The following is a 57,671-nucleotide window of genomic DNA, read 5'->3' as shown; positions in this document are numbered from 1 at the left end:
CAGGTAATCCTGGATGACCACAAGCAGATCATCCGCACCGTCTTCATGCAAATCCAGATCGGCATTGCGGGTGATTCGGAAACTGAAGCTGTTCGTTACGGTGAAGCCCTTGAAGAGCGTATGGATGAAATGGCGGACAACATCTTCCAACAGCACGATGCCGACATCGTTCATGTCTTCATCCAAAAGAATGAAACGTTGCAGCGGAGCGGGAACGGGAACAATAGCTACCCGGGTCGCAGCTTCTTTTTTCAGGTTCACAAAAATGTGGATCAATTTGTTGTTCAAGTTAGGGAACGGCCGATAGGCGTCGATTCCAAGCGGCGTCAGCGCCGGAAAAACCTGCTCGTGGAAGGTTTCTTCGACGACAGCCAGTTCGCTTTCGGAAAGTTCGCTGATTTTTTTGATGCGGACATTTTTTTCGGCCAATTTTTTCAGCAGTTCAGAGTAGTACTGGTACTGTAAAGCGATGTTTCCGCTGTTTTTCTCTGAGATGGCGGACAACTGTTCCAATGGGGTCATACCCGTCTTGCTGTCCGTGATATGGTAACCGAGTTTGAATTGATCCTGCAACCCGGCAACCCGGATCATGTAGAACTCATCAAGGTTGGAACTCGCGATGGCTAAAAAGTTCAGCTGTTCAAGCAAAGGATTATGGGGATCGATCGCTTCCTCGATGACCCGTTTGTTAAAATCGAGCCAACTCAACTCTCGATTGAAATAATGATCTGCATGAGCAAGATCCGGTTTACTATCTGATTCCATCATATGACACATCCGTTCGTTCGATTTCTAAGCTTTATTTATAGCATATATTTGTTAAGATTCTGTAAATATAATGTTAAGCTTGCCGCTCAGCAAACGTTCGATATGTTTGCGTTGACGTTCGGCGCGGTATTCTTCTGCAAGGATGTCTCCCTTATAATAAAGCACCAGGTCGTGACCGTTTTTCGTTTTTTTGATTTTGATGTTCTTGATGACTTCCATATGCGAATCGTTGATGGCATCAGCGAATTTGATGATGCCGCCCAGCGATTGCAGTTGGTCGACCTGAGTCACTGTGTACCAATCCGTATAGCCTGTCAGATATTGGTTGAAGAGCGAGCGGTTCTTGAAACTCGCCAACAAAGCGATGCTGACCCGTTCCTTGTGGCTGATGCCATCCAAATCACTGTTGGAGATGATGTAGAAAGTATGCTGTGAACTGGCGCCGGTTTCGACGAATTGCCCCAGATAATACAGGTAACTTCCGAAATGCAGCAGTTTCTCCATTTCCGGATTTTTTTCGAATATGCCCAAACGGCACAATTCTTCATAGAGCCTATCGACCAGTTTCACCCTATGTTGCGCAACATGCGCCAAAGTGTGGTAGCTGGCGGCCAGTCTGTTGACGGTCTGAGCCGCAATGTTGAAGATGCTGAAAGCTTTGTTTTCGTATTTGTTGTTCAAATATTCCATAACGATGCCTTCGCGCAAGCCCTTGTTGCTGAACAGGAACACCGGTGCCTTGACTTCGTCGAAAAGGGTGTTGAAGACCACATTCGCCGGGATGATCAGGTCGCTGCGGTCCCGGCTCAGGCCGTCCAGATTCTGCAATTGCGGAATGCTCAGTGATTGGAACAAATCCAAGGTGCGCTGCAAATCATTCCGGTACATGCGGTATCCGTGCACGCCAGCCAACCGATAATTGATTTGGCGCTGGTGGACATTCGCGATGCTGCGTGCAGAACCGCCCATGGCCACGATCGGGACTTGTTTCTTGCTGAGCCATTTGATCGATTTGAACTGCTCTTTCACGAATTCCTGCATCTTCTTGATCGCCTTCGGATCATTGTGTTCCTTTCCGTCGAAGAACAGCTGCTTCAGTGTGACGACCCCGAACGGGAAACTGTGGTATTGTTTAAGCTCTTTGTTTTCATAGTAAGTGACTTCCGTGCTTCCGCCGCCGATATCGATCGTGATGCCGCTGGAGAATTGGGTCGTATGCAGCACGGCATAATTCCCGTAGAAGGCCTCTTTTTCTTCCGGCAGTAGCATCATTTCGATGCCGGTTGCTTTCCGCACTTGCTTCATGATGTCATCGCGGTTGCTCGACTGGCGGATGGCAGCAGTGGCCACAGGCATCAGGACGCTGACTTTGTATTGGTCTGCGACAGCTTTGAAACTTTTCAGGACCTTGACCAGCATATCGATCCCGGCTTGGGACATCATTTTCTTTTTGTCCAAATACTGAAAAAGGCGTGCGGGGGTCTTGATATTCTGGACTTGAAACATCGTAAAGTGCTCATCGATTTCGAAGATGACCAAACGGATTGTGTTGGATCCGATATCGATCAGGCCGATTCTTTCTAATAACATAAAAGTCTCCTTCCGAATCCCGCATCATCCAAGATTCCTCACTTTTCATTTTACTGGAATTCGGCAGTTTTGTCATAAAATTATCTTTTTCAGCCATCGATTCAGGCAAGAAAAGTCGATCGATGTTACAAAGGTGGGTCAAATGTTGCGAAAAGGTTACGAAACAGAGCGGAAAAAGGCAAAAAAATGGTTCGGATGAATCATTTGATACGGAACAGTAAAAGGAATGCAACCCTTCCTTAAGACAACTTCGATATAATAAAGGAGCATTTTCCAACGAGAAAAAGAGAGGCGTGACATTTTGAATCATACAAAGCGTATCGGGAAACTGTTGTTGGCCGGCTTGGCAGCAAGCCTGACCCTTTCCATTACACAAGTTCAAGGTTCCACCTTAGATAATTTAACCCAAGAAGAACAAAAGACTGAGTCGCAGATTGCTTCCTTGGAAGTGACGATCGGTGAGACATTGGCATCCATCAACCTGAAGCAGATGGGGATCGATGATCTGAAGGCTCAGATTGCTGCGGCAGAAGAGAACCAAACCGAAATAAAAACAGCAATCGAAGCGCAAAAAGAAGTGATTGCTTCGCGCAAAGAGCAACTCAAATCGCGTCTTGTAGCATTACAGACCTCGAATGCAACAACAAACCAGATTCTGATGCTGATCGATTCCGAAAACTTTGCCGATTTCATCAACCGGGTCTACGTAGTCGGCCAATTGCAGTCCGCCGATAATGAACAGATCAAATCCGCCATTTCCGAAGAGGAAAAATTGACGGCTTTGGAAAAGCAGTTGGATGACGAAATCCAAGCAGTCAAGACTGCAGAAAGCCGCCTGAAATCCGAATCCACTGCGCTGGCCGGGGAATTGTCCTCATTGAAAGGCATTCTGTCGGAGAACAAAACCGTGCTGTCGCAAGTCAAAACCGAGTATGCGACGGAAGCTGCCCGTTTGGCTGCCGAAGAGGCGCAAGCTAAAGCTGATGCCGAGTCCGCTGATGTCGCAGCACGAGCGGCGGAAGAGCAGCAAGTTGCGGAATCGAGCAGTGTGGTTATCGGATCGGCTGCCACTACAGCGTCGTCGGTCCAAGAGAGTGCTGTCGCATCATCCGAACCTGCGCCGGTGAGCCAGATCACCGACAGTTCGGTTGCTTCGGCCGAACCTGCGGCGGTCGTGACTGCAAACGCTCCGGCCGTGACGGAAGCGCCTGCCGCACAAGGGAAGACCGTGGTCGTATCAGCGACTGCTTATTCGCGTCATGAGGCGGGCTTGTCCAACTTCACAGCAACCGGAATCGATTTATCGGTCAATCCGATGGTCATTGCCGTCGACCCATCCGTGATTCCTTTGGGCAGCCTGGTCAGTGTGCCGGGCTACGGCATCGCGATTGCCGGTGACACCGGCGGAGCGATCGTGGGGAACAAAATCGACCTGCACATGGAAGACCTGAATGCCGCGCTTTCTTACGGCAGACAAACATTGACGATCACCATCCTGCAATAAGTACGCTGAATCGGGTTGCCCCATCAAACAGGGGCAGCCCGATTTTTTTCGGTTGGTCAGCGCGTCCCCAACTCCGGCGAAGGGAAGATTGGCCGGAGTTGGCGAGACGACCGGGAGGCTGCCTCCGATGAAGCAGAGCTCACCGGAGGAGAACCTCTCTCTATCCCACCAGCACCGGGGAGACCTTCCCCGGTGCTCCTCCGTCCAAGGATTTCCCGTTTCCTGAATTTCATAAAAAACAAAGGCTGCCCCGGAAATGAAGGGCAGCCTCGTTTTGCTATGCTATTACAATACTTTATTCAGGAAATCTTGCGTACGCGGGTTTTGCGGATTGCCGAAGACTTCTTCAGGCGTGCCTTCTTCGACGATGTAGCCGCCGTCCATGAAGATGACGCGGTGGCCGACTTCTCGGGCAAAGCCCATTTCGTGTGTCACGACGACCATGGTCATGCCTTTTTTAGCCAATTTTTTCATGACTTCCAGAACGTCGCCGACCATTTCCGGGTCAAGCGCGGATGTCGGTTCATCGAAAAGCATGATTTCCGGGTTCATTGCCAATGCCCGCGCGATTGCGACACGCTGTTTTTGCCCGCCGGAAAGGGAACTTGGGAAAGCATCGGCTTTTTCGGACAGACCGACCGTTTCCAGCAATTCCAACGCTTTTGCTTTTGCGGCTTCTTTGGTTTCGCGTTTCAGTTCGACCGGAGCCAAAGTGATGTTGTCCATGACCGAAAGGTGAGGGAAAAGATTGAAGTGTTGGAAAACCATGCCGATTTCTTCGCGGACTTTATTGATGTCCGTTGTCTTTTCGGTGATGTCCTGCCCGTCGATCAGCACGTGCCCGTCGGTGACATCTTCCAGCTTGTTCAGGCAGCGCAGAAGGGTACTTTTGCCGGAACCGGAAGGACCGATGATGCAGACCACTTCGCCTTCAGCGATTTCAAGGTTGATGCCTTTCAGAACCTCGTTGTTGCCGAAGCTTTTCTTCAGGTTCGTGACATTTATTTTTGCGTTAGCCATTCTTTAGTCTCCCTTCAAGGTTTTTGGAAATCTTCGTAAGGATCGTGATGACGATGATGTACATCAAGCCGATGATCATCCACATATTCCCGGAAGCATAGGTTCTGGCGATGATGATTTTGCCGGTCTGGGTCAATTCAACCAGTCCGATGATCGACAGGATGGAAGTGTCCTTCAAAGTGATGACGAATTGGTTGATGAACGAAGGGATCATGATGCGGATTGCTTGCGGCAAAATGATTTTGTTCATCGTCGTTTGGTAAGTAAGACCTAAGCTGCGTCCTGCTTCCATCTGTCCGACATCAACGGCTTTGATACCGCCGCGGAAGATTTCCGCCAGGTAAGCTGCAGCATTCAGGCTCAGCGTGATGATACCGGCAACCGTCGAACTCATACGGATGTTCATCAATTGCGGAATCGAGAAGTAGACGAAGAATGCCAAAACAATCAACGGCACGCCGCGCATGATGTCAACATAAATGGTTGCGATCCAGTTCAACGCTTTGTTAGGCGATACGCTGAAGAGTCCGATCACGATACCCAAGGCCAAGGCGATCACGATCGATGCGAATGTGATCAGAATCGTTCTGCCTAACCCTGACATAAGTGTCTTCCAGTTTTCTTGGATCAGCCCGAAGAAAGAAGTGTTGCTTGCTTCTGTGTCTGAACCGAGGTAATTATTGAGGATTTCTTCATAAGTACCGTCAGCTTGCAGGTTGGCTAGCCCTGTATTGATCATGTTCAGCAGTTCCGCGTTCGTATCTTTTGCGACTGCGATTCCATAAGAACCGCCTGCTTCTTTTTCGGTTGCTAGTTTCAGGGCGATGCCTTGACCTTCGATGGCATAAGCCATAACCGGATAATCTTCGAATGCCGCGACAGAATTGCCGGCGATGACGTCTTGATACATATTGGCTGAATCATCGAATGTGGCCAATTTGAAGCCATACTCATCTTTGATCGATTCAGCGAAAGCAGCGCCTTCTGTACCTGTCTTCACTGCGACTGTTTGACCTTTCAGGTCGTCGTAGCTGTCGATGTTGCTGTCTGCAGCAACCGCCATAACAACGCCGCTTTCGAAATACGGCTCGGAAAAATCAAAGGTTTGTTTGCGTTCGTCGGTGATGCTCATGCCGGCAATGACGGCATCCACTTGTTTGGCTTCCAATGCCTGAAGGGCCGCGTTGAATCCGAGTGGGCGGATTTCGATTCCGAAACCTTGATCCTTAGCGATAGCGCGGATCAGATCCATGTCGATGCCCACATAGTTGCCGTTCGCGTCCTGGAATTCGAAAGGGGCGAAAGTTGTGTCGGTCGCGATGACGAAGGTTTTGCCATTTTGTGCCGGGACATCCAGGCTGGTATCAGCCGAAACGCCCAGGTATTTTTCTTGGATCGCTTGGTAGGTGCCGTTTGCTTTCAAGTTTGCCAAACCGGCATTGAACATTTCCAGCAATTCCGGATTGGTGTCTTTTGCGACAGCGAAACCGTAGGAACTCCCGGCTTCTTTGTCAGTGGCCAATTTCAGGGCCAGACCTTGATCTTCGATGGCATAGGCCATGACCGGATAATCCTCGAAAGCTGCTGCAGAATTGCCGGACAGAACGTCCTGGTACATGTTGGCGGAATCCTCAAATACGGTGGTGGTGAACCCGTATTCATCCTTGATGGATTCAGCAAACGTAGCGCCTTCTGTCCCGGTTTTGACCGCAACATTTTGGCCCTTCAAATCTTCGTAGCTTGAGATGTCGCTGTCGGAAGCGACTGCCATGACGACGCCACTTTCAAAATACGGTTCCGAAAAGTCGAAGGTTTGTTTGCGTTCGTCGGTGATGCTCATCCCGGCGATGACGCCGTCGACTTGTTTGGTTTCCAAGGCCTGCAGAGCGGCATTGAATCCCAATGGACGGATCTCCACTTCAAAGCCTTGATCCTCCGCAATTGCTTGGATGAGTTCCATATCGATCCCGACAAATTCGCCGTTCGCATCCTGGAATTCAAATGGTGCAAAAGTGGTGTCTGTCGCGATGACAAACTTTTGTGTTTCCGCGGCTGCCGCCACTTCTTGTTGGGCTGAGCCAAAAATAAAAAAGCCCAAAGCCATGAAGAGCATCGGCAACTTTAGTCGCAATTTCTTGCTTAACATATTTTTTTCCTCCTTATAAACAGCATTCCTTCCAATATAACCATGAGATTACGATGAAGCCTCTGCTTGAATATTCATATAATACCACATCGAGATTATATTTTAAATTCACAGAAACTACAATCAGATTACGACGTGAATATGTTAGGAATTCTGACACAAAAGCATCGGTTCGATAAAACGCTAACAAATCGGTGTTAACTAACTCGGCTTATTCAGGAACGTTCGGAAAATGAAAGGCAAAAAGCCTTGATGTGATGGCATGAAAGCTATCACGTCAAGGCTTTTTTTACTGTTGCGGAGTATCGGGGCGATCATTTGAAAGCCCGGCTCAGGTCTTCAATCGCGCCGACCAGTGCATCCAACTTTTTTTCCATCCGGTGCAGCAGGTACATCGCGATCACGATCGGAAATCCGGTGTTGCTGATCAGTTCCATATACGCCAGCACGTCCACGTTCGCATCCATTCATTTTCCTCCTTTCCTACATCCATAAAGACGTATTCAGGGGAGAATATGTAACCGTTCAAGGAACCGCTCCATGCCTACAAGTTTTCGTTGATGCAGCGCATGATGGCCTCGGCCACACCGTTTTCCGAGTTTTTCGAAGTGAGGTACTTCGCGAATTCCTTGACGCCGTCTTCGGCGTTGTCGACTGCGAAGCTGGCGCCCGCCACCTGCAGCATCGAGACATCATTGAAGTTGTCCCCGATGGCCATGACATTTTCCAATGCAATGCCCCTTGCTTGGGCGAATTTTGCCAGCGCGACCCCTTTTTGGGCTTCCACATGGTTGATTTCGATATTGTTTCTGAAGGAGGAAGTCACGACCACGCGGCTGTCTTCGGCCAGTTTGGTGCGGATCGGTTCCAGTTCGGCTTGGCCGGTATCGCTGAAGACCAAGATTTTCAGGACTTGTTGGTCATGGTCATCCAAGACTTCCTTGAAATTTTCGACATAATTCACGTGCATCAGCTCCAACCGGGCTACCGCCAGAACAAGCGCCATTTTGAAGGTCGTGTCGGGATTGGTCTCATGCAGCAAAGAAGTCATCGATTCGATCCGGCGTACTTTGTTATCCGAGAATATCCCTTTGGATGTCATGAGCTCGCAGTAAAGGCCGTAATTTCTGACATCCTCCAATATATGGCGCGTTGTCGTCTTGTCGATGCCCAAGTTTTCGACCAATTGCCCGTCTTCGTCAAATACTTGCCCGCCGTTGAGCGTGATCATTGGGCAATGGAGACCGGCTTCCTTGAGCGCCGGCACAGCTTCAGCATAGCCCCGGCCTGTCGCCACCATAAATTTGATGCCTAATCTATTCGCTTCGTTGATGGCGCTCACGTTCGATTTGGAGACTTCCATCTTTTCGTTCAATAAAGTGCCGTCCATATCCGAGACGATCAGTTCAATCATATAGTCATCCTCCTGTTGGGTAATTGCAGTATATTCACCCTTATATTCTACCATGCTTTTTTCATTTAACTGAGAATTTGTTCGCGGCCGGCTTAAATATCCAGAGAGGAAGCGGAAGGGCTGAAAAGGGTGCCTCCATTATGGTAAGATTGTCGATGAACCAATGAAAAATATTGAGGGATAGTGATGTGAAAAAGATGGCCAAAGCAATCATCCACAACGAGTGGCAAGAAAAATTGGAAAAGGAGTTCGAAGCGCCGTATTACCGGCAGTTGCGCGCCTTCCTTAAGGAAGAATACCTGAACGGGACGGTCTATCCCGGGATGCAGCACATCTGGGAAGCCTTCGAACTGACGCCGTACAATCAAGTGAAGGTGGTCATACTCGGGCAGGATCCCTACCACGGTCCGGATCAGGCGAACGGGTTGAGTTTTTCGGTCCAGAAAGGGGTCAAATTGCCGCCCTCCTTGGTCAACATCTATAAGGAACTGGAGGATGACTTGGGGATACCTCCGGCAAAACATGGCGATCTGACCTCTTGGGCGAAACAAGGCGTCTTTTTGTTGAACACAGTCCTGACGGTCCGGGCCGGTGAAGCCAATTCCCACCGCGGCAAAGGCTGGGAACTGCTGACGGATGCTGTCATCCGGGCATTGAACGAGCGGGAGGAACCGGTCGTCTTCATCTTATGGGGAAACGCGTCGATCGCGAAAAAAGTATTCATCGACACAAAGAAGCATGTGGTGATCACGTCGCCGCATCCAAGTCCGTTGTCTTCCTACAGGGGCTTCTTCGGGTCGAAGCCTTTTTCCAAAACGAATGAGGCGCTCAAATCATTCGGTGTCGAGCCGATCGACTGGCGCCTGCCGGAATAAGAATAGGAAGGGGGAGGCTCATGAGGGGGAAGATGTTGAAGACCGATAAGGGAAATCTTTACTATCAGGTAGGGGGCTCGGGCGAGGCGTTGCTGCTGCTGCACGGAAACGGCGAGGACTCCGACCTGTTCGCAAAGCAATTTCCGTTCTTCACGAGGCATTTCCGGGTCATTGCGCTCGATACGCGGGGCCATGGCCGCTCGGAGCTGGGCGTGGAGCGGCTGACCTTCAAACAGATTGCGGAGGATATCCTTGCGCTGTTGGACAACGAACGGATTCGGAGGGTCCACGTGTTGGGGTTCAGCGATGGCGGCAATCTGGGACTCTATTTAGCGGCGCATCATCCGGAGCGGACGGCTTCTTTGATCGCGATGGGGGCAAACTATCAAGCGGATGGCCTGACGGATGCCTGCTATGCGGAAACGCTGGAACACTACGAACAACTGCTTGCTTTGCCGGATACCGATCCGGAAAAGATCCTTCGCCTGTGCATCCATAATCTGATGCTGAGTGAACTGGACCTTTCTGAGGCGGATCTGCGCAGTATCCAGGCACCGACGCTGCTGTTGGCAGGTGAATTCGATCTGATCCGTGACGATCAAACGGAAGCGATGCACCGTCTGATTCCCGGATCGCAAAAATATATCGTTCCAGGAGGCCATCACAGCTTTTTCGTGGATGACCCGAAAGTGCTGGAACGCCTTGCCAAAAAATTCTACGCATCTTTGTGATTACCGGAGCGTATCAGGAGGTGCTTCCGGAAAAGTGTGGTAGAATGAAATTCTGAAAAGCGGCCTGCATGGGTGATCAGCACTACTGCCGCTCCAGAACCCAAAAAGTGAAAAGATACGCAAATACACAATATGTTGTGCGGACAAAAGGAGGTCGCGCTACATGTTGTGTCTTTTTGTTGTAATTTGAATTGCGTATCCGTATAATGAATGCATAACAACTTGGAAAAGGGGGGGTGCAAAAATGAAGGTGGTTTTTATGTCTTTGACCGGCCAAACGAGGAAGTTCGTGAACAAACTGAATATGGAAACAATCGAGTTGACGGCCGAAAATGCCTTCCGGACGATTGCGGAGCCTTTCATCATCGTAACGCCGACCTATGACAAAGAGGTGACGGATATCCTGGTCGACTTCATCGAAACGGGCCAGAACCGCACCTTCTGCAAAGGCGTGGCAGGCGGAGGGAACCTGAATTTCGGCAAGCTTTTCGGGTTCACGGCAAAAGACTTGGCACGCGACTACGGCATCCCGTTGCTGCACTTGTTTGAGTTTCAGGGAAATGAGAAAGACATTCAGATTTTGAAAGAGAAGGTGACGGAACTTGGATAGTCCAAAATTAGTAACCAAAACAGATGATGTAACCTATTATAAATTGAACAATGAAATCAATCGTCCGATCGATAACGCCATCCCGTTGCACAAGGATAAGGAGGCCGTACGGGCGTATTTTCTGGAGCATGTGAATCCGAATACGGTTTTCTTCTACACGTTGGACGAAAAACTGAATTATTTGATCGAACATGACTACATCGAAAAGGAATTTTTGGAGAAATACCCGCTTGATTTCATCAAAAAACTGATGCAGGACACCTACAACAAGAAATTCCGCTTCAAATCGTTCATGGCCGCCTACAAGTTCTACACCCAATACGCGCTGAAGACGAACGACGGCAAGCGTTATTTGGAGCGCTACGAGGACCGGATCGTCTTCAACGCCCTCTTTTTGGCTGACGGGGACCAGCAGTTGGCTGTCGACCTCGCGGAAGAGATGATCCATCAGCGCTACCAGCCGGCAACGCCGACGTTCCTGAATGCCGGTAGAAAACGCCGCGGGGAACTGGTGTCGTGCTTCCTGATCCAGACAACGGATGACATGAACAGCATCGGCCGCACAATCAACAGCGCGCTGCAGCTGTCCCGCATCGGCGGCGGCGTTGGCGTGAACTTGTCGAACGTCCGTGCTGCCGGCGATCCGATCAAAAAAATCGAGAATGCCTCGAGCGGTGTTGTGCCGATCATGAAGCTGCTCGAGGACAGCTTCAGCTATTCCAATCAGTTGGGCCAGCGCAACGGAGCCGGAGCCGTTTATCTGAACGTCTTCCATCCGGATATCGTGGCTTTCCTGTCGACGAAAAAAGAGAATGCCGATGAAAAGATCCGGGTGAAGACCCTTTCCTTGGGCCTGGTCATCCCGGATAAATTTTACGAGTTGGCGGCGAAGGATGATCAGATGTATCTGTTCAGCCCGTACGATGTCGAGCGGATCTACGGCAAACCGTTCTCCTACGTCGACATCACCGCCGAATACGAGAACCTGGTAAACAATCCGGAAATCTCCAAATCGAAGATCCGGGCCCGCGACCTCGAAAACGAGATCAGCAAGCTGCAGCAGGAATCCGGCTATCCGTACATCATCAACATCGATACCGCCAACCGCGCCAATCCGGTGGACGGCACGATCGTCATGAGCAACCTCTGCTCGGAAATCCTGCAGGTGCAGCAGCCTTCCTTGCTGAACGACAAGCAGGAGTACGAAGTGCTGGGGACGGACATCAGCTGCAATCTGGGCTCGACGAACATTCCGAACCTGATGCAGTCGCCTGATTTCGGCAAATCGGTCGAAACGATGGTCCGCGCCTTGACTTATGTGACCGACCATTCGAGCATCGACGCCGTCCCTACGGTCAAGAACGGCAACGATCAAGCGCATACGATCGGCCTCGGCGGCATGGGGCTGCACACGATGTTCGCGATCAACCAAATGCACTACGGATCGCCCGAATCGATCGAATTCACAGATATTTACTTTATGCTTTTGAACTACTACACGTTGGTGGCCAGCAACAAAATAGCCAAAGAACGCGGAAAATCGTTCGTCAATTTCGAGAAATCCAAATACTATACGGGAGAATATTTCGATGCCTACACGGCTTCCGACGTTGTCTTCGGATCCGAAAAAGTGAAAAACATTTTCGAAGGCATCAAGGTGCCGACGAAGGAAGACTGGATGGCACTGAAGGAAGCGATCCACGAATCCGGCCTGTACCATCAGAACCGTCTGGCGATCGCGCCGACCGGTTCGATCAGCTATGTGAACGAGACGAGCGCGAGCCTGCACCCGATCACGCGTCTGATCGAAGAACGCCAGGAGAAGAAGACCGGCAAGACTTATTATCCGGCTCCGCAGCTTTCCAACGAAACGATGCCGTATTACCGCTCCGCCTACGATATCGATATGCGCCGCGTCATCGATATTTATGTGGCGGCCCAAAAGCATATCGACCAAGGCATGAGCCTGACCTTGTTCATGCGCTCCGAATTGCCGGAAGGCATGTACGAGTGGAAAGCAGGGCGCACGAATAAAATGACGACACGCGACCTGAACATCCTGCGCAATTACGCATGGAAAAAAGGCGCAAAATCAATCTATTATGTGCGCACCTTTACGGAAAACAACGACGAAATCGGAGCGAACGCCTGCGAATCATGCACGATCTGATGCTGCAGCGCGATGCATTTGATTTACCGTCATGCAATAATCGGAAAGCCTAACGGAGGAATGAAGGATGGCAAACAAGCCTTATATAGCGATCAACTGGAACAGCATCGAAGACATGCTGGACAAGTTGACATGGGAAAAATTGACGGAGCAATTCTGGTTGGATACGCGGATTCCGTTGTCCAACGACCTTGATGACTGGCGCACCCTCAGCAAAGCCGAGCAGGATATGCTGGGGAAAGTGTTCGGCGGTTTGACGCTGCTGGACACACTGCAATCGCAGGACGGCATCGCCGCCATGAAAGAGGACATGCGCACGCAGCACGAGGAAGCGGTGCTGAACAACATCCAGTTCATGGAATCGGTGCACGCGAAGAGCTACTCTTCGATCTTCAGTACGCTGAACACGAAAGCGGAAATCGAGGACATTTTCAACTGGACCAACAGCAACGAATTCATCCAGAAGAAAGCCAGCCTGATCAACGATATCTACGCGAACGGCAGCAACCTCGAGAAGAAAGCCGCCAGCGTGCTGCTGGAGTCTTTCCTTTTCTATTCGGGATTTTACGCACCGCTTTGGTACCTCGGCAACAACAAATTGCCGAACGTGGCGGAGATCATCAAGCTGATCCTGCGCGACGAATCGGTCCACGGCACGTATATCGGCTACAAATTCCAGATCGCTTTCAACAAACTGTCCGAAGCGGAGCAGGAAGAAGTGAAGAATTGGGTCTATATGCTGACGTATGAACTGTACAACAATGAAGTGAAATACACGCAATACATCTACGACGAATTGGGCTGGACGGAACGCGTCAAAGTGTTCATCCGCTACAACGCCAACAAAGCGCTGCAGAATCTGGGCTTCGATCCGTTGTTCCCGGATACGGCCGACGATGTGAATCCGATCGTCATGAACGGCATCTCGACCGGCACCAGCAACCACGATTTCTTCTCGCAGGTCGGCAACGGCTACCTGCTGGGTGCCGTCGAGGCGATGGAAGACGAAGATTACGTCAAATGGATTGACTAAAAGAAGAAGCAAGGAAGACTGCGGATGGATCCGCGGCTTTCCTTGCTTTTTTGTGTGTATTTTCTCCGGTGAACGGAGGCTTAGCCGGAGTCCGGTCCACATTCTGCTTGTGTGCTCCGATAAGCAATGCTTCATTGGAGTTGGGTCCGGATTGTTACTGGGATTCACCGGTGAGTAGTGCACTCACCGGTGGAGCGCTTGGATATCAACAAGAGCCGTCCTTGCTATACCGTCAGTAGCCATCCGATGCAGCCGCCCATAATGATGAGGTAGGAAGAATTCAATTTGAATCTGGTGAGGGCGATGAGACTGATGCCAAAGAGGATGACGCTGACCCAGGAAACGAAGGTGGCCAATCCCAACTGCCAGGAAACGGAAGCCATCAGTGCCAACGAAGCAACCGTGATTCCGTCCAGAATGCCGGCGAAGATTTTGGATGCGCGCAGCTTGTTAAAGAGCGGATGCAGCAACAGGATCAGCAGGAAGGAAGGCAGAAAGATGCCGACCGTCGCCAATAAGGCACCCGGTACGCCTTGGATCAGGTAGCCCACAAAAGTTGCGGTCGTGAAAACCGGGCCGGGAGTGAATTGGCCGATCGCGACAGCGTCCAGCAATTGGGTGCTGGTCAAGGCGGCATAACGCTCGATGAACTCAGCTTGCAGGAAGGCAAGCAGCACATAGCCGCTGCCGTACAGGACCGACCCGATCTTGAGGAAGGTCAGAAACACCAGAGTTAATGACATGGGTTCGACCGCCAGATGGCGAGTGCGCCATTTGGATAATTGTTGCATCAGCAACATCGCCAACCCGGCCAGGAGAAGGACCGTGATTTCCCCGATACCGAAGAGGGACAGCAGCCAGGCCGCCAAGAACAGCAGCAGCGATCTGACATCCTGGATCGTTGTCTGTCCCAAACGGAAAAGGGCCTGGATGATGACCGCCAGGATGACCGGCTTGATGCCGGCGAAAATCGCTTCAATGAGCGGCACCTCGCCATACTGTTTGTAGAACATCGCCAGCAGCAGAACGATCGTCATGGCAGGGAGAATGAAGCAGATTCCCGCCAGGAAGAGCCCGATTTTCCCGCGCCGTTTGTAGCCTAGGGCAATGGCCAACTCGGTCGAATTCGGACCCGGGATAAGATTCGTGAACCCGAGCAGATCCATGAAATCCGCTTTGGTGAGCCACTTGCGTTTCGTAACCAATTCATCCTCCATCATCGCGATATGGGCGGCCGGCCCCCCGAAAGCGAACAGACCCAAACGGGCAAAAACAAGGCAGATTTCTTTGTATATTTCTTTAGAATAGGACATAGACTTCCCCCCAATCATTTTTTGCCGCCAAGAAACGGAAGCAGATTTTTTCGTATAGGCGGTCCGGTTTTTGAACTTGGTCACTTCAGGCACGCCCAGCTCACGCAACAAAGCAAGGGCGTCATCAAAATGATAACAACAGGATGACATCAAGGGTTTTGCCTTTGAGATACTCCAGAATCTGTGCATGTGATTCCGGGGTGTAACCGACTTCGAGGCCCCGGCGGATGCGACCGCAATGGCGCGCATTGAATACGCTTATTTTATCGGAGTAGGCAGGATAGTCCGAGACGGTATCGGTACCGCCGTTGTAAGCATCGCGGAAATCCAGGGGTTCCGTATTGACAAGCAGTCTCCTTCAGCCTGCGCGAGAAGGTTTTCTAAAGTTTCCGCCGAATCCGGCGAAAAATGTGTGTGCATATGTTGGCCGTAGCAACCCAAAATCATTCCTCCTTGTGCATAGATGCCACCAGTATAGCAGACAACAGTGGATATCAAGAAAAGATTGCGTTAAGAAAACGTAAATGAGCGAAGGGCGAATAACTTACGATATCAAGAAATTTGCCCCCATGCTGATGGGATTTTGTTATAATGGTGAAGGTCGTGGAAAAAATAAGTTAAATTTTTTGGATTGGTGGTTTTTTATTTGGCAGCACGATATGTTATGGGAGTGGATGTCGGTACCACAAGCACAAAAGCCGTACTGTACGAAACGGACGGCTCCGCTTATGAATCAGCGTACGCGCATTATCCATTGATTAAGGAAAATCCCGAAATGGCGGAACAAGACTTGGATGAGATCTTTTCTGCTGTACTCAAAACAATAAAAGCAGTCACAGAGAAAGCGGGACTGGGGCCGACGGATATTGCGGGCATCGGTTTTTCGAGCGCGATGCACAGCCTGATCCTGTTGGACGGGGAAGGAAAGCCGTTGACACGCAGCATTACTTGGGCGGACAATCGTTCCAAAAAATACGCGAGCATGCTGAAGCATTCTGAAGTGGGACAGCGTTTTTATGAAAAAACCGGAACACCGTTGCACCCGATGTCTCCGCTCAGCAAAATTCTCTGGCTGAAGGCTGAGAAACCCGATCTGTTCCAAACGGCTCGTTGGATCATCGGCATCAAAGAATACATCCTTTGGCGCCTCTTCGGGGAATTCGTAGTGGACTATTCGGTTGCATCGGCAACCGGACTGTTCAACATCAGGGAATTCCGATGGGACGAGGAAATTCTGGAATTCTGCGGCATCACGGGCAATATGTTGCCTTTGCCGGTAAGCCCGGGCCATCAGTTGAGCGGTCTCTCTGAGGAAGTAGCGGAGTTGCTGGGGCTTGCGCCGGAAACACCGTTTATCATCGGGGGCAACGACGGCTGCCTGGCAAACCTAGGTATGGGAGCGATCCGCGCCGGCACGGCGACAATCACAATCGGCACGAGCGGAGCGGTCCGGATGACGAGCGACAGACCTCATTTAAGCCCGGAAGGACGGACTTTCAGCTATATTCTGGATGAAAACCACTATGTTAACGGCGGTGCCGTCAACAATGGCGGCAACATCTTCGATTGGGCCATCAGACAATTTTTGCCGGCCAACATTCCCGATGAAGATCTTTATGACAAGGCAATGGAAATGATCGCAAACGTCGCTCCGGGAGCGGATGGATTGGTTTTTCATCCCTACCTGAATGGAGAGCGGGCCCCTTTGTGGAATGCGGATGCCAGAGGGAATTTCAGCGGCGTCAACATGTTGCATACGAGAGATCATTTTTTGCGCGCCGTGTTGGAGGGGATTTGTCTGAATCTGAAGGATGTACTGGCAGCAGTCATCAGGATGAACGGAGAGCCAATAAAAATCATGGCTAGCGGGGGGTTCTCACGCTCGCAGCTCTGGCGCCAAATCTTAACGGATATCATCGGCATGCCGATCGAATTTCCGGAAACTTTCGAGAGCTCCTGCACAGGAGCTGCTTTGATCACGCTGAAGAGCTTGGGTCTGGTGGAATCCGTGGATGACGCTGAGGCAATGATGGGTGCTTCTATCGAGCACCAGCCGGATGCAGACAGCAAAGCAGTGTATGCGGCGTTGTTCCCGCGTTACCAAGAGATGAGCAGATTGTTGCAGGAGTTCTATACGGAAAAATAAGAAGAGGGGTGTATCAAACGTTCATTTTGGCGAAACCAACATTAACGTTTGATACACCCCTTTTGATTTTATATGGAATTTGCATTTATGCTCAGAACTACCCCGCCGAAACCTCGAACGCAGAATCAAAACATTATCCCGCTAAACCACAAAGAGGACGGCTCATTGAATTATGAGCAGGCCTCTTTTTTTCCTAATTGATCGGTTGTTCCAGGGCGCTTTCGATCAGTTTCGTCATTTTTTTCGGTGGGGTGATCGGTGCGAAACGCTTGATGATTTTGCCATCGCGGCCGATGAGGAATTTCGTGAAATTCCATTTGATGGCGCCGCCTCCGGTCTGTTCGACCAAGTACCGATAGAGCGGATCCGCATTCTCCCCATTCACATCGATCTTATCGAACATCGGGAAGGTGACACCGTAATTGAGCCGGCAAAATTCCGCAGCCTCGCCTCCGGTCAGCGGTTCCTGGTTGTTGAATTGGTTGGATGGGAAGCCCAGAATGATGAAACCCCGGTCCTGGTATTTCCGGTAAAGCTCTTCCAGCTCATCCAACTGGCCAACCAGACCGCACTTCGAAGCCGTGTTGACGATGCAGATGACCTTGTGTTTGTACTGTTCCAATGGTACAGATGACTGATCTGTTTTTCTGACATGGTATTCATATATGGACATGGGGAAGGCTCCTTTTGTTTTGCTACTTGTCTGTTCTAAAACATAGTATAAACAACAATGTAAAGGATTGCAAAAGAAATGGCCGCTCATTTTTGAGGGAGATATGACAGTTTCGTGAGAAATTTTAAAGATATAACAGTAAATTTCATAAATGACTGTTTTTTTGTTCTCGTTTGCTGTATGATGGTTGAGTATTATAAATCGTATCTGGAGGGATTTTTTGTGGACATGTTTGAAAGCTTAAGCCAAAAAATCGCAGGAAAAAAAATCAAAATCGTTTTCCCGGAAGGCTTAGAACCAAGAATCTTAGGAGCAGTCGTTCGTCTTAAGGCGGAAGACTTAGTGGAACCAATCGTTATCGGAAATGTGGATGCAGTCAAAGAAGCTGCAAAAGGCCGCGGGTTCAGACTGAACGGTATCCAAATCATCGACCCAGCTGATTACGCTGAAATCGATGAGATGGTTGCATCTTTCGTCGCTCGCCGTAACGGTAAATTGACAGAAGAACAAGCAAGAAAATTATTGTTGGATGAAAACTACTTCGGCACAATGATGGTACACATGGGCTTGGCCGACGGTCTCGTCAGCGGCGCTGTCCACTCCACTGGGGATACTGTCCGTCCTGCATTGCAAATCATCAAAACAAAACCAGGTGTAAGCCGCACAAGTGGTGCTTTCATCATGCTCCGTGGTACGGAAAGATTCTTGTTCGCTGACTGCGCGATCAATATCAATCCAAATGCACAAGAACTTGCTGAAATCGCAGTTGAGAGCGCGAAAACGGCTGAAATGTTCGATATCCAACCAAACGTCGCATTGATGAGCTTCTCTACGAAGGGTTCAGCAGCGTCGCCGGAAGTCGACAAAGTTGTGGAAGCTACGAAAATCGCCAAAGAATTGGCTCCTCACTACAACATCGACGGCGAATTGCAATTCGATGCTGCCTTTTCTGAAGTAGTCGCTAAACAAAAAGCTCCTGGCTCAACGGTAGCTGGTAAAGCAAAAGTATTCATCTTCCCTGAGATCCAATCAGGAAACATCGGCTACAAGATCGCCCAACGTTTCGGCGGGTTCGAAGCGGTAGGCCCAATCTTGCAAGGTTTGAACAAACCGATTTCCGATTTGTCACGCGGCTGCAACGAAGAAGATGTCTACAAAACAGCCATCATCACAGCAAACCAAACATTGCTTGATTAATGAAAACAAAGGGAAAGCCGGGATCCACATCCGGCTTTCCTTTTTTTCATGCTAAAAAGGAAACACGCTCAGAAAATCGGTGCATTCCTGAATGGATATCTCTATAATTAGGGATGGAATCATTTAAAATTGGCAAAGATGGAGGATTTAAACAGTATGCTCACCTTACAAGCAAAGAATGAAGATGAGACGATGTGGATAGCCGGGCAATTGGCTGAGCTATTGGAACCGAAAGATGTCATCCTCCTTGAGGGCAATCTGGGAGCCGGCAAAACGACCTTCACAAAAGGTTTGGCTAAAGGACTGGGTATAGAGACCGTCATAAAGAGCCCCACCTACACATTGATCAGGGAGTACACTAAAGGCAGGCTGCCGTTGTACCACATGGATGTCTATCGCCTGGAGGATGTCGGTGGAGATGACTTGGGCTTCGAAGAATACCTATACGGGCAAGGCGTGTCGGTGATCGAATGGGCCGAGTTCATCGAAGAGGAGTTGCCGACTGCCTATTTGACGATCCGTCTGGTCCCTACCGGAGAACTTTATGAAAGCAGGGAAATCACTTTTCTACCTACTGGCGAACGCTATGAGGCTTTGGTCGGAAAATTAAAGGAAATGCTCACGAAAGAAGGATAATCATATGCGCAAAAGAGAAAAAGTCGAAATCATGATCCGCGAAGCCATCCCGGCCGATGCCAAAGACATCATTGCGTTCAGCAAAAAAACCGGAGCCGAAACGCCGTATTTGGCATACGGACCTGAAGGACTGGAATTGTCGGAGGCCTTCGAGGAAATGTACTTGGAAGATTTGATGGAGAAGGACAATAACGTGATGCTGATTGCTACCATCAACAACAAACAGTTGATCGGTTTGGCATCCGTCGGGGCATCGGACAAACCGAAGCTCAGGCATGTAGGGGAAGTCGGCATCACAGTCGAAAAGGATTATTGGGGGTTCGGAATCGGATCCGTGCTGATGGAGGAAATCGAAACCTGGGCAATCGAGAGCGGCGTGATCCGTCGTCTCGAACTGACGGTCCACGGCGGAAATGAACGGGCCATCCATCTCTATGAAAAGATGGGCTATCAAAAAGAAGCGGTGATGCCGCGTGCCATGCTGATCGACGGGGAATTCATCGATGGCGTGATGATGAGTCTGATGATCGATTAGAATATGAAGAAGGGCGTTGCTGAGGGAGTTTTGACGGGGAAAATCCCGGAAAAAAATTTTCCGACAGCGTCATTTTTCTCTTGACGTGTTAGCGCTTACATGTTATTATAACTATACAAAGAGAGACATACAAAGCAACAACAAGAAAGAAAAAGAGTATGCCACTCTTTTAGGGAAATCCTTCAAAAAGATTTTCCGGTCAACAGTCCAATATTTATCCGAACTGTTGATTCAAGATCTTAGATGGTTCGGAATTTGCGTCCTAGATGCATTGCTAAGACATGAAAACTTGAACCATTCTAAGATTAATAAACAGTAGAACTCATTTGAGCAACCGAGAGCGAAAGTTAATATGACTTGCCTGAAAGACAAGCATAATCGGTATTGAAAAGTTCGTGGATCATTTTGATTGAACAATCAATGAAGCGAGGATGAGGCTACTGATTTAGGAGGAAGTGTTCCGTTTGTCGGAGCACTTCCTTTTTTGTGCACGCCAAAAAAATAGTAGCCGGATGCAGCAGGCGCTCAGAAGGGTACAGTAATTTGTATATATGAAAGAAAAAATAATGTACCAAAAAATGCTTGCATCAAAAGATGCTTTACGCTATTCTTTAAAACGTAATCGTTACGATTTGCGTTGATCAGGCAATCATGATTCGTTTTTCGGATAGACCATAAAAAAATAAACGGGGGAAAAATAAATGAGACAAAAAAAGAGGATGAAGTGGGCAGTGTCGCTGGCGGGGACGATTGCCCTGTTGGCCGGTTGCGGAGCAGCTGGGAGCGGAACAGAAAATACGGAATCGGACAAGCTTCAAGTAGTCACGACGTTTTATCCGATGTACGATTTTGCGAAGCAGGTCGCGCAAGAAGATGCCGATGTGAGCCTGCTGTTGGAGGCTGGAATGGAGGTCCATTCTTTTGAGCCATCAAGTCAGATGATCGCCGAAATCCAGGACGCGGATGTTTTCGTCTACAACAGTCCTGAGATGGAGACTTGGGTGCCTGACGTTTTGGCTTCCATCGACACTGCGGATATGGTGGTCATTTGCGCGAGCGAAGCGATCACGCTGTTGGAATATGAAGGCGAGGCCCACGAGCATGAACACGAATCCGAGGAGGAAGAAGAGGTCGGGCACAGCCATACGGTCGACCCGCACGTGTGGCTGGATCCCGTGCTGGCGCAGACGGAAGTCGCAACGATTGCGGAAGGCTTCGCTGAAGCAGACCCGGAGCACGCTGAAAATTATTCCAAAAATGCCGAAACCTATAGAGAGAAACTGGTCGAGCTGGACGCCGCTTACCGCACTGCCTTTGAAGGAGCGGAAAACCGCACTTTTGTGACCCAGCACGCTGCCTTTGCCTACCTGGCGGCCCGCTATGATCTGGAACAGATCTCGGTAACGGGGCTGAATGCGGAGAATGAACCGAGTGCGGCGGCATTGGCGACACTTTCCGACTATGTGAAAGCGAATCATGTCACGCACATTTATTTCGAAAACAACGCATCTTCCCAAACTGCGGAGACTCTGGCAAAAGAGGTGGGCGTGGAATTGGCGGTATTGAGTCCTTTGGAAGGCATCAGCGCAGAAAATCAGGAAAAAGGCTCGGATTACATTTCGGTCATGCTGGAGAATCTTGAAGCGCTGAAGAAGAGCATCAACTGATTTTTGTTTTTCGCAGTCAGGCAGACAGGCTGAGCTAATGACGGCATCAACAGTTTCCGAAGTGTTTTCGTTCCCGCTTATGGCGTTAGCGTGCTATGATTTGGTTGAGAGAAACGGACAGGAGGGAATCTTATGTTATTTGCCGATCGGAAAGAAGCAGGCGTTCAGTTGGCCGAAGCATTGGAGAAATACCGCGGGGAGGACATTGTTGTATTCGCTTTGCCACGAGGGGGCGTGCCGTTGGGAGTCGAGATCGCCAAAAGATTGGCGGCGCCGCTCGATCTGCTTATCACGAAGAAAATCGGTCATCCGTTCAATCCGGAGTATGCCATAGGAGCCATCACAGAGGATGCAGATCCGATCTTCAATCCCGGCGAGCACGGCGTTCTGGACCGGAATTGGCTGGAAGGGGAATTGAAACGGCTTCGCCAGGAAATCAAAAGGCGCAGGGAAACGTATGTCGGTGCCGCGAACGTAAAGTCCTTGGAAGGCAAGACGGCCATCATCGTCGATGACGGCATCGCGACCGGGTTCACGATGTTCGCCTCGATTGCAGCGCTCAAAAAGCGGAATCCGAAACGCATCATTGTGGCCATCCCGGTCACCCCGGAAGATACCGCGAAAAGATTGGACCGGATGGTGGATGCTGTGGTTGCCCTGGAACGCACGGACGCCTATCTCGGAGCGGTCGGGGCCTACTATATCCATTTCAACCAGCTCGACGACGCCGAAGTCATTTCCTTGCTTCGCAGCATGAAGCAGAAGGAGGGAAACTAAAATGAGCGATCCGAAAAAAGCAGTACGCATAACCGGTGCAGGGGTCACCTTGAACGGCGATCTGGCCCTGCACAAAGACGCGAGGGGACTCGTCATTTTTGCCCATGGCAGCGGCAGCAGCCGGCACAGTGTCCGCAACAAATATGTGGCCAGCGTGCTTCGTGCGCACGGATTGGCCACCTTGCTGCTGGACCTGCTGACGGAAACCGAGAGCGAGTGGACAGACAAACGATTCGACATCGACCTGTTGGCCGAACGGTTGACGCTTGCCGAAAATTGGGTGAAGCAACAAGATGAAACGAAACAGCTGCCGATCGGATATTTCGGGTCCAGCACCGGAGCGGCTGCCGCTTTGCAATCGGCGGCGGTGTTGGGCGATGAAATCAAGGCTATCGTATCCCGGGGCGGGCGGCCGGACTTGGCTAAAGACTATCTGGCCAAAGTGACGGCTCCGACACTGCTGTTGGTGGGCGGCTATGATGAAGGTGTGATCGAACTGAATGAGCAAGCTTATGCGTCGCTGAACTGTGAAAAAGAACTGACCATCATTCCGGGGGCCACGCATCTGTTCGAGGAAGCGGGCAAGCTTGAGCAAGTGGCCGAATTGGCTGCGCAATGGTTCGCGAAGCAGCTGCCGGAAAAATGAGTTCGGCCGGATCGATGCGGGGCCGATGAAGCAAAAATAAGCAGGACAACCTTTGCGTGAAAGGTGTCCTGCTTATTTTTGCTGTTGGGCCTTTTTCAGAAGGTGACGATCACTCGGATTCCGGCTTGTAGGTCCAGCCGTGATCATTGTGATAGATCATCTGCTTGGACATGCCGCCGTCGATAGTGAAGTTCTGCCCGGTGATGAAGCCCGCTGCGGAGCTGCAGAGGAAACGGATCATCTGTACGATGTCATCGGGTACGCCGACACGGCCGACAGGATGCTGCAGAAGGTCAGCCGCCTCGTAATCCGGCCGATAGTTCTCCTCTTTATGGAAGGAACCCGTGTCGATCCAACCCGGGCTGATGGAATTGACGCGGGCTTTGCCGGCCAGGGAAACGCTGAGGGCGTGCGTCAGCGCAAGAATGCCTCCTTTGGCTGCCGAGTAGCTTTCGGTGTCCGGCTGCGACATGAAGCCGCGGCTGGAAGCGATGTTCACGACCGAAGCATCAGCGCTGAATACGGGCACCAACAAACTTGTCAGCAAATAGGGGGCCGTAACACCCAAAGCCAGGACATAATTGAAGTCCTGATAGGAACAGTCCGACAGGATCCCTTTTTTGCTGATGCAGGCATTGTTCACCAGGTAATCGACTTTGCCGAAGCGCTGCTTGACCGCATCCGCAAAAGCGTGAAGGACAGCTTCCTCGGCGATGTCCCCGGGATGGAAATGCACAGCGTTCGCTTCGAAGCGTGACACGAGCTTTTCGCCGGCTTCTTTGTCCGTATCCACGAAGGCAACAGCTGCACCCGCGGTCAAAAATGATTCCACTGCGGCCCGGCCGATGCCATTCGCCCCGCCGGTCACCACAACCACACGATTTTGAAAATCCATATTCCATTCCTCCTGACTGAGATTTCGGTTCCTGCTAAAGCGAAAGCTTCAACGAGACCGGGCAATGATCGCTGCCGAAGATATTTTCATGGATATCCGCGGCGAGCAAAGTATCCTTCAAAGCTTCCGAAACAAGGAAATAGTCGATCCGCCAGCCGGCATTGTTTTTGCGGGCATTGAAGCGGTAGCTCCACCAGGAATATCTGCCTTCCGCATCCGGATGGAAGTAGCGGAAAGTATCGATGAACCCGTTGGCGACCATTTCGCTGAACTTGGCCCGTTCTTCATCGGAAAAACCCGCATTTTTGCGGTTCGTTTTCCAATTTTTGAGGTCGATGTTTTCGTGGGCAACGTTCAGGTCGCCGCAGACGATGACAGGTTTCTCTGTTTCAAGTCCTTTCAGATAGGCCAGAAAGGTTGTTTCCCAATGCATCCGATAGTCCAATCGTTTCAACTGTTCCTGTGAATTGGGCGTGTACACGTTCACGAGGAAGAAGTCGGTGTATTCCAAGGTGATGACGCGTCCCTCCGAATCATGTTCCGCAACGCCGATGCCCAACCGGACAGAGAGCGGCGTGTGCTTCGTAAAAATAGCCGTGCCGGAGTAGCCTTTGCGGTCCGCATAATTCCAATAGGATTCATATCCGGGAAAGGCAAGCTCGATCTGGCCATCCTGCAATTTGGTTTCCTGCAGACAGAAAAAATCGGCGTCGAAGTCCGAAAAAATTTCCGCAAAATGCTTGTTTACGACAGCCCGCAAGCCGTTGACGTTCCACGAGACAAATGTCAGGTCCATTCCGTCCACCTGCCTTAACGCAACGCAATCGTGTAGTACAGGAACAGGATGAACATGCCCAGGTTGAGGGCGGCCAAAGTCCATTTCATTTTCGGTTCCGGGATATTCAATGCAAAAATCGTTCCGACGACCGGCAAAAACAGGGCCAAAACCAACGAAGTCGTGGATACGGTAGCAGGATTTTTGGTGGTGAAGACGTAAAGCGGATAAAGGATGGATAAGAGTGTGAATGTGATTCCGTTTCTGGTTTGTTTCGGTTGCATGTTGCAGCCTCCTTTTTCTGTTATTTTTCCCATTTTACCATACTGGGGCGACCGAATCGCAAGGAAGAGGACCGGAATCGGTGTCCAAAAAATGAAAATGGATTGTTCCCCGCAGACAGATATGTAACAAAGCTCTTGCAAATTCATTAAATTGTAAATTTTTTCATAAACTTGTGTTAAAATAACAGATGCAGAGCATAAATGAATTTGGTTAAAAAAAGATTAGCGGAAAATTAGAAAAATATAATTAATCGCCAGCGCTTACTTATTTGATACAAATCGGTATCAAGTGATGTTAGAATGGACTACAGAATAAAATTAGTGGGTGAAATGCATGTTGGGGACGGAACTAAAACAACAGTTTCCTGAAACGATCGTAAAAGAGAACGAAAATCTATCATATTATACATACACAAAAACGGGAGGGCCAGCGGATGTGCTGGTCTTTCCGAAATCAAAGGCTGAAGTTGCGGCAATCATCGCATGGGTGAATGAAAAGCAGCTGCCTTTGACCGTGCTGGGCAATTCCAGCAATGTCATCATTAAGGACGGCGGGATCCGCGGCATCGTCATGATCCTGACGGAAATGGACCATATGGAAGTGAAACGCCAGCGTTTGGTCGTCCAAAGCGGCGCCCGCCTGATCGATGCTTCCCGGATGGCTCTGGCAGAGCACTTAAGCGGCCTGGAATTCGCCTGCGGCATACCCGGAAGCGTGGGTGGAGCGGTCTACATGAATGCGGGAGCCTATGACGGGGAAGTCGAAGAAGTCATCGAATCCGTGGTGGTCATCACCCGCGAAGGGGAAATCAAAACCTACGAGAAGGCTGAGCTTGAATTTTCTTACCGCCACAGCAAGCTGCAGGAAACGAATGAAATCGTTCTGGAAGTCGTCTTCCGCCTGGAAAAAGGCAAGCACGACGCAATCAAAGCCCGCATGGATGAGCTGACGGCCTTGCGCGAATCGAAGCAACCGTTGGAATACCCTTCCTGCGGCAGCGTCTTCAAACGCCCGCCCGGTTATTTCACCGGAAAACTGATCCAAGAGGCAGGTCTGCAAGGATTGACGTGGGGTGGCGCGCAAGTATCGATGAAGCATGCCGGTTTCATCGTGAACATCAATAAAGCTACGGCGACCGATTATATCGAGCTGATTGCACATATCAAAAAAGTCATACTGGAACGTTACGGCGTGCAATTGGAAACGGAAGTCCGGATCATCGGGGAAGATACAGTGGGAAGCGTATAGGTGAAAAGAAGGCTGGGTGCGCACATTCAGCTCTTTTTTGGATAGCACTTAATTATTTTTTTAATGAAGGAAGGAGGATAGTCCATGCGAAGACCACTGATATCTTTTCAGAACTTTAGTTTCACCTATTCGGATCAAAAGGAACCGACGTTGGAAGAAGTGAACGTGACCATCTACGAAGGCGAAAAAATACTTGTGCTCGGCCCCAGCGGCTCCGGAAAAACAACCTTTGCCCGCTGTCTCACCGGCGTATTGCCGAGTGAAGAGAATGGCGATGCGAGCGGAAACATCCTCTTTCACCATCAGCTCGATCAGACGGTCGCCCCCTTCGAGGATTTTCTTCCGAATGAAATGAAGTTGGTCAAAAAAAGCCTGATTCCGAGCGAAGATCAGATGGGCAAGTTCGGGGTGAAACAGCAGGTCCCATTCCGTACCGCGGAAGATTTGAAAAAAATGGATAATTGGCACGCATTTTTGAAAAAACGCCCGTATCTGAAACGCAGCTTCATGAAATTATCGGAGCAGCAGCTGGGCGACATCACCATGGCCGGCATCTCGTTGGACGGGAAACCTTTGCTGATATTCGACGAACCGTTGGCGAATCTGGACCCGAACTCCGGGGATTTGGCCATGAAATTTATCGACGATCTGCACCGGGTGAGCGACACCACAGTCCTCATCATCGAACACAGGTTGGAAGATGTGTTGGCGCAACCAATCGATCGCATCCTGCTGTTTTCCGGCGGGCGGATCATAGCCGATGCAACACCGGAAGAGATACTCCGCACAGAAATCCTAAGCGATATCGGCATCCGGGAGCCTCTCTATATCACGGCCATGCGCTATGCGGGTGTTGATCTGGACAATGTCCGCGAATTGGCCAACGTCAAGAAGGTCAACGGACCCCAACTCAGGGAACAGATGGAAAGCTGGCTGAATTATCTGCCGCAATTCCGCTATCCCGACTACGATGAGGTGCTTTTGGAACTGGACGGTGTTTCGTTCAAGTATCCATGGAACGACAAGGATATCGTCGACGGAGCCTTTCTTCGCATCTACAAAGGGGAAATGATCAGTCTCGTCGGCGCAAACGGCGCAGGCAAATCGACCCTCTCCCGTTTGATGATCGGCGAGGAACGCCCCCAAAGCGGCAGTATCTTCTGGAAGGGCCATGAAGTCAAGGACATCGATGCAGATGAGGCGGGAAGCTATGTCGGCTATGTCCCCCAGAATCCCAAAGACAGCCTGTCCCAAGAAACCGTCTACGAAGAGATTGCCCTAAAATTGAGGCGACGCAACCTGACGGATGCCGAGATCGAAAACAAAGTCGATGAAGTCACTAGGGTTTGCGGGCTGCAGTACATCAAGGAACTGCCGTTATCGATGCTGAGTTTCGGCCAGCTGAAACGCGTATCGATCGCAGCCATCCTGGCGCTCGATCCGGAACTGATCATCCTTGACGAGCCGGCAGCGGGCCAGGATTTCAGCCACTACAAGGAAATCATGAACTTCCTCCAGAAAATCCACCAGAAAGGCGTCACGGTCGTAATCATCACGCATGACATGCACCTGATGCTTGAATATACCCGCAGAGCGGTCGTCATGGCGAAAGGCAAGATTGTGGCCGATACGAGTTCCGCGTTTGTCCTCATCAATCCGAGACTGATCCAAATCGCCTCATTGAAAGAGACCACTTTGTTCACGTTTGCGAATCAGATCGGCATGACGGATCCATACTCCTTTACGGAAAAGTTTGTCTACTACGATCGGGCTGCGCGCCTGTTCTGATAAAATCCACACAAGTTTCAAACGCCGGAATTGTCGATTCTGGCGTTTTTTGTTGTAAATGATGTCTCTTCTTATATAATAATAGTGTTTTGTGCTAACATGATAGTAATGAGGGCAGGGCTGCTCGGATCCGATCGGAGGGAACGTCCAGCGCATATAAATAAAAGATGAAGGCGGGAGAAAATGACTGATAAACCAATCATTAAGCTTGAGAATGTAAAAAAAGTCTACGATGATGAGACGGTGTTGCACGACATCAACTTTGAGCTTGAAAAAGGCAAATTCTATACCCTGTTGGGCCCATCCGGTTGCGGCAAAACGACGATTCTGCGGTTGATCGCGGGATTTGCGGACGCCACGGAAGGCACCATCCAAATCAATGGCGAAACCGTGAACGAGGTGCCGGCGAACCGGCGCAAGGTCAATACCGTTTTTCAGGACTACGCTTTGTTCCCCCATATGAATGTTTTCGACAATATCGCATTCGGGCTGACGATCAAGAAAATGCCCAAAGATCTGATCAGACAAAAAGTGGAGGAAGCCCTGAAAATGGTCCAGCTTGAGGGCTATGAAAACCGTGAAATCAGCGAAATGTCCGGCGGTCAGCAACAACGCGTCGCAATCGCAAGAGCCATCGTCAACGAACCGGATGTGCTGCTGCTGGATGAGCCGTTGTCGGCCCTGGACTTGAAGCTGCGTACGGATATGCAGTACGAATTGCGCGAATTGCAGCAGCGGCTCGGCATCACCTTCATTTTTGTCACGCACGACCAGGAAGAAGCATTGGCGATGAGCGATTGGATTTTCGTCATGAACAAAGGCGAAATCGTCCAGAGCGGCACGCCCGTGGACATATATGATGAGCCGGTCAACCGATTTGTCGCGGATTTCATCGGCGAAAGCAATATCGTTCCGGGCACGATGGTGGAGGACTACAAAGTCCGTTTCGTCGGCAAAGAATTCGAATGTTCCGATGCCGGCATCACACCTGGGGAAAAAATCGAAATCGTCATCCGTCCGGAAGATCTGGAGCTGACGTCTGTCGAAAAGGGCAAGTTGGTCGTGAATATCGATACCCAACTGTTCCGCGGCGTCCACTATGAAATCATCGGCTACGACAAGGACGGGAACGAATGGATGATCCATTCCACCAAACGCGCGGAAATCGGCACAGATGTCGGGCTCCATTTTGGTCCGCAGGATATCCACGTCATGCGCCTGGGCGAGTCCGAAGAAGAGTTCGATGCCCGTCTGGAAAGCTATGAAGAATAGGGGGAAATGACATGACGAAAAATTCTAGAGCGTTCTATTCTGTCCCTTATGTGCTGTGGTTGGGCTTGTTTGTTATTTCCCCGGTGTTGTTGATCCTGTACCAATCCTTTTTCGATATCACCGGATCCTTCACTTTGGCCAACTATGCGAGCTATTTCTCTTCCGGAAATTATCTGCGGATGACCTTGAATTCATTCCTGTATGCATTCATCATCACGCTTGTGACTTTCCTGATCAGTTACCCGACGGCGCTGTTCCTGAGCCGGACGAAGCATAAGCAGCTTTGGCTTTTGCTGATCATTCTGCCGACCTGGATCAACCTCCTGCTGAAGGCCTATGCCTTCATCGGTTTGTTCAGTCAAAGCGGCACGGTCAATCAATTTCTGGGCTTCCTGGGCATCGGTCCGCAGCAGATCCTGTTCACGGACTTCAGCTTCATTTTTGTGGCGGCCTACATCGAGTTGCCGTTCATGATCCTGCCGATCTTCAATTCGATTGAAGAACTGAATCCATCCCTGATTGTCGCCAGTGAGGATTTGGGCGCCACCCGGATGCAGACTTTGACGCGGGTCATCTTTCCTTTGACGCTGACCGGGGTGCGCAGCGGCTTTCAGGCTGTTTTCATTCCGTCCTTGTCGCTGTTCATGCTGACGCGCCTGATCGGCGGAAACCGGGTCATCACCCTGGGGACCGCGGTGGAACAGCATTTTCTCGTCACCCAGAACTGGGGGATGGGCTCCACGATCGGCGTCATCCTGATCATCAGCATGATCGCCATCATGTACCTGACGAGTGACAAAAAGAAGAAAGGCAGGGGAGTCAAATGAAGGGAACTACCAATACGAAATGGAACAATGCCTTTCTTGCGCTTGTTTTCGCCCTCCTCTACTTGCCGATCTTTTATCTGATTTTTTATTCATTCAATGCCGGCGGAACCATGAACGCTTTTACTGGTTTTACGTGGGAACATTATCAGGCGGTCTTTGAGGACACGCGCCTGATCGGCATCGTGTTGAACACGTTTTTGCTTGCCTTGCTGTCGGCGCTTATCGCCACTGTGATCGGCACAATGGGCGCAATCTTCATCTACTACACGAAAAAACGCAGCACCCGAAATACGCTCTTGAGCCTGAACAATGTGCTGATGGTTTCCCCGGACGTCATCATCGGGGCGAGCTTGTTGATCCTGTTCACGATGCTCGGTTTTTCGCTTGGGTTTTCCTCGGTGCTGCTGTCGCACATCGCGTTTTCGATCCCGATCGTCGTGCTGATGGTGCTGCCGAAGCTCTATGAGATGAATGATTCGATGATCAGCGCGGCCCAGGATCTGGGCGCCAGCACTAGCCAAGTATTCAGCCGGATCCTGATCCCGAGCATCACTCCGGGAATCCTGAGCGGTTTCTTCATGGCTTTCACCTATTCCTTGGATGATTTTGCGGTGACCTTTTTCGTGACGGGGAACGGCTTCACCACTTTGGCGGTGGAAATTTATTCGCGGGCCCGCCGTGGTGTCAGCCTGGAAATCAATGCGCTCAGTGCGCTGATGTTCCTGTTTACGTTGCTGCTGGTCTTGGGCTACTATTTCATTCAGCAATACGGGCACAATAAACATGCGCAACAATTAAGGGCGGTCGGAAAACGCGCCGGTTCGGAACGGAAGGTGAAAAAAGGATGAAAAAATTGATGGGAATAGCGGCCGCTGTCCTGCTTGTTTGTGCGGCGATCGCTTTCGGGATCAGTGCATTGAACCGATCGCAAGGCTTCACTGATGGGAATACGCTGACGATCTACAACTGGGGCGATTACATCGAACCGGAACTGATCACGAAGTTCGAAGAGGAGACCGGCTATAAAGTTTCCTACGAGACGTTCGATTCGAACGAGGCGATGTACACCAAAATCAAGCAGGGCGGTACGGCTTACGACTTGAGCATCCCTTCGGAGTACATGATCGACAAGATGGCCGAGGAGGGCTTGCTGCTCGAATTGGACCATTCGAAGATCGTCGGATTGGAGAACATCGACCCGCGCTTCCTGGACTTGCCGTTCGATGAAGGCAATAAATATTCGATCCCTTATTTCTGGGGGACTTTGGGCATCATCTACAACGACAAAATGGTCAAGCAGGAAATCACTTCCTGGTCCGATCTCTGGGATCCGGGCTATGTGAACAGCCTGCTCCTGATCGACGGGGCGCGCGAAGTGATGGGGCTGGGGCTCCAAAGTGAAGGCTATTCGCTGAATGAAACGGACCCGGTCGTTTTGGCCAAAATCGCTGAAAAGCTGAAGGAGCTCACGCCCAACGTGAAAGCTATCGTTGCCGATGAAATCAAGATGTATATGATCCAGGAAGAAGCGGCCGTCGCTGTCACTTTTTCCGGCGAAGCCAGCGAGATGCTTTGGGAAAACGAACATCTCCACTACGTGATCCCGGAAGAGGGCTCGAATCTGTGGTTCGACAACATTGTCATCCCGAAAACAGCCAAAAACATCGAAGGCGCCTATGCCTTCATCAACTTCATGCTGGAGCCCGAAAACGCGGCCATCAATGCGGAATACGTCGGCTACGCCACACCGAACAAGACCGCCATCGGGCTGATGGATCCCGAAATCACCAGCGACGAGCAATTCTACCCGTCCGATGAAATCATGGACAAACTCGAAGTCTACGAAAACCTGGGCGCCAGAACCCTGGGGACCTACAACGACCTGTTCCTTGAAATCAAAATGTTCAGGAAATAAAAGAGCGTGATGATTCGCGTTCAGATACCTGTACGTTGGAGCCTCCAGCTGCCGTTCACCGCTTTTGTGGACGACAGCTGGAGGCGAAACGTTAGTGGTATCTGCGAATCAGAACGCGTTAGGGAAGTGTGTGATGAATCCTGAGCTCAGAGTTTGAGCACTAACGAGGTCCATGCCCAAACAGCCCGGTTTTGGCTTGTTGGGCATGGACAGCGTTAGGTGGAGAACTCTAGGATTCAGAACCGTTCTACAAGGATACGATGAATTGCGGGTAGGGTGCTGAGCACTAAGAGGACCGTACGGAGAATTCTCGCTTCACAATTGCTCCAAACTTGTGCTATCATTAAAATAAGATTAAAGGAAAGAAGGGACTCTCTCTTGACCAAATTCATCAGCACCGACAAAGCGCCCGCAGCAATCGGGCCTTATTCGCAAGGAACCAGAAAGAATGGTTTCATCTTCTCATCCGGACAATTGCCGATCGACATGGAAACGAAGGAGCTTGTTTCGGATCCCGCGGCAGCGACGACAGCCAGCTTGAACAATGTGTTGACGATCGTCAAAGCGGGCGGCGGTTCGTTGGAATCGATCGTGAAAGTCAACGTGTTCGTGAAGGACATCAATGATTTTGACGCCATCAACGGCGCGTACACCGCCTTCTTCGGCGAACATAAGCCAGCCCGCTCATTGGTGCAGGTTGCCGCTTTGCCGAAAGATGCGGTTATTGAAATCGAAGCCATCGCAGTGAAAGACTAATAGAATAGCTGCCAAGGAGTGCACCAAAACCGGAAAATGCCATTCTGGATTTGGTGCACTCTTTTGATTTCATTCGGTAATTGAAACGATCCGTTCCAACTCCGGTGAACGGTCTGCTCACCGGAGTAAACCGCTAGTAACCGGATTTTAACTCCGATGAGGCCATCCTCATCGGAGGACGCAACTCGGAATGCAGCCTGAACTCCGGCGAAGCCTCCGTTCACCGGAGAAGCAAGGGATAGACAGCCCCTTATTGATACCAAGCCAGATGTAAAGAAGGCTCTAAAAAATAAGAGAGGCCGTCCCATAAACCATGAGACGGCCTCTGACAGCTGTTTTTATTCGAACGGATTCGCTTTGACCGGGGGCTGATCGTCCACCCATTCCGGTTTGACTTCCAGTTCCTGGCCGAAGATCTTCATTTTCAGGCGGACGCCTTCCCGGGTGGCGGCCAAGCCGCCCAAGCCGGTCTCGCGCAGGGAAGCGGGCAGGTTTTTGCCGACTTTGCGCATCGCTTCGATCACGTCATCGGCGGGGATTTTGTTCGTCAGCCCGGCCAAGGCCATATCGGCGCTGATCAGGGCATTGACCGCTCCGATGGCATTGCGCTTGACGCAAGGAATCTCGACCAGTCCGGCAACCGGATCGCAGACAAGGCCAAGCAGATTGCTGATGGCCATCGCCATTGCTTCCGCTGCCTGCTCCGGTGTGCCGCCTGCGATTTCGACTGCCGCAGCGGCTGCCATGCCGGAGGCGCTGCCGACTTCAGCCTGGCAACCTCCGGCGGCACCGGCGATCATGGCATTGTTGGCGATGACCATGCCGAAGCCGCTGGAACAGAACAGCATTTGGACCATCTGATCCTCCGTCAAAGCTAATTTGTCTTTGATGGCGAACATCACCCCGGGCAAAGTCCCCGAGGAACCTGCCGTCGGAGTGGCGCAGATGATGCCCAACGAAGCATTGACTTCATTTGTGGCAAGGGCGCTCTCGACCGCAATCAGCAGGTCGTTTCCGGAAAGCGTGTTGCCGCGCAGACGGTAGTTCCGCATTTTCACGGCTTCGCCGCCCGTCAAGCCGGTGGGAGAAAATACGCCATCACCGGTCAAACCTTTTTCGACTGCAGCTTTCATGACGTGGTAATTTTTGCGCATCTGATCCCAGATTTCCGCGCGGGTGCGGTGACTTTTGGCCATTTCCTGAAGCAGCATCAATTCGGAAATCGGTTTGCCGCTATCCTCAGCGGCGGTCACCAGTTCTGCAATCGTATCGTACAAAACAAAATACCTTCTTTCCTAACTTATCAGTATCGCCTTTTCGATGAAAGGCAGCTCGTTGATTTCGTAGATCATTTCTTTGGTCGGGAGCGTATCCAGATAGAGGATGACCCACTCGGTATCCTTTTCGCGGAAGATGCGGATGTCGTTCAGGGGATAACCCTTGAATGCAAAATAGTTCTGCCATTCCGCCTCGCTGTACAGATGGTACTGGAGCGTATTCTGGTGGATGAAATAGACGGGCAAATGGGCATCCAAACGCATCGAGAAGTTGTCGATATCGACCTTGTTCAGGATGATCGAGCCGCCGCCGATGGAACTGCCCGTTACGGACAACTTTTTCTTGTCCCGCTCTAACACCATTGTGGCCGTGTTCGGGTGGCCGACGGGAGAGTCGCCGATTTCTTCAATGAATTTGACGGTTATCTTTTGGGACTCCGCCATCTCCAGTGATTGCGGGATCAGCGGATCATCCGCCGCAAAACCAAGGATGCCGCCGATGATCGCGAAATCGGTGCCGTGCCCGAGATGTGTGTCCGCAAAAGACTCGTAGTAATGGATCGTGACTTTTTTCGGCTTCACCTCGAATAATTGCGCCGCTGCTCTTCCCAGTGCCAAGGCGCCGGCAGTGTGCGAACTGGAAGGTCCGACCATCACCGGTCCGATGATATCGAAGATGCTTCTGAATGTATGGCCCATACTGATCCCCTTTCCTGATTGGTTCATAAAAGCTTGCCTCTCATTATAGCGAAAAGGCTGGCGGAATGACAGGAGACCGGTAGGCTTTTTTAGCGGATTCTAATGTCATTTTAACGGAGTATCCGTTGCCAACCATAGAAACGCTTCCTTTCCGTATGATATAATGACTTCATCATCCTGAAAGGAACGCGTGAGAAAATGGAACTTAAAGAACTGGTTGGACTAAAAGCAGCAGAATATATTAAAGATGGTATGACAGTAGGCCTGGGGACAGGCTCGACTGCTTATTATTTTGTGAAGGAAATCGGCAGACGTGTGAAAGAGGAAGGGTTGACGATCACTGGGGTGACGACTTCGATCCAAACAAAGGAGTTGGCGGAATCGCTGGGGATTCCTTTGAGGAGCGTGGATGAAGTGACTTGCATCGACATCACGGTGGACGGAGCCGATGAGATCAGCGAGGATTTCCAAGGGATCAAAGGCGGCGGCGGCGCACTGCTGTTCGAAAAGATTGTTGCCGACAATTCCAAGAAAGTCATCTGGATCGTTGATGAAAGCAAAATGGTGAAACATCTGGGCGCTTTCCCGCTACCGGTGGAGGTCGTCTGCTACGGTTCGATCCAACTGTTTAATAAATTCAAAGAAAAAGGCTATCATCCGGAATTCCGCAAGACCGCAGCCGGCGACTTTTATTTGACGGATGAGAAGAACAACATCATCGATCTGCACTTGGGTGAAATTTTGGATCCGAAGGCGCTTGCCGAGGAATTGATCCATCTGACCGGTGTCGTGGAACACGGTTTGTTCCTTGACTGCGTGGACACTGTTTTGGTCGGAACGAAAGACGGCGTAAAAGTGATCGAAGCGAAAAGGTAGGCTGACCTAAAGTACACTGATGCGTTTTGCGTTGTGCTTGATAGGCAAAAAATCGGATTCAAATGGAGGAACAAGCTATGAGAATGGTAGATTTAATTATCAAGAAACAAGAAGGCAAAGCATTGACAAGGGAAGAAATCCGTTTCATCATCGCGGGCTACACGGACGGTTCGATCCCCGATTATCAGATGAGTGCCTGGGCGATGGCCGTCTATTTCCAGGACATGACCGATGCAGAACGGATGGAACTGACGATGGCCATGGCCGAATCCGGCGATCAGATCGATCTTTCCGCCATCGCAGGCATCAAAGTCGATAAGCATTCAACGGGCGGAGTCGGCGACACGACGACGCTGGTACTGGCCCCATTGGTCGCCAGCTGCGGCGTGCCTGTGGCGAAAATGAGCGGGCGCGGTCTCGGGCATACAGGCGGCACTCTTGATAAGCTGGAATCGATCCCTGGTTTCCATATCGAGATCGATGAACAAGAATTCGCATCCATCGTGAACGAAAATAAAGTCGCCGTCATCGGGCAATCCGGCAATCTCTGCTCGGCCGACAAAAAACTTTATGCACTGCGGGATGTGACCGGAACCGTGAACTCCTTGCCGCTCATCGCTAGCTCCATCATGTGCAAAAAAATCGCAGCCGGTGCGGATGCGATTGTGCTTGATGTAAAGACAGGGGCCGGGGCCTTCATGAAGACGGAAGAGGATGCGCGGGCGCTCGCTCATGCGATGGTCAAAATCGGCAACCTGGCCGGCCGCAAAACGATGGCGATCATTTCCGACATGAGCCAGCCTTTGGGCGTAGCGGTCGGGAATGCCTTGGAAGTGGAAGTGGCGATCGAAACGCTGAAGGGCAACGGGCCGGAAGACTTGAAGGCGCTCTGCATCGAATTGGGCAGCCAGATGGTCTACTTGGGCGGAAAAGCGCGTGATCTGGCTGAGGCCCGCGCGCTCGTGGCCGAAAACCTCCGCAACGGCAAAGCGCTGGAAAAATTCAAAGTCTTCGTTGCTTCCCAAGGCGGAAATCCGGCTGTGGTGGAAGACTACACCTTGATGCCGCAGGCTGCCCATCAACAGGATGTACTGGCTGAAGCATCCGGATACGTGACAGAAATCGTTGCCGATGAAATCGGCGTGGCTGCGATGCTCCTTGGGGCTGGGCGCGCCACGAAAGAAAGCACGATCGATCTGGCGGCCGGTTTGAAGATCCTTAAGAAAGTCGGCGATCCGGTCCAGAAAGGCGAAGCGATTGTCAGGATGTTCGCCAACCAGGCAGATTTCGGCCCGGCCGAAAAACTGATCCGGGAAGCCTATTCCATCGGGGCCGAAAAGAAGGAAATAACGCTGATTCACGATATCATCACGGACTGATAAGAGGGCTGTCCCCAAAAAAGGGATGGCCTTCTTTGTTTGGTGTGCTTGTTGGCCGGAGAAGCTCGCCGGAAAATGTTTCCCAGCTCCTGTGAAGGGACCGCCCGCCGGAGGTCGCCGGTAATTATCCAGCTGCACCTCCGATCAAGCCTGCCCCATCGGAGAACGCAAGCAGAATATGAGCTGAACTCCGGCGAAGCCTCCGTTCACCGGAGCAGAGCACTTCAGCAAACCTTCAAAAAAATCCATTTCAGCATAAATATAAAGAAGCAACCGGAAACGCGCCCCGGGTGCTTCTTTACTTTTCTGATTATTGATCGAAGGACACATTCGTGATGTCCTTGCTCATGTTCATCAGACCGTTCACCAGATCTTTTTTCTTGTAGTAATGCGGCAAATCGACCCCATAAATGACGATGTAGTTCGGGTGCTCGCTCTCCGGATTTTCGATCAGAAACTTCATGTCCGAAGTTTCGATTTCATTCTCGGAAAGGAACAGCTCGATCGCCTTTTTCAGTTCCGGCTGCCGGTAGCGGATCTCAACGTGAAGTCCGCCAATGGAAGTCCGGATTTTTTTGATGATATGCAGAACGACGTAGAGGATCAGGCAGCCGATGAAAGAAAGAAAATAATAACCCATCCCGACGGCAATCCCGAGACCGGCGACCGTCCAGATTGTTGCCGCCGAGGTCAGACCGGTGACCGTGTCCCGTTTGGTGATGAGGATCGTGCCGGCCCCCAAAAATCCGATCCCGCTGACGATTTGGGCGATAATGCGTGTAAAGTCGACGGTGATGCTGGATGCCACATCCGGATTGGCGATTGCCAAATTCAGGCTGTAATAAGCGATCTCGACCTGGATCAAAGTGATCAGACAGGCGGAAACGGAAACGATGATGTTCGTCCGCAGCCCAGCAGCCTGGCGGTTTTCTTCGCGTTCGTAACCAATGACGCCGCCGACGATGACGGCCGCAAGTAAGCGTAGTGTGATTTCCAAAGTGCTGATTGTGTACACCGCAATTCCTCCTTCAAAATTGGACATTTCCTCTATTCTAATGCACCAACCGTTTTCTGTAAAAGGAATTGACGATTTTCTGAACAGATAGGGAATCACGCCGATTCTTCCGTCAATATGTGATAAAATGAAAAATAGCATGAATTTTTGATTAGAGGAGGGACAATATGTCGAAAAAAGAATGGCTTGCGGGGATGAAAGCCATCTATCCGGTGTGTTTCGGCTACATACCGATGGGGTTGGCTTGCGGGGTGCTCCTGCAGCAAGCCGGCTATCATTGGCTGGCGGTCATGCTGATGAGCCTGCTTATCTATGGAGGGGCTGCGCAGTTCATGGTCGCTTCGATGACAGTGGCGGGGGCAGGCCTGCTGGAAATGGTCATTATGATCTTTTTCATCAACCTGCGGCATCTCTTGATGAGTTCCAGCCTGGCCCACCGGATCCGCGAAAAGAGCACAGCTTTCAGCATATTCTTTGCCCAGACGATTACGGACGAATCATTCGCCGTCAACACGCTGTACTTCAAAACGGAGGGGATGTGGAATCCGACGAAAGCCTTGGCCGCCAATGTCACGGCCTATGCTACCTGGATATTGAGCACCGGGATAGGGGCGATGGCCGGGAAAAGCATTGCTTTGTCGCCGATCGTGATGAACTACATCTTGGTTGCGATGTTCATCTTCCTGCTGATTTCGCAGATCGAGAACCGTATCGTGTTCTGGACGGCTGTGTTTTCCGGAATACTGGCGGTCATACTGATGAGCTTGTTGCACCATAATATCGCCATCGTCCTGACGTCGATTTTGGCCTCGGGATTTGGGCTCTATCTGCAGAACATAAAAGACGAAAAGGAGGGGATTTTGCGTGGATGATCAAGCATTGTGGCTCATTTTGGGAGGCGGGTTGGTGACATTTCTGCCCAGATGGATCCCGATTTTTGCCCTGAAGAATGCGCGCATTCCGCTTTGGTTCCAGAAATGGATGAGCTTCCTGCCGGTTTCGATCTTTTCGGCCTTGATTGCTTCGGATATCTTTTTCTGGGAAGGCAAGGTTTCCTTGAATGCATTGGATAACGCCAAATTGCTGCCGTCGCTTGTGACGGCTTTGGTGGCCTATTATTCGAAAAACATGATCCTTTCCGTCATTGCCGGCATCGCGGGCATAAGCCTTATGGTGTGGATTCTTTAATGTTTTTGTCATCATATTTTCATTATTCTGTTGACATACTTTTGTTTGTTGCTTATGATGAAAGCATCAAAGAAAGGGAGGCAGTCAATATGCAAACGGTCACGCGAGCAACAGCAATGAACAGGAAAGGCTGGCAAAGCCGCATAGCGTAGGTTGATCGTGCGACAGGACTGTCCATAGATGCAACCTCAGATGATTCAATCTGGACGAGCGTCTATGCGGATTTTTCCTTCTTTTACAATACTGGGAATAGATAAACCGCAAAGACTTTTTGGGTCTCTGCGGTTTTTTTGCATCCAATAATGCGCTTCCGCTCCGGATTGGGATAGGGACGAAAATTCAATTTCAGAAAACGGAGGAATTTTGATGATGAAAAATGGGATGAACAACATGTTAAGAATGGCTTCGATAGTGGCAATCGGGTTACTGGGAGCCTGCGGAAACACGGCTTCGGAAAACGACTCTTCAGCTGCGACGACGGAAAGCGAACGGGAACAGGTCTATATCGGTATCCTGCAGCTCACGACGCATCCGGCTTTGGATCAGATCACGGAAGGCATCCTGGATGAATTGGCGGCGGCGGGATATGTCGACGGCGAGAATGCGACCATCGATTTCCAGAACGCCCAAGGGGATCAGGCAAACATGAAATCGATCGCCGAAAGCTTCGTCAGCCATGATGCGGACATCATGATCGGCGTTGCAACGCCGGCCGCGCAAGCATTGAAGAATGCTTCCGATGAGATTCCGGTGATCCTCGGCGCGGTTCAGGATCCAGTCGGCGCTGGCCTTGTCGAATCCTTGGAAGCTCCCGGCAGCAATGCGACGGGGCTTTCCAACCGGACACCATCCGATGAACAGATGGCGTTGATCAAGCAATTCCTTCCGGATGCCAAAACAATCGGCGTCATGTACACGACTGCCGAAGACAACGCGATCATCTCTGGTCAACGCGCCGAAGCGGCAGCCGCTGCCATCGGATTCGAAGTCGTCACGAAAACGATCACCACCACGAACGACATCGCCCAAGCCGCGGAAAGTCTCGCCAAAGAGGTGGATGCGATCTATGTGCCGAATGATAATGTCATCGCGAGCGGAATGGCCACTTTGGTGGATGCGGCCGATGCGTTCGGCATCCCGGTTTTCCCGGCGGCCGACACGATGGTGAAGGACGGCGGTGTCGCAACTTTCGCGCCTAGCCAATACGGCATGGGCACCCAGATCGGCCAAATTGCGGTCGATATCCTGAAGGGAGCCGATCCCGCGACTTATCCGGTCCAACTGGTCAAAGAGAATTCCGTCTACATCAATCAAGCCAAAGTCGACGAGCTGGGCTTGACGATACCGGAAGAGGTCAAAGCCGATGCGGTGTTTGTGGAATCAGCCGAATAGCAAGCTTTTTTGTGATGGCTCATCCGCTTGCGGATGTCGTTCGTTGCCTGACTGTCGGGTTTCGGGACGGAAATGGTCGCCAAACACCCGACAGAAGTGCGGTTTGTCGGGTGTTTTGAGTTTTTCGGTGATCGTTTTGCCGACAGATGCCTGATCTGTCGACAGTTCAGGATACTATCCTGGGATTATGCCTGACAGAAGTCCCATCTGTCGGGCTTCGGAACGGAAATGCAGTTCGTGCACCTGACATCCTCTCAAACTGTCGACTGTACGCAACTTAACACTTACACAACACCCGACACATCCGGATCCGGCCGATAAATCGACCATCCACATCAAACAAAGCGCGCCAGCGAACGGTAATCCTGCCGGTCGCTGGCGCGCTTCTTTCATGTTCGATTACCGCTGAACGGAACGGTTGGCATATTGACGGAAATCGATTCCGCGCATCTCGCACCAGTCGAGGATGTCGCGCTGGAAGATGAGGTCCGTGCGACCCAGATCGGCAACCGTAGTTTTGCCCAGCATCGCCATCACCGTCGTGATCTGTTGCTTCCATGCTTCTACCGTTTCGGCCGTCTGCTCCGGCCCATCGGTCAGCACCATATGCAGGAACTGGCCGGAAAGCCCGACCGCCTTCGCGCCCAAGCTCAGCGCCTTGACGATGTCCAGAGGCGTCTTGATGCCGCCAGATGCGAGGAACTCGGCTTGTCCGCGAAGCGTATCGGCCTCCAACAGCGAGATCAAAGTCGATTGGCCCCAGTCCTCCAGATCGTCGTAGGCCAAAGCCGTCCGCCTTGCATTTTCGATCGCGGCAAAGTTCGTTCCGCCTTTGCCTGAGACATCAATCGTCCGGACGCCGACATCAATCAGTTGCCGGATCGTTTCGCGGCTCATGCCGAAGCCGACTTCTTTGACGATGACGGGGATGCCGACATGCGCGGTGATCTCCTCGATTTGGCGCAGCCACATCGTGAAGTCGCGGTCGCCTTCCGGCATGATCATTTCCTGTGGCGCGTTGATGTGGATCTGCAGGGCATCAGCCTCCAGAATCGCCACGGCGCGCTTGGCGTTCTCCAGCGAATGGTGTGCGCCGATGTTCGCGAACACTTGTCCGTTCGGATTCACTTTGCGGATGATCGCAAAGCTGTCGCTCACGCTGGGATCCTTCAACGCCGCGCTGACGGATCCGGAAGCCATCGCCAAGCCGGTCATTTTCGCGACCGCCGCCAGATCCGCATTGATCTGTTTGGTTCGTTCGCTGCCGCCGGTCATGCCGTTGATGTAGAAGGGCGCCGCCAGGCTCATCCCGGCCATTTCCGTCTGCAGCGAAATATCCGCCACTTTCAGGGCGGGCAGCGAGTGATGGACAAAGCGCATTTTCCCGAAATCGGACAGATCGGCCAGCTGATACTGCTTTTCGGCCAAATCGACATGCTGGTCTTTTCTGTTTGAATCAAGCGTCATGCGGATGCTCCTTTCCATTCAATGGCTTCTGCGTTGCGTGAGTAGCTGAAGACGTGCAGCGGCAAATTCATGATCCCGGCTTTTTCCCATTCCGAAATCAAAGGGATGATGCCCGATTGCCTGTCGATGATGACAATTCCGCAATCCCCTCCACCTGCACCGGAAGACTTGGCGGCGCCGGCTTTCTGCTCAGCCAAATCGCACAATTGCGTCAACGGCGGCGTTTCGATGACGACACCGGTGTGCGCCGTCAATTGCTGCAGCAGCGAACGGTTCTCGCGGATGCCGGCCTGGATTGCCTGCAGATCGCCCTGCTCGAAAGCGGCGATCATGGCGTTCACGCACGTTTTGCTGTCCTCCAGAAAATTTTTGTAGAAATCATCGATGCCGCCCCGGACATCATTCACGCGATCGACAAGATGCGTGGTCGAAGCCGGCGAGCCGGTCCAGCCGATCACCAGCCGCAGATTGGGTGGGGGCGTCAAGGGCCGGATCATCAGTTGCGGCCAGGCTGTTTCCAGCAATTCGGTCAGCGTCAGCTCCCCAGACTTCTCCAACACCCATTCCCGGTCGAAGCAGGCATAGGCGATCCAGCCGCCGTAAGTGCTCGCGGCGATGTCGCCGAAGGAACCGTTGCTTTTGACGGACAGATGCGCCAAGGCGGCCAGCTTGTAGACCAGTTCGGAGTCCGGATCGATTGCATAAAATTTCAGCAAGGCTTTGATCGTCGCGACCGTCACCGCACCGCTTGATCCAAGCCCGTATTTTTTTCCGCTGGCGTTGTCCAGCTCGCTCCTGACCGAAAGATGGAAATAGGACAACGGAATCCCGGATTCTTTGATGTAGCGCTCCGTCACCTTGACCGCCTCGGTAATGTAGAGGAAAGGATTTTCGCGTTGGTCGATGACCAGCTGATCCTCTTCACGGGTCCAAGGTATCGGCAATCCGCCGTACTGAGCGGAACGGATCGTCCCAACCGTATCGGCCTCTTCCAATGATACGGTGATGAACTGATCCAGAGCGACCAGAATCGATGGATGGCCCGGCGTCACTACCGCATATTCCCCGGCGATGAATAATTTACCCGGAGCACTTGCTTCTGTTACAGTCATGCCTTCAACCCTTTCTGTGGATAGTCAGCGTTCCAATCATAGACAGCGCGTTCTTCTTCCGTCAATTCCCGGATGCCTTGTCCGGGCTCGGTGATGATCAATTTATCCGCTGCGAAATGTTCCGATAATGCCGCTTTTATCGTTTCGGCCTGAGAAAGACGGCACAGCACCTTCACATTCGGACCGGCATCCATCGTCACATAGCAAGGGATGCCTTGCTTGCGCAAAGCCTGGACGGTCTTGATGGCGACGATGCTGTCCGGCTCCCAATAGGACAGCGGCGGCTCGGCCCCCAGCATGGTCCCGTGCATCTTCATCCCGTTCGCTTCGGTGATTTCGCCCAAACGGACAAAATCTTTGGCGGCGATGGCTGCTTTGATGTCCACTATGTCCTTTTTCGCCGCTTCCACCCAAGCCGGATAGAAGGGCGACGTTTCGACTGTGCGTTTCATGCCGATGCGGCTGGAGACTTCCTTCGCTTTTTGGTTGACAGCCACGATGACCATGCCGATATCCCAGCCGGCGTCATCGACCGGCACCGCGAGCGAGTCGTCGGAGCAGGTGCCCATGTCCCATTCCACAAACCCGCCGAAGATGCTGCGGGTCGCACTGCCGCTGCCGCGTCTGGCGAAAGTCGAGAGGCGTTGGGGATCCAGATCAAGACCCAGAGCCAGATTGGCGGCTCCTGCCAAGGCAGCGAAGGCCGATGCGGATGAGGCCAAACCGGCTGCGGTCGGCACGTGATTGATGCTTTCCACGCGCGCGCGCAGGCCTGTTTTTTTCTCTTCGCGGAACAGATCGAGGAATTTGGAGATTTTTTTGGTTTCTTTTTCGCTTTGTTTCTCGCCGTTCAGATAGAAGGCATCTTCCGTGAACGTCCCATCGAAGACGACCATCGTATCCGTGTAGAGTTTGTCCAAGGTCAGGGAAAGACTGCTGTTCATGGGAAGGAAATACGTTTCATCCCGCTTTCCCCAGTATTTGATCAGTGCGATATTGGTGTGTGCACGGACACAGGCTTTATTCGGCATCTTCAGTTCCTCCCATTTGATAGATCCAAGTCCGGATCGCTCCGGCCTGGAGTATTGCTGTTTCGACTTTTTCCGCTTCGGTGCGGCTGTTGCTTAGGGCAATCACGCAGCCGCCGCGTCCACCGCCCGTCAACTTGGCGCCTAACGCTCCGGCAGAGCGGGCGGCTGCCACGAGTCTGTCGAGATCGGGGCTGGACACATCCAAAAATGACAGCACGTCATGGGCCTGATTCATCAATTGCCCCAGTTTTTGCGGGTCATTCGCCTCGATTGCGGCCTTTGCTGTTTGCGCAAAATTGCCCAAACGCGTGATGGCATCGCGGTAAGGTTGCGGATTTTCCCCGTCCAGTTTCGCGGCGATGCTGGCTACGGCTTCCTTGGTTTGCCCGGTCACACCGGTATCCCCGACAATCAGGTAGGCCTTCAGGTTCAGCGGGAAAGCCTCGAAAGGTTGGCCTTTGATGTAGAAAAGCGGATCGTCTCCGCTTGCCGTGGCGGCATCCAGACCGCTCGGGTTTCCGTGTGCGACCTTTTCGGATATGTTGACGAGCCGGAGCAGGGTTGCTTGGTCCAATGGCTTGCCAAAATAGGCGAAAAGCGCGCGGGTCAAAGCCACCGATACGGCAGCGCTGGAGCCCATGCCTCTTTCAGCCGGGATGGTGCTCGCGAGCGAAATCGCCAAATTTTTGTCCGAAACCTGCAGCTCGGCCAAGGCCGATTGGATGGCTGTCTTCAGGCTTTCCAGGATTTCCGGCATCTCCGCAGCGATGCCGTTATAATACGAACAATCGATGGTCAAAGGTCCATCCGCTTCGCATACGGTCGCGGTCATTTCGACTGCCGGGAAAGGCAGTGCGATGGAGGGCTCTCCGTGCACGACGGCATGTTCTCCCATCAGGATGATTTTGCCGTGCGACTTACCGGTTGAGCAGCTTGTTTTTGTCATATTGGGATCGTCCTTTACTGGTTATGGATCAGCTGGACAACTTCATGCCCCGCTGATCCTTGCGCGTCTTCTATTATGCTTGCTGTGCCTGGATTTTGCAAATCAGCATGGCGACTCTGTAATGCTCTGCTTTGCGCAGGCAACGCTTATGCAATTCCGACAATTTCGGCACATATTTTTCACTATTTTCTTTCATCATTTTCATTGTATCGGAGCAAAAATGCAAAGTAAATCAAATCTTTGGGTTTTAAAAGAAACTTTAAAAGCTATCCCGCCGCAGAAAACAAAGATTAGGTTTCGATTAAAATTAAATGTTCGTATTTGATGGGGGTTAAATTTTCAGAAAAGTGTGATACAATTACCGAAAGTTTGATTATTTCCAGAAGGGAAAAGCTATGATAGAAGATAGAAATTACTACGAAATCCATCGTGAAGAATGGCAAACTTTTCATCAAGATTCCATTCCGGCAATCACGGAAGAGGAACTGAAGGAATTGACATCATTAAATGATAGGCTTTCATTGGAAGATGTCAAGGATGTCTATGTGCCCTTGGTGCATATGTTCGATATTTACTTGCAGCAGTACCGGAATCTTCAGCGGGATAAAAGCAGATTTCTTGGCAGACCCTATGAGCCTTCTCCGCTCATCATCGGCGTAACGGGGAGTGTCGCGGTCGGGAAAAGCACGACAGCGCGTGTCCTGCAGAATCTTTTGAAACGAGCCTATCCTACTAAAGCAGTCGAATTGATGACAACGGATGGTTTCCTGTATCCGAACCGGATACTTAAGGAACGCAACATCATGGACCGCAAAGGCTTCCCGGAAAGCTACGATATGGAGAATTTGGTGCAATTCCTGTTGGATGTGAAGACAGGCAAGCCGAATGTCCGGTTTCCGGTCTATTCCCACCGCATCTATGATATTGTCCCCGGTGATTACGAGGAAGTGAATCATCCGGATATCCTGATTGTGGAAGGGATCAATGTGCTGCAGTTGCCGAGCAACCAACAGATTTACGTCAGCGACTTCTTTGATTTTTCCATCTATGTGGATGCCGAGGAAGAGATGATCGAAAAATGGTACATCGAACGCTTCGAAATGCTGATGGACCTGGCGATCGATCAGCCCGACAACTATTACTACAACTACGCAATCGGCAAGCGCGAAGACGCCATCGAGATGGCCAGAGGCGTCTGGAAAAGGGTCAACCTAAAGAACCTTCGGGAGTATATCTATCCCACGATCACACGGGCAAATTTAGTGATTCACAAAACAACGAATCACTTTATTGATGAATTGTACATAAAAAAATATTAAGGAAATTGGAGAGATTATTAGATGATAGAGCAATTTACCGAGTTGGAAAAAATCGTCGTACTGGATTTCGGCAGTCAATACAACCAATTGATTACACGACGCATCCGCGAATTCGGCGTATTCTCAGAGTTGGTTTCACACCGCACAACTGCTGAAGACATCAAAGCGATGGGGAACGTCAAAGGGGTCATTTTCTCCGGCGGCCCGAACAGCGTCTATGAAGACGATGCATTCAAAGTCGATCCGGCCATCTTCGCTTTGGGCATCCCAGTAATGGGCATTTGCTACGGCATGCAACTGATGACCGACCATTTCGGCGGAAAAGTCATTCCTGCTGATGAAAGAGAATACGGACGTTCCGACATCCAAATCCTTGATTTGGATACGCCGATGTTCAAAGGCCTTTCCGACATCGAGACTGTCTGGATGAGCCACGGCGACAAAATCACGGAAATCCCTGCCGGATTCAAAGTGACTGCCACAAACGACAACTGTCCTGTCGCGGCTTTCGCCAACCAAGCAGAGAAATTCTATGGCGTCCAGTTCCACCCGGAAGTACAGCACTCTGTACACGGCAACGAAATGCTGAAGAACTTCGCCTTCGAAGTCTGCGGCTGCTCGGGCAACTGGTCGATCGCCAACTTCATCGAGATCGAAACCAAAAAAATCAGAGAAACTGTCGGCAACAAAAAAGTCTTGCTGGGACTTTCCGGCGGGGTTGATTCAAGCGTAGTCGGCGTGTTGCTGCACAAAGCGATCGGCGACCAGTTGACTTGTATCTTTGTTGACCACGGCCTCTTGCGCAAAGGCGAAGGCGACCAAGTCATGGAAAGCCTGCACGGCAAATTCGGTTTGAACATCGTCCGCGTCGATGCGAAAAAACGTTTCATGGACAAACTGGCAGGCGTCAGCGATCCGGAACAAAAACGTAAAATCATCGGTAACGAATTCGTTTACGTATTCGACGATGAAGCTACGAAATTGCAAGGCATCGACTTCTTGGCGCAAGGAACGCTTTACACTGATGTGATCGAAAGCGGAACAGAGACTGCCCAAACAATCAAGTCCCACCACAACGTTGGCGGACTGCCTGAAGATATGCAATTTAAATTGATCGAACCCTTGAACACACTGTTCAAAGACGAAGTCCGCGAATTGGGAACACAACTTGGCATGCCTGACAGCATCGTTTGGCGCCAACCATTCCCAGGACCTGGTTTGGGTATCCGCGTCATCGGCGAAATCACCGAAGAAAAATTGGAGATCGTCCGCGATTCTGACTTCATCCTGCGCGAAGAAATCGCAAATGCCGGCTTGGAACGCGATGTATGGCAATACTTCACTGTCCTGCCAGGCTTCCGCAGCGTAGGCGTAATGGGCGATGGCCGTACGTATGACTACACAATCGGTATCCGCGCCGTGACATCCATCGATGGCATGACGTCCGACTGGGCACGCATCCCTTACGAGGTATTGGACAAGATTTCCCGACGCATCGTAAATGAAGTGAAGCACGTCAACCGCATAGTGTACGACATCACGAGCAAGCCACCATCGACCATCGAGTGGGAATAATTATAAGATAGAAATTTAGTTTTTACGCTGATTTAATAAGGGTTTTTGAGTTAATGGAAGGTTAACTATTATAGAAATTAATTGATTTCCCTCCAAAAATCAGCAAAGCTAGAAAAAATTGCTTTTATCATTTAGTGATAAGGCAATTTTTTTGTTATCTGTTAAAATTATATCGCTTCTCTTCTTATCTATTTTAAAATCCCTTACAAATTTTGTTATAATAGATTAAATACTAGCTAATTAAAGGACTGTAAACCAAATGCCAAAGAAAAATTTATTATCTATCACAGAAATTGAAGATAGAGCAAAAATAATTGTTGAAAATTTAAAGAGAGAAACTTTTATTGCTGACTTTTTAGGACTTTTTGATATTCCAAAAACAAGCATCACAAGGGCAAAATCGAGTGATGGCGATTTTGTGATACGAAATAAAGTTTGCTATCGAAAAGTTGATAACAATCCATTACGTGCTATTGATGAAATCACGCAGGAATTCGAATCTCAGAATAAAAAACCTCGCTATCTTATCACAACAGATTTTGAAATGCTTTATGCAAAAGATACAAAAACAAACGATTCCCTTGCTATTAACTTTGAAGATTTACCAACTTCTGCAGAGTTTTTCCTTGCATGGAATGGGATTGAGAAAGTAGATTACCAAAAGGAAAATCCAGCAGATATTAAAGCCGCTGAGCGTTTCACAAAACTTTATGATGAATTGGTCAAAATCAACCCAGAGCTTGCAAAAGAGGAAGTTGACGGGAAATCCTTTAATCTTTTTCTGATTCGTTCACTTTTTTTGTACTTCTCTGAAGATACAGAAATTATCACTAAGGGTTCTTTTACCAATATTCTAAAAACAAGAACTGAAGCCGATGGGAGCAATCTAAACTCAGTTATCAAAGAATTATTTTCAATTTTAGATGTTCCTGAAAACGAAAGGCACGAGACACCTGAATGGTTGAAAGAATTTCCATATGTAAATGGGCAACTTTTCAAAGAACCCCATCATGACTTAAATTTCAATGTATTTACCCGAAAGTTACTCATTGAAGCAGGCGAACTACTCAACTGGAATGAAATAAATCCTGACATTTTAGGAGCAATGATTCAAACTGTTGCGAACAAGGAAGAACGCCAAGTCTCAGGAATGCACTACACAAGTGTTCCGAACATCATGAAAGTCATTAAACCACTTTTTTTGGATGATATCCAAACAGAATACCAACGTTTGGCAGACCGATCGGATGATTATCTCGAGCGTGATATTACTGAAGAACAGCGACGCAAGCAACAACGCGATATCATCAATCAACTTGAAAACTTAATAAAGCGGATGAGTAAAATCAAATTCTTAGACCCGGCTTGTGGCTCCGGTAATTTTTTGATTATAACGTATAAGGAACTCCGTCGACTTGAAATCAACTGTCTTGTTAAAATAAGAGAAGTGCGTGAATCTCTGAATGAGAAAGATGTTTATCAAGGTAATCTTCTCAAACAATCCAGAATTAAACTTGATCAGTTTTCAGGAATAGAACTGGATGACTTTGCACACGAAGTTGCAAAGCTCTCTCTATATATCGCAGAACATCAGATGAATGTCGAGATGACTGCATCACTTGCGGATTATCAGCCGCGGATTTTGCCATTGCAAGAATCTGGAAATATCGTTCATGCTAATGCCTTACAAGTAGATTGGAATCAGGTTGTTCCCCATGGAACTAATGATGAAGTTTATATTATGGGAAATCCGCCTTATGTCGGAGCACGTAAACAGAAACAAAATCAAAACCTTGACTTAACCAATGTCTTCCACAAATATCAGATTAATACTGGAGATTTGGACTATATTTCTGGTTGGTTTATAAAAGGGGCAGAATTTGTTCAGAATTCTTTATCACAATTAAGCTTTGTAAGTACAAATTCAATCACACAGGGTTCGCAAGTTTCATTATTATGGCCGTCAATTCTAAACAAAACTAATGCTTCAATTAGTTTTGCATACCCTTCTTTTAAGTGGGCGAATAGTGCGAAAAATAATGCAGGGGTGACAGTTGTAATTATAGGATTATCTGATAAAAAAAATACTATTCAAAAGAGGATTTTTATAGGTGAAACTTGGACTTTGGCTAAAAATATAACTCCATATTTGACAGAAGGGGAAAATATCATAGTTAGTAATGCGGAACAATCAATTTCGGGATTTCCTGAAATTGCTTCAGGAGATATGCCTAATGATGGAGGAAATTTTATTGTTGAAAAAGACGAATACTATTCATTAGTGAACCAAGTACCCGGTATAGAAAAGTATTTAAAAAAATTTATAGGTTCAAAAGAATTTGTCGCCTCTACTTATAGATATATTTTTCATTTGACAGAACAAAATCACAATGAAGCTGAAAAAATTTCAGAAATAGCGAAAAGAGTAGAAGCTGTACGAAAGCACAGACTATCAAGCGATCGAAATGCAACTAAAAAGCTTGCTACTATTTCATATCGTTATGGCGAGTATAGGCATAAAGAATCTAACTTTATTTTTGTTCCCCAAGTATCATCGGAGTTTCGTGATTATGTTCCAATGGGATATTTTGAAGGGACAGAGATAGTAGCCAGTCCTAATTTTACAATCTACGACGCTCCAATTTGGCTCCTTGGCATCCTAGAATCCCGCATGCATATGAATTGGCTTCGTGCAATTGGAGGGAAATTGGAAACACGGTATCGCTATTCCGCAGGCATGGTTTACAATACTTTCCCAATTCCAAATATTACAACTCAACGTAAAAATATCCTTGAAGAAGCCGTTTTTGAAATGCTGGATGTCCGTGAGGAAGAAGGTGGCACTCTTGCTGAGTTATACGGCGGTGCGAATAAACCAATGAATGCTCGATTGCGCGAAGCTCATGAGAAAATTGATGGGATTGTGGAGCGTGCTTATAAGCAAGAACCTTTCAAATCTGATGAGGAGCGTTTAAGTGTATTATTGAAACTTTATCAAGAAATGGTAAGTGAGGGGATAAAATGACATCTAATATTTTTGAAATTAATTATAATGGCACTGGAAAAAGCCAAAATACAAATGCGTTAGGAATGCGTGAGATGCAGGCTCGTGTCTATGAAAAGCGAGCCTCGCAATATTTATTAGTTAAAGCTCCCCCTGCATCAGGGAAATCACGTGCTTTGATGTTTGTAGCTTTGGATAAGCTCACCAATCAAGGTGTAAAGAAAGCAATTATTGCAGTTCCAGAGCGATCGATTGGAAAATCTTTTCAAACCACAGAATTAGCACAATTCGGTTTTTTTTCTGATTGGGTAATCAATCCAAAAAACAATCTCACAAATCGAGGGACAAGTGAAAGCAAAGTGTCGCAGTTTATTAATTTTATTCGTTCAACACATCCGGATGATAATATAATGATTTGCACACACGCGACTTTACGTTTTGCTTTTGAGAAGTTGAATGATTCGGATTTTGACAAAATTTTACTCGCCATTGATGAATTTCATCATGTATCACAAGATGATAATTCTGTTCTTGGTAATGCGATACGAAATATTTTGGGAAATTCTTCTGCGCATATCATTGCGATGACCGGCTCCTACTTTCGTGGTGACTCTGTTCCAATTCTTGAACCAACTGATGAGCAAAAGTTTGATAAGGTAACTTATACTTATTACGAGCAACTTGAAGGTTACAAACATCTTAAGAGTTTTGCTATGGGCTATAGCTTTTATAGAGGGCGCTACACTGATGCACTTTCAGAAGTGTTAGATACTTCTAAGAAAACAATTATTCATATTCCTAATGTAAATTCCGGCGAATCTACCAAAGATAAATATGATGAAGTTGACCGTATTCTGGAGGAATTAGGTGATGCAAAATTTGATGAAAATACGGGTCTTTGGCTAGTAACTGAAGAAAATGGACGAGTATTAAAGATTGCTGATTTAGTTAATGAAGAAGGCCGTGAAAAAGTTCAAGAATATATCCGAAATATGTCTGAACTTGAGGATTTGGATATCATTATTGCACTGGGTATGGCAAAAGAAGGATTTGACTGGCCTTTCGCAGAATATGCTTTGACAATTGGTTATCGTAATTCGTTAACTGAAGTTGTACAAATTATTGGGCGCGTGACTCGTGATAGTTCGAATAAAACTCACACTCAATTTACTAATTTAATTGCTCAACCAGATGCTCAAGATGATGAGGTAATGTTTGCGGTTAATAATATCATGAAGGCAATCACTGCGAGTCTTTTGATGGAAGCTGTCCTTGCTCCAAACTTTACCTTTAAGCGTAAAGATACTGATGAACAAAAATCAAAAGGGACAGATATTTTCATCAAAGGGTTAAAAGAACCAAGTACCGAACGTTCAAAAAACATTATTCAAAACGATTTGAATGATTTGAAAGCGACTATTTTACAAGACACTCAAATTCAACAAGCTATTGCTGCTGGTGTCGATGCAAAAGTGATTAATAAACAACTTATACCGCGTGTAATAATGAATAGCTATCCTGATTTATCAAATGATGAGACCGAAGAAGTCCGCCAACATATAGTTGCACAAGCAGTCATTCAGTCTGCTGAACGTGAAGAAGGAACTAACGGAAATCAATTTCTTAGAATGGCGAATAAATTTATAAACATTGATGAAATTTCTATTGATTTGATTGACGAAGTGAATCCCTTCCAACGCGCTTATGAGGTTATTTCAAAAGAGATAGATGCGCCAACTTTACGCTTTATCCAGGATTATATAGATGGTATAAAATTTACTTTTTCAGAGGATGAGTTAATTATGTTGTATCCTCAAATTGTTCAATTTAGAACTGAAAATGGTAGAATTCCAGATAAGTCTAGTCATGACCAGTATGAGCAAAGATTAGCCTATGCATTATTGCGCTTGGAGCAATTAAGGAGAGAAAGAGATAATGGATAAATTTAATCTTGATGACATTTTTTCAGACCCAATTTTTGATGAATTAATAGCTGAAACTCCTAAAAAACAAGTTAAGCGAATTGATCCAGAGTTTGAAAAATTTCAAGAGATTATCGAATGGATTAAAAATAATGGCGGAGAAGAGCCAAAAAAATCTCGAGATATGACTGAAAGAAAATTGTTTTCCAGACTAAAAGGCTATCGTGAGAGACCAGAAATGATACAGAAACTCGCTAAGATTGATGAATTTAACTTGCTCAATATCCAAAATACGATTCTAGATGAGTCGAAAGAAAATCCTAAATCTCTTGATGATATTCTTAATGATAATAAACTATTTGAGAAAAAGGATAAAGTTGATTCACTGCTAGACTTGTCAAGATATAAGCGAACAATTAATGCAGCGGATAAATATAGTACTCGGAAACGTGCCAGCCATTTCGAGCGATACGAACCTCTCTTTAAGCTTGTTCAAAAAGAAATCGCAAATGGTACTCGAAAAATAATACCTGTCGATACTGAAAAAAACATTAAACCAGGTAAATTTTATATTGATAATGGGATTCTTCTTTACGTTCTATCTGTAGGTAAATATTATGAAGACAAACATGGTTATCGTAACGCAAAGCTCCATCTTATATATGAAAATGGAACTGAAAATAAAGAAATTCTACTGAGATCATTTGCATCAAATCTATTTGATAAAAATCGTCATGGTCGAATGGTAACCGAAGTAATGAGTGATGTTATGGGAGAAACAACAGTTGAGGAACGAACTGATGAATTTGTAACCACTGGATATATTTATGTAGTCAGATCTCTTAGTTCTAACCCTGAAATATCAAAATATAAAAATCTTTATAAAATTGGTTTTGCTGGTAGAAGCATTGAAAAACGTATTGCTAATGCTGAAAATGAAGCGACTTACCTATATGCACCTGTAAAAATTGTTGCAACCTGGAAAGTCCAAAACTTTAGTGGTCGGAAGCTAGAAAAAGCTATTCATCATAGATTTGAAGATAAGCAGGTACAAATCTCTGTTCCAACAGCGAATGGGAAAATTGAAAACCCGAAAGAATGGTATTTAATTTCGTTGGATGAAATAGAATCTAGTATAAATGATATTGTTGTGAAATTGAACAGTTAATTAAAAATTTAGGGTAGGTATTCAATAAACCGGAAATATACAAAAATAGCCCACCTATTAGTGCTCATCATGAATAGCCGTATACCATGCGATTTTTTCGCGAGTATCCGGCTATTTCTTAATTTACTGCCACTAAGTGTTATATTCTACTACTTTGCCAAAATCTCACATCTGAAATTTTATTGCAATGTGGGCATTCAAGGGGCTCATAAAAACCACCAGACTCTAACAGGTCAAAACCCGTAGCGTTAACCGTAATTTGCACCGTTGTATCCAGATTGCAATAAGGGCAAAGGTAGGTACATATTACTTTTGCTTCCTGATCATTTTGAAAAATTATTTTGTAGGTTTTTCCAGGCATCTGTTTGTGTCTTCCCATAACATTTTTCACCACCTTATTTTATACACTATATTGTAACGCCTAAATCCTCGTTACAATTGTCTGTCCTCTTCGTGTGGCTCATCTTGTGTCACTTCTTTTTGAAAGGGCTCTTGGTTGGCTTCTCCTTGTTCAGTCTGTTCCATCCCAGAAATAAGTTCATCTTCAATTTTATGTATTTCACAATCAGTTATTATGGTTCTATCTTTCTTGTTCTTCCAATTGAAATAAAAGACTGTTCCTCCGATGCCAACACCTAGGCTGATCAAACTTGCGGCAGCAATTACAGGATTCTTTGAAACAGCGCCTTTTTTAAAGTGGTATGCGGCATGTTTTGCTAACAACTCTTTAGGACCACCGTGTTGTTTTGCTAAACGTGATAATTCAGAATAATCCCAACTCATTAGTAAGCAGCTCCTTTCATATCAATCATTATTATTTCGGAAATCTTCTTCGGACTCGTATATGTTGTTTGATGAGATACTGTTCTTGTAGCCGCTTTCGGCGAAGCGCCAAATATACTTTCTATCATCAAATCCGTATTGGTTGTTCAGGTGAGAATTACAGAAAACGCAATACCAATTGATACCAGAAAACGTTAATTCATTGATTATGCCTCCTTTTGTACTTTTAGCAAGTTGAGTTGTTCGAGCATTTGGCTTAGGACTTTTACACGATCTGATTCTGTTGAGATTTCTAGCTCAAGTTGAAGAATGTTTTCTCGTTTACGTGCGATTATTTTCTCGAGCGATGCAATTTGAGCTTCAATAAATTCTTGGATGGAATCTCCATCTACAGTTGCATCATTTAGATCTTTCAATTCAATTGCCTTACCAGCAGCTAATGTTGCTAATATCGCTGTTGATGTAGCAAATCCGACCGGACCTGAAGCTAGCGCTATGGCCGCATACTTTGGGGTGGATTTTAGAAAACTTTTAAGCGCATTCTCAAAAATCACATTCCCGCTTTTATTCGAGGCCTTCTGAGCCTGGAGCTTTCCAGTTCGAATCCATCGCCTTACCGTTTCCGGGTTTGTTTCAAGCATTTCAGCAATTTGTTTGACACTATATGATTTCAAGAACGTCACTCCTTTCTTGCTACATTATAGCATTTTTGGTTGAATGTAACAAGAAAGTGGTGGTAAAATCAACAAATAATTACTATTAAGGCTATATATGATTAACTCAACTTTCGCAGCTCAAAATAGGCAAGTATGCCTTGATATAATTGGGCAAACTTGCAAACCATTGCTGTAGTTGACTTTTGATGAAATTTTTAAATTTTTTCGATGTTTTTTCCAAAGCTTCTTCAAGAATTTCGACTAACTGCTGTAATGCTACAGCCCAATCAAGTTCTTTCAATTCATCACAAAGTTCATAAAACATGCCACCCAATGTCCGCTCATCCGTGTTGCATCGGTTCTGCCAAGACAACACAATGTACCGTGCGAACACAATTGTTGTGTGGCTGACGAGAGAATCATACGATCTACCTTGCACTTCTTTCTGCAGTTTCAAAAGCGATTTTGTCGCCTTGAAGAACACCTCAATGTCCCAACGCATACCGTAAATACGGACAATTTCCTGTTCCGTCAAGGAACAATCCGTGCTTAAGATAGCCAGCCAGCGGCTGTGGTTGTTTCGGTTTCGTATGAAGACAACCTTTACGGGAATCCCGTTGGCCATTGTAGTATGGACGGACCGTAAAATGTCCTTGTGATGGTTTGTAGGTGTAGCGAGTTTATAAAGGTTCTTCAGATCAACCCATTTATTGTCCACCGAATAGCGCTGGTTGGTAGCTTTGACCATTCCAATTACATCAATGCCTTGTTCCGTAATGGATTTAATCAAGGGCTGTTGTGTGAACCAGGTGTCCATCAGGACGTAGGAAGCCTCAACGCCGGAATTCAGGGCGCGTTGAATCATACCAGGGATAGCGGATGGCGCAGTTTCAAGCGCTTCTTTCCGTCTTTTATACCCGCAGGTGCGTTTGTCAATCCTTTCATCAATCCCGTTAATGTTGGCTTTGGTTGAGCTTAACAGGGAAAAATCAATGGGCATGAAGGTAGCCCCATCGGACCAACCAAGCGTAAGCATCCGGAAGCCTTTGTAAAAGCGCATTTTCTGTGAAGAATGATCAAAACAGCGCGCAAGCAATTCTACTTTTTTGCTGCGATTTCTCTCGTAGGCAGAATCATCAATAATCAAGACCTTTGGTCGATGATGAGTGGTCAATACACTGACTTTAGAGATTGTGGCCGCACTTAAGGAAAGTAGAAAACGGCGCCAGTTATAGGTTGGACTGTTCAAAAAACGATAGACAGCGTCCTTGCAGGGCAATCCAACGGATTTCTTGCTTTCAAGCATTCTGAACCAATTTTTGCCTTCAAAGATGAAGCAGAAAACCAGCTGGAACAAATACCCGCAGGAAAAGCCGTTGCCTTTCTTGATTCCAGCATTTCTCAAGTGTTTTAGGATTTGAAGTTCTTCGAATACAGTTTGTAATGAATTTGGTAGTTGATTGTTTAGGCCATTATTGGTTATCATAGTGATAAGCACCTCGCTATTGGTAGTTTTTTTGTGGTAATTAAACTATACCAAATAACGAGGTGTTTTTCTTATGCATTCAATTGTCAAGGTACCTAATCAACAACAGATTAAAGCAACACACGTAAAGTTTCACTCAACTTTTTCTACTGCGAAAGTTGAGT

Annotated in this window: 51 protein-coding genes (1 of these 51 running past the window's edge); 30 read left to right on the top strand and 21 right to left on the bottom strand. The window is 48.8% G+C overall.

Annotation, left to right across the window (positions count from 1 at the left end; all coding sequences use genetic code 11):
* Positions 1-768 carry the 5' portion of an RNA degradosome polyphosphate kinase gene (locus BMX58_RS01595; RefSeq protein WP_068621385.1) on the bottom strand. 1,374 nt of this gene lie to the left of the window's left edge, so 768 of the gene's 2,142 nt are visible here — the first part of the coding sequence; it begins with the start codon at positions 766-768; the stop codon falls past the left edge of the window.
* Between the two features lie 51 nt (positions 769-819).
* A complete protein-coding gene (locus BMX58_RS01590) occupies positions 820-2,358 on the bottom strand; it encodes a Ppx/GppA family phosphatase (protein WP_068621383.1) in 1,539 nt (512 codons plus the stop codon).
* 301 nt (positions 2,359-2,659) lie between these two features.
* On the opposite strand from BMX58_RS01590, the gene BMX58_RS01585 reads away from it, so the two are divergent.
* A complete protein-coding gene (locus BMX58_RS01585; RefSeq protein ID WP_068621381.1) occupies positions 2,660-3,862 on the top strand; it encodes a 3D domain-containing protein in 1,203 nt (400 codons plus the stop codon).
* 285 nt (positions 3,863-4,147) lie between these two features.
* Here the strand turns inward: BMX58_RS01585 and BMX58_RS01580 are convergent, their stop codons facing one another.
* From BMX58_RS01580 to BMX58_RS01565, 4 genes are all read right to left on the bottom strand, one after another.
* Positions 4,148-4,882, bottom strand: coding sequence for an amino acid ABC transporter ATP-binding protein (locus BMX58_RS01580; RefSeq protein ID WP_068621379.1), 735 nt, complete (start codon positions 4,880-4,882; stop codon positions 4,148-4,150).
* Positions 4,875-7,028: an amino acid ABC transporter substrate-binding protein/permease gene (locus tag BMX58_RS01575; RefSeq protein ID WP_068621377.1), complete on the bottom strand. Its 2,154-nt coding sequence runs from the start codon at positions 7,026-7,028 to the stop codon at positions 4,875-4,877. The genes BMX58_RS01580 and BMX58_RS01575 overlap by 8 nt, the downstream gene beginning before the upstream one ends.
* Before the next feature lie 314 nt (positions 7,029-7,342).
* Positions 7,343-7,495, bottom strand: coding sequence for a YvrJ family protein (locus BMX58_RS01570; RefSeq protein ID WP_084253768.1), 153 nt, complete (start codon positions 7,493-7,495; stop codon positions 7,343-7,345).
* A gap of 77 nt (positions 7,496-7,572) precedes the next feature.
* Entirely contained in the window at positions 7,573-8,442 is an 870-nt protein-coding gene (locus tag BMX58_RS01565; RefSeq protein ID WP_068621375.1) for a Cof-type HAD-IIB family hydrolase, read from the bottom strand.
* A 197-nt stretch (positions 8,443-8,639) separates the two neighbouring features.
* Here BMX58_RS01565 and BMX58_RS01560 point away from each other — a divergent pair, with 197 nt between their 5' ends.
* From BMX58_RS01560 to nrdF, 5 genes are all read left to right on the top strand, one after another.
* Positions 8,640-9,317, top strand: a complete 678-nt coding sequence (locus BMX58_RS01560) for a uracil-DNA glycosylase (RefSeq protein ID WP_068621621.1) — start codon at positions 8,640-8,642, stop codon at positions 9,315-9,317.
* A gap of 20 nt (positions 9,318-9,337) precedes the next feature.
* On the top strand, positions 9,338-10,048 hold the full coding sequence (locus tag BMX58_RS01555) for an alpha/beta fold hydrolase (RefSeq protein ID WP_068621373.1): 711 nt from the start codon (positions 9,338-9,340) through the stop codon (positions 10,046-10,048).
* Between the two features lie 244 nt (positions 10,049-10,292).
* Entirely contained in the window at positions 10,293-10,658 is a 366-nt protein-coding gene (gene nrdI / locus BMX58_RS01550; RefSeq protein ID WP_068621371.1) for a class Ib ribonucleoside-diphosphate reductase assembly flavoprotein NrdI, read from the top strand.
* The gene (nrdE, locus tag BMX58_RS01545; RefSeq protein ID WP_068621369.1) at positions 10,651-12,828 is read left to right on the top strand and encodes a class 1b ribonucleoside-diphosphate reductase subunit alpha; all 2,178 of its coding nucleotides are present in this window, start codon (positions 10,651-10,653) and stop codon (positions 12,826-12,828) included. The genes nrdI and nrdE overlap by 8 nt, the downstream gene beginning before the upstream one ends.
* A gap of 67 nt (positions 12,829-12,895) precedes the next feature.
* The gene (gene nrdF / locus BMX58_RS01540) at positions 12,896-13,861 is read left to right on the top strand and encodes a class 1b ribonucleoside-diphosphate reductase subunit beta (RefSeq protein WP_068621367.1); all 966 of its coding nucleotides are present in this window, start codon (positions 12,896-12,898) and stop codon (positions 13,859-13,861) included.
* Positions 13,862-14,085: 224 nt separating this feature from the next.
* Here nrdF and BMX58_RS01535 read toward each other — a convergent pair whose 3' ends face one another.
* Positions 14,086-15,174 carry a chromate transporter gene (locus BMX58_RS01535; protein ID WP_093088768.1) on the bottom strand — a complete coding sequence of 363 codons (1,089 nt, stop codon included), beginning with the start codon at positions 15,172-15,174 and terminating at the stop codon, positions 14,086-14,088.
* Between the two features lie 646 nt (positions 15,175-15,820).
* On the opposite strand from BMX58_RS01535, the gene BMX58_RS01530 reads away from it, so the two are divergent.
* Complete coding sequence (locus BMX58_RS01530) at positions 15,821-17,320, top strand: gluconokinase (RefSeq protein ID WP_068621616.1); 1,500 nt, start codon at positions 15,821-15,823, stop codon at positions 17,318-17,320.
* A gap of 193 nt (positions 17,321-17,513) precedes the next feature.
* Here BMX58_RS01530 and BMX58_RS01525 read toward each other — a convergent pair whose 3' ends face one another.
* A complete protein-coding gene (locus tag BMX58_RS01525; RefSeq protein ID WP_068621365.1) occupies positions 17,514-17,993 on the bottom strand; it encodes a glutathione peroxidase in 480 nt (159 codons plus the stop codon).
* Positions 17,994-18,215: 222 nt separating this feature from the next.
* Between BMX58_RS01525 and pta the strand changes: the two genes are divergently transcribed.
* The 6 genes from pta (at position 18,216) to BMX58_RS01495 (ending at position 23,451) form a co-directional block, all read left to right on the top strand.
* Positions 18,216-19,190, top strand: a complete 975-nt coding sequence (gene pta / locus BMX58_RS01520) for a phosphate acetyltransferase (protein WP_068621363.1) — start codon at positions 18,216-18,218, stop codon at positions 19,188-19,190.
* Positions 19,191-19,346: 156 nt separating this feature from the next.
* On the top strand, positions 19,347-19,826 hold the full coding sequence (gene tsaE, locus BMX58_RS01515) for a tRNA (adenosine(37)-N6)-threonylcarbamoyltransferase complex ATPase subunit type 1 TsaE (protein WP_068621362.1): 480 nt from the start codon (positions 19,347-19,349) through the stop codon (positions 19,824-19,826).
* 4 nt (positions 19,827-19,830) lie between these two features.
* Positions 19,831-20,361 carry a GNAT family N-acetyltransferase gene (locus BMX58_RS01510; protein WP_068621359.1) on the top strand — a complete coding sequence of 177 codons (531 nt, stop codon included), beginning with the start codon at positions 19,831-19,833 and terminating at the stop codon, positions 20,359-20,361.
* Positions 20,362-21,062: 701 nt separating this feature from the next.
* Entirely contained in the window at positions 21,063-22,028 is a 966-nt protein-coding gene (locus BMX58_RS01505; RefSeq protein WP_239420511.1) for a metal ABC transporter substrate-binding protein, read from the top strand.
* 132 nt (positions 22,029-22,160) lie between these two features.
* A complete protein-coding gene (locus BMX58_RS01500) occupies positions 22,161-22,805 on the top strand; it encodes a phosphoribosyltransferase (RefSeq protein ID WP_068621357.1) in 645 nt (214 codons plus the stop codon).
* A 1-nt stretch (position 22,806) separates the two neighbouring features.
* Positions 22,807-23,451, top strand: a complete 645-nt coding sequence (locus tag BMX58_RS01495) for a dienelactone hydrolase family protein (RefSeq protein ID WP_068621356.1) — start codon at positions 22,807-22,809, stop codon at positions 23,449-23,451.
* 109 nt (positions 23,452-23,560) lie between these two features.
* On the opposite strand, the gene BMX58_RS01490 is transcribed toward BMX58_RS01495, so the two are convergent.
* Genes BMX58_RS01490 through BMX58_RS01480 form a run of 3 tightly spaced genes read right to left on the bottom strand, consistent with a single transcriptional unit; the run spans position 23,561 to position 25,405 of the window.
* Positions 23,561-24,346 (bottom strand): SDR family oxidoreductase, encoded by a 786-nt coding sequence (locus tag BMX58_RS01490; protein WP_068621354.1) that lies wholly within the window; start codon positions 24,344-24,346, stop codon positions 23,561-23,563.
* A 34-nt stretch (positions 24,347-24,380) separates the two neighbouring features.
* Positions 24,381-25,136: an exodeoxyribonuclease III gene (locus BMX58_RS01485; RefSeq protein ID WP_068621612.1), complete on the bottom strand. Its 756-nt coding sequence runs from the start codon at positions 25,134-25,136 to the stop codon at positions 24,381-24,383.
* Between the two features lie 20 nt (positions 25,137-25,156).
* Positions 25,157-25,405, bottom strand: coding sequence for a hypothetical protein (locus BMX58_RS01480; protein ID WP_068621352.1), 249 nt, complete (start codon positions 25,403-25,405; stop codon positions 25,157-25,159).
* A gap of 334 nt (positions 25,406-25,739) precedes the next feature.
* Here BMX58_RS01480 and murB point away from each other — a divergent pair, with 334 nt between their 5' ends.
* The 7 genes from murB (at position 25,740) to BMX58_RS01445 (ending at position 33,212) form a co-directional block, all read left to right on the top strand.
* The gene (murB, locus tag BMX58_RS01475) at positions 25,740-26,654 is read left to right on the top strand and encodes a UDP-N-acetylmuramate dehydrogenase (RefSeq protein WP_068621350.1); all 915 of its coding nucleotides are present in this window, start codon (positions 25,740-25,742) and stop codon (positions 26,652-26,654) included.
* A gap of 84 nt (positions 26,655-26,738) precedes the next feature.
* Entirely contained in the window at positions 26,739-28,442 is a 1,704-nt protein-coding gene (locus BMX58_RS01470) for an ABC transporter ATP-binding protein (protein WP_068621348.1), read from the top strand.
* A gap of 183 nt (positions 28,443-28,625) precedes the next feature.
* Entirely contained in the window at positions 28,626-29,714 is a 1,089-nt protein-coding gene (locus tag BMX58_RS01465; protein WP_068621346.1) for an ABC transporter ATP-binding protein, read from the top strand.
* Between the two features lie 11 nt (positions 29,715-29,725).
* The gene (locus BMX58_RS01460; protein ID WP_068621344.1) at positions 29,726-30,541 is read left to right on the top strand and encodes an ABC transporter permease; all 816 of its coding nucleotides are present in this window, start codon (positions 29,726-29,728) and stop codon (positions 30,539-30,541) included.
* Entirely contained in the window at positions 30,538-31,389 is an 852-nt protein-coding gene (locus BMX58_RS01455; protein ID WP_068621342.1) for an ABC transporter permease, read from the top strand. The genes BMX58_RS01460 and BMX58_RS01455 overlap by 4 nt, the downstream gene beginning before the upstream one ends.
* Entirely contained in the window at positions 31,386-32,456 is a 1,071-nt protein-coding gene (locus BMX58_RS01450) for an ABC transporter substrate-binding protein (RefSeq protein ID WP_068621340.1), read from the top strand. The genes BMX58_RS01455 and BMX58_RS01450 overlap by 4 nt, the downstream gene beginning before the upstream one ends.
* 378 nt (positions 32,457-32,834) lie before the next feature.
* On the top strand, positions 32,835-33,212 hold the full coding sequence (locus tag BMX58_RS01445) for a Rid family detoxifying hydrolase (protein ID WP_068621338.1): 378 nt from the start codon (positions 32,835-32,837) through the stop codon (positions 33,210-33,212).
* A 338-nt stretch (positions 33,213-33,550) separates the two neighbouring features.
* Here BMX58_RS01445 and sdaAA read toward each other — a convergent pair whose 3' ends face one another.
* Positions 33,551-34,489, bottom strand: coding sequence for an L-serine ammonia-lyase, iron-sulfur-dependent, subunit alpha (sdaAA, locus tag BMX58_RS01435; RefSeq protein ID WP_068621334.1), 939 nt, complete (start codon positions 34,487-34,489; stop codon positions 33,551-33,553).
* Between the two features lie 18 nt (positions 34,490-34,507).
* Positions 34,508-35,215 carry a serine dehydratase beta chain gene (locus BMX58_RS01430; RefSeq protein ID WP_068621332.1) on the bottom strand — a complete coding sequence of 236 codons (708 nt, stop codon included), beginning with the start codon at positions 35,213-35,215 and terminating at the stop codon, positions 34,508-34,510.
* Between the two features lie 171 nt (positions 35,216-35,386).
* Here BMX58_RS01430 and rpiA point away from each other — a divergent pair, with 171 nt between their 5' ends.
* Together rpiA and BMX58_RS01420 are read left to right on the top strand one after the other, a co-directional pair.
* Positions 35,387-36,064 (top strand): ribose-5-phosphate isomerase RpiA, encoded by a 678-nt coding sequence (gene rpiA / locus BMX58_RS01425; protein ID WP_068621330.1) that lies wholly within the window; start codon positions 35,387-35,389, stop codon positions 36,062-36,064.
* A gap of 77 nt (positions 36,065-36,141) precedes the next feature.
* Positions 36,142-37,443: a pyrimidine-nucleoside phosphorylase gene (locus BMX58_RS01420; RefSeq protein ID WP_068621328.1), complete on the top strand. Its 1,302-nt coding sequence runs from the start codon at positions 36,142-36,144 to the stop codon at positions 37,441-37,443.
* 310 nt (positions 37,444-37,753) lie between these two features.
* Here the strand turns inward: BMX58_RS01420 and BMX58_RS01415 are convergent, their stop codons facing one another.
* Positions 37,754-38,458, bottom strand: coding sequence for an MgtC/SapB family protein (locus tag BMX58_RS01415; RefSeq protein WP_162268597.1), 705 nt, complete (start codon positions 38,456-38,458; stop codon positions 37,754-37,756).
* Positions 38,459-38,625: 167 nt separating this feature from the next.
* On the opposite strand from BMX58_RS01415, the gene BMX58_RS01410 reads away from it, so the two are divergent.
* From BMX58_RS01410 to trpX, 3 genes are all read left to right on the top strand, one after another.
* On the top strand, positions 38,626-39,330 hold the full coding sequence (locus BMX58_RS01410) for an AzlC family ABC transporter permease (RefSeq protein ID WP_068621324.1): 705 nt from the start codon (positions 38,626-38,628) through the stop codon (positions 39,328-39,330).
* Complete coding sequence (locus tag BMX58_RS01405) at positions 39,323-39,646, top strand: AzlD domain-containing protein (protein ID WP_068621322.1); 324 nt, start codon at positions 39,323-39,325, stop codon at positions 39,644-39,646. The genes BMX58_RS01410 and BMX58_RS01405 overlap by 8 nt, the downstream gene beginning before the upstream one ends.
* Before the next feature lie 366 nt (positions 39,647-40,012).
* Complete coding sequence (gene trpX / locus BMX58_RS01400) at positions 40,013-41,038, top strand: tryptophan ABC transporter substrate-binding protein (RefSeq protein WP_093088766.1); 1,026 nt, start codon at positions 40,013-40,015, stop codon at positions 41,036-41,038.
* 399 nt (positions 41,039-41,437) lie between these two features.
* Here trpX and fni read toward each other — a convergent pair whose 3' ends face one another.
* Genes fni through mvk form a run of 4 tightly spaced genes read right to left on the bottom strand, consistent with a single transcriptional unit; the run spans position 41,438 to position 45,594 of the window.
* The gene (gene fni / locus BMX58_RS01395; protein WP_068621320.1) at positions 41,438-42,505 is read right to left on the bottom strand and encodes a type 2 isopentenyl-diphosphate Delta-isomerase; all 1,068 of its coding nucleotides are present in this window, start codon (positions 42,503-42,505) and stop codon (positions 41,438-41,440) included.
* Positions 42,502-43,617: a phosphomevalonate kinase gene (locus BMX58_RS01390; protein ID WP_068621319.1), complete on the bottom strand. Its 1,116-nt coding sequence runs from the start codon at positions 43,615-43,617 to the stop codon at positions 42,502-42,504. Before BMX58_RS01390 ends, fni begins: the two co-directional genes overlap by 4 nt.
* On the bottom strand, positions 43,614-44,648 hold the full coding sequence (gene mvaD / locus BMX58_RS01385; RefSeq protein ID WP_068621317.1) for a diphosphomevalonate decarboxylase: 1,035 nt from the start codon (positions 44,646-44,648) through the stop codon (positions 43,614-43,616). Before mvaD ends, BMX58_RS01390 begins: the two co-directional genes overlap by 4 nt.
* The gene (mvk, locus tag BMX58_RS01380; RefSeq protein WP_068621315.1) at positions 44,638-45,594 is read right to left on the bottom strand and encodes a mevalonate kinase; all 957 of its coding nucleotides are present in this window, start codon (positions 45,592-45,594) and stop codon (positions 44,638-44,640) included. Before mvk ends, mvaD begins: the two co-directional genes overlap by 11 nt.
* Before the next feature lie 395 nt (positions 45,595-45,989).
* Here mvk and coaA point away from each other — a divergent pair, with 395 nt between their 5' ends.
* From coaA to BMX58_RS01355, 5 genes are all read left to right on the top strand, one after another.
* A complete protein-coding gene (gene coaA, locus BMX58_RS01375; protein WP_068621313.1) occupies positions 45,990-46,913 on the top strand; it encodes a type I pantothenate kinase in 924 nt (307 codons plus the stop codon).
* Positions 46,914-46,934: 21 nt separating this feature from the next.
* Complete coding sequence (gene guaA / locus BMX58_RS01370) at positions 46,935-48,488, top strand: glutamine-hydrolyzing GMP synthase (RefSeq protein WP_068621312.1); 1,554 nt, start codon at positions 46,935-46,937, stop codon at positions 48,486-48,488.
* A gap of 259 nt (positions 48,489-48,747) precedes the next feature.
* A complete protein-coding gene (locus tag BMX58_RS01365; protein WP_068621310.1) occupies positions 48,748-51,513 on the top strand; it encodes a DNA methyltransferase in 2,766 nt (921 codons plus the stop codon).
* Positions 51,510-53,435, top strand: a complete 1,926-nt coding sequence (locus BMX58_RS01360; RefSeq protein ID WP_068621308.1) for a DEAD/DEAH box helicase — start codon at positions 51,510-51,512, stop codon at positions 53,433-53,435. The genes BMX58_RS01365 and BMX58_RS01360 overlap by 4 nt, the downstream gene beginning before the upstream one ends.
* Positions 53,428-54,582 (top strand): GIY-YIG nuclease family protein, encoded by a 1,155-nt coding sequence (locus BMX58_RS01355; RefSeq protein ID WP_068621300.1) that lies wholly within the window; start codon positions 53,428-53,430, stop codon positions 54,580-54,582. The genes BMX58_RS01360 and BMX58_RS01355 overlap by 8 nt, the downstream gene beginning before the upstream one ends.
* Positions 54,583-55,014: 432 nt before the next feature.
* On the opposite strand, the gene BMX58_RS01350 is transcribed toward BMX58_RS01355, so the two are convergent.
* The 3 genes from BMX58_RS01350 to BMX58_RS01335 all read right to left on the bottom strand — a co-directional run bounded on the left by BMX58_RS01350 (position 55,015) and on the right by BMX58_RS01335 (position 57,507).
* On the bottom strand, positions 55,015-55,365 hold the full coding sequence (locus BMX58_RS01350; protein ID WP_068621298.1) for a hypothetical protein: 351 nt from the start codon (positions 55,363-55,365) through the stop codon (positions 55,015-55,017).
* Positions 55,366-55,571: 206 nt separating this feature from the next.
* A complete protein-coding gene (locus BMX58_RS01340; protein WP_068621296.1) occupies positions 55,572-56,039 on the bottom strand; it encodes a helix-turn-helix domain-containing protein in 468 nt (155 codons plus the stop codon).
* 106 nt (positions 56,040-56,145) lie between these two features.
* Positions 56,146-57,507 carry an IS4 family transposase gene (locus tag BMX58_RS01335; RefSeq protein ID WP_068625001.1) on the bottom strand — a complete coding sequence of 454 codons (1,362 nt, stop codon included), beginning with the start codon at positions 57,505-57,507 and terminating at the stop codon, positions 56,146-56,148.
* Between the last annotated feature and the right edge of the window lie 164 nt (positions 57,508-57,671).

Origin of the sequence: Trichococcus ilyis, from assembly GCF_900109135.1 — a bacterium.
Taxonomy (GTDB): Bacteria; Bacillota; Bacilli; order Lactobacillales; family Aerococcaceae; genus Trichococcus; species Trichococcus ilyis.
The sequence above is the reverse complement of the archived record's forward strand: the minus strand, read 5'-3'. Positions and strand labels throughout refer to the sequence as shown.

Excerpts from the sequence above, each read along its gene's own strand:
- BMX58_RS01590 (WP_068621383.1), bottom strand. The coding sequence starts at position 2,358 with ATGTTATTAGAAAGAATCGGCCTGATCGATATCGGATCCAACACAATC.
- BMX58_RS01580 (WP_068621379.1), bottom strand. The coding sequence starts at position 4,882 with ATGGCTAACGCAAAAATAAATGTCACGAACCTGAAGAAAAGCTTCGGC.
- BMX58_RS01575 (WP_068621377.1), bottom strand. The coding sequence starts at position 7,028 with ATGTTAAGCAAGAAATTGCGACTAAAGTTGCCGATGCTCTTCATGGCT.
- BMX58_RS01570 (WP_084253768.1), bottom strand. The coding sequence starts at position 7,495 with ATGGATGCGAACGTGGACGTGCTGGCGTATATGGAACTGATCAGCAAC.
- BMX58_RS01565 (WP_068621375.1), bottom strand. The coding sequence starts at position 8,442 with ATGATTGAACTGATCGTCTCGGATATGGACGGCACTTTATTGAACGAA.
- BMX58_RS01560 (WP_068621621.1), top strand. The coding sequence starts at position 8,640 with ATGGCCAAAGCAATCATCCACAACGAGTGGCAAGAAAAATTGGAAAAG.
- BMX58_RS01555 (WP_068621373.1), top strand. The coding sequence starts at position 9,338 with ATGAGGGGGAAGATGTTGAAGACCGATAAGGGAAATCTTTACTATCAG.
- nrdI (WP_068621371.1), top strand. The coding sequence starts at position 10,293 with ATGAAGGTGGTTTTTATGTCTTTGACCGGCCAAACGAGGAAGTTCGTG.
- nrdF (WP_068621367.1), top strand. The coding sequence starts at position 12,896 with ATGGCAAACAAGCCTTATATAGCGATCAACTGGAACAGCATCGAAGAC.
- BMX58_RS01535 (WP_093088768.1), bottom strand. The coding sequence starts at position 15,174 with ATGTCCTATTCTAAAGAAATATACAAAGAAATCTGCCTTGTTTTTGCC.
- BMX58_RS01525 (WP_068621365.1), bottom strand. The coding sequence starts at position 17,993 with ATGTCCATATATGAATACCATGTCAGAAAAACAGATCAGTCATCTGTA.
- tsaE (WP_068621362.1), top strand. The coding sequence starts at position 19,347 with ATGCTCACCTTACAAGCAAAGAATGAAGATGAGACGATGTGGATAGCC.
- BMX58_RS01510 (WP_068621359.1), top strand. The coding sequence starts at position 19,831 with ATGCGCAAAAGAGAAAAAGTCGAAATCATGATCCGCGAAGCCATCCCG.
- BMX58_RS01505 (WP_239420511.1), top strand. The coding sequence starts at position 21,063 with ATGAGACAAAAAAAGAGGATGAAGTGGGCAGTGTCGCTGGCGGGGACG.
- BMX58_RS01500 (WP_068621357.1), top strand. The coding sequence starts at position 22,161 with ATGTTATTTGCCGATCGGAAAGAAGCAGGCGTTCAGTTGGCCGAAGCA.
- BMX58_RS01495 (WP_068621356.1), top strand. The coding sequence starts at position 22,807 with ATGAGCGATCCGAAAAAAGCAGTACGCATAACCGGTGCAGGGGTCACC.
- BMX58_RS01490 (WP_068621354.1), bottom strand. The coding sequence starts at position 24,346 with ATGGATTTTCAAAATCGTGTGGTTGTGGTGACCGGCGGGGCGAATGGC.
- BMX58_RS01480 (WP_068621352.1), bottom strand. The coding sequence starts at position 25,405 with ATGCAACCGAAACAAACCAGAAACGGAATCACATTCACACTCTTATCC.
- murB (WP_068621350.1), top strand. The coding sequence starts at position 25,740 with ATGTTGGGGACGGAACTAAAACAACAGTTTCCTGAAACGATCGTAAAA.
- BMX58_RS01470 (WP_068621348.1), top strand. The coding sequence starts at position 26,739 with ATGCGAAGACCACTGATATCTTTTCAGAACTTTAGTTTCACCTATTCG.
- BMX58_RS01465 (WP_068621346.1), top strand. The coding sequence starts at position 28,626 with ATGACTGATAAACCAATCATTAAGCTTGAGAATGTAAAAAAAGTCTAC.
- BMX58_RS01460 (WP_068621344.1), top strand. The coding sequence starts at position 29,726 with ATGACGAAAAATTCTAGAGCGTTCTATTCTGTCCCTTATGTGCTGTGG.
- BMX58_RS01455 (WP_068621342.1), top strand. The coding sequence starts at position 30,538 with ATGAAGGGAACTACCAATACGAAATGGAACAATGCCTTTCTTGCGCTT.
- BMX58_RS01450 (WP_068621340.1), top strand. The coding sequence starts at position 31,386 with ATGAAAAAATTGATGGGAATAGCGGCCGCTGTCCTGCTTGTTTGTGCG.
- BMX58_RS01430 (WP_068621332.1), bottom strand. The coding sequence starts at position 35,215 with ATGAACCAATCAGGAAAGGGGATCAGTATGGGCCATACATTCAGAAGC.
- rpiA (WP_068621330.1), top strand. The coding sequence starts at position 35,387 with ATGGAACTTAAAGAACTGGTTGGACTAAAAGCAGCAGAATATATTAAA.
- BMX58_RS01420 (WP_068621328.1), top strand. The coding sequence starts at position 36,142 with ATGAGAATGGTAGATTTAATTATCAAGAAACAAGAAGGCAAAGCATTG.
- BMX58_RS01410 (WP_068621324.1), top strand. The coding sequence starts at position 38,626 with ATGTCGAAAAAAGAATGGCTTGCGGGGATGAAAGCCATCTATCCGGTG.
- trpX (WP_093088766.1), top strand. The coding sequence starts at position 40,013 with ATGATGAAAAATGGGATGAACAACATGTTAAGAATGGCTTCGATAGTG.
- fni (WP_068621320.1), bottom strand. The coding sequence starts at position 42,505 with ATGACGCTTGATTCAAACAGAAAAGACCAGCATGTCGATTTGGCCGAA.
- BMX58_RS01390 (WP_068621319.1), bottom strand. The coding sequence starts at position 43,617 with ATGACTGTAACAGAAGCAAGTGCTCCGGGTAAATTATTCATCGCCGGG.
- mvaD (WP_068621317.1), bottom strand. The coding sequence starts at position 44,648 with ATGCCGAATAAAGCCTGTGTCCGTGCACACACCAATATCGCACTGATC.
- mvk (WP_068621315.1), bottom strand. The coding sequence starts at position 45,594 with ATGACAAAAACAAGCTGCTCAACCGGTAAGTCGCACGGCAAAATCATC.
- coaA (WP_068621313.1), top strand. The coding sequence starts at position 45,990 with ATGATAGAAGATAGAAATTACTACGAAATCCATCGTGAAGAATGGCAA.
- guaA (WP_068621312.1), top strand. The coding sequence starts at position 46,935 with ATGATAGAGCAATTTACCGAGTTGGAAAAAATCGTCGTACTGGATTTC.
- BMX58_RS01365 (WP_068621310.1), top strand. The coding sequence starts at position 48,748 with ATGCCAAAGAAAAATTTATTATCTATCACAGAAATTGAAGATAGAGCA.
- BMX58_RS01360 (WP_068621308.1), top strand. The coding sequence starts at position 51,510 with ATGACATCTAATATTTTTGAAATTAATTATAATGGCACTGGAAAAAGC.
- BMX58_RS01355 (WP_068621300.1), top strand. The coding sequence starts at position 53,428 with ATGGATAAATTTAATCTTGATGACATTTTTTCAGACCCAATTTTTGAT.
- BMX58_RS01350 (WP_068621298.1), bottom strand. The coding sequence starts at position 55,365 with ATGAGTTGGGATTATTCTGAATTATCACGTTTAGCAAAACAACACGGT.
- BMX58_RS01335 (WP_068625001.1), bottom strand. The coding sequence starts at position 57,507 with ATGATAACCAATAATGGCCTAAACAATCAACTACCAAATTCATTACAA.